The sequence below is a fragment of the Variovorax sp. J31P207 genome (assembly GCF_030316965.1).
In the GTDB taxonomy this organism is placed as follows: Bacteria; Pseudomonadota; Gammaproteobacteria; order Burkholderiales; family Burkholderiaceae_C; genus Variovorax; species Variovorax ginsengisoli_B.
In genome coordinates, this window is sequence record NZ_JASZYN010000010.1 from 1 (window position 1) to 55,629 (window position 55,629).

At 68.3% G+C, this 55,629-nt stretch carries 56 protein-coding genes (1 of these 56 only partly in view); 28 read left to right on the forward strand and 28 right to left on the reverse strand.

All coding sequences use genetic code 11. The features are described 5' to 3' along the window. Positions 1–175 precede the first annotated feature (175 nt). The gene (locus QTI68_RS28285) at positions 176–976 is read right to left on the reverse strand and encodes an alpha/beta fold hydrolase (RefSeq protein WP_286526461.1); all 801 of its coding nucleotides are present in this window, start codon (positions 974–976) and stop codon (positions 176–178) included. A 3-nt stretch (positions 977–979) separates the two neighbouring features. Further along, positions 980–1,846 carry a fumarylacetoacetate hydrolase family protein gene (locus QTI68_RS28290; protein ID WP_286526462.1) on the reverse strand — a complete coding sequence of 289 codons (867 nt, stop codon included), beginning with the start codon at positions 1,844–1,846 and terminating at the stop codon, positions 980–982. Positions 1,847–2,014: 168 nt separating this feature from the next. On the opposite strand from QTI68_RS28290, the gene QTI68_RS28295 reads away from it, so the two are divergent. From QTI68_RS28295 to QTI68_RS28310, 4 genes are all read left to right on the forward strand, one after another. Next, positions 2,015–2,722, forward strand: a complete 708-nt coding sequence (locus QTI68_RS28295; protein ID WP_286526463.1) for a TetR/AcrR family transcriptional regulator — start codon at positions 2,015–2,017, stop codon at positions 2,720–2,722. Positions 2,723–2,727: 5 nt separating this feature from the next. After that, a complete protein-coding gene (locus tag QTI68_RS28300; RefSeq protein WP_286526465.1) occupies positions 2,728–3,582 on the forward strand; it encodes an alpha/beta hydrolase in 855 nt (284 codons plus the stop codon). A 73-nt stretch (positions 3,583–3,655) separates the two neighbouring features. After that, positions 3,656–5,287 (forward strand): long-chain fatty acid--CoA ligase, encoded by a 1,632-nt coding sequence (locus QTI68_RS28305; protein ID WP_286526467.1) that lies wholly within the window; start codon positions 3,656–3,658, stop codon positions 5,285–5,287. 81 nt (positions 5,288–5,368) lie between these two features. Continuing rightward, entirely contained in the window at positions 5,369–7,021 is a 1,653-nt protein-coding gene (locus QTI68_RS28310) for a sigma-54-dependent Fis family transcriptional regulator (protein WP_286526468.1), read from the forward strand. A 46-nt stretch (positions 7,022–7,067) separates the two neighbouring features. Here QTI68_RS28310 and QTI68_RS28315 read toward each other — a convergent pair whose 3' ends face one another. Together QTI68_RS28315 and QTI68_RS28320 are read right to left on the reverse strand one after the other, a co-directional pair. Then, on the reverse strand, positions 7,068–7,466 hold the full coding sequence (locus QTI68_RS28315) for a cupin domain-containing protein (RefSeq protein ID WP_286526469.1): 399 nt from the start codon (positions 7,464–7,466) through the stop codon (positions 7,068–7,070). Then, a complete protein-coding gene (locus QTI68_RS28320) occupies positions 7,463–8,233 on the reverse strand; it encodes an SDR family oxidoreductase (protein ID WP_286526470.1) in 771 nt (256 codons plus the stop codon). Before QTI68_RS28320 ends, QTI68_RS28315 begins: the two co-directional genes overlap by 4 nt. A 216-nt stretch (positions 8,234–8,449) precedes the next feature. On the opposite strand from QTI68_RS28320, the gene QTI68_RS28325 reads away from it, so the two are divergent. The 17 genes from QTI68_RS28325 to QTI68_RS28405 all read left to right on the forward strand — a co-directional run bounded on the left by QTI68_RS28325 (position 8,450) and on the right by QTI68_RS28405 (position 24,104). Then, entirely contained in the window at positions 8,450–10,045 is a 1,596-nt protein-coding gene (locus QTI68_RS28325; protein ID WP_353506449.1) for a winged helix-turn-helix domain-containing tetratricopeptide repeat protein, read from the forward strand. 218 nt (positions 10,046–10,263) lie between these two features. Then, a complete protein-coding gene (locus QTI68_RS28330) occupies positions 10,264–10,545 on the forward strand; it encodes a phenol hydroxylase subunit (RefSeq protein WP_286526472.1) in 282 nt (93 codons plus the stop codon). A gap of 28 nt (positions 10,546–10,573) precedes the next feature. Then, positions 10,574–11,569, forward strand: a complete 996-nt coding sequence (locus tag QTI68_RS28335; protein WP_286526473.1) for an aromatic/alkene monooxygenase hydroxylase subunit beta — start codon at positions 10,574–10,576, stop codon at positions 11,567–11,569. A 23-nt stretch (positions 11,570–11,592) separates the two neighbouring features. Next, the gene (locus QTI68_RS28340; protein WP_286373638.1) at positions 11,593–11,889 is read left to right on the forward strand and encodes an MmoB/DmpM family protein; all 297 of its coding nucleotides are present in this window, start codon (positions 11,593–11,595) and stop codon (positions 11,887–11,889) included. A 35-nt stretch (positions 11,890–11,924) separates the two neighbouring features. After that, on the forward strand, positions 11,925–13,520 hold the full coding sequence (locus tag QTI68_RS28345) for an aromatic/alkene/methane monooxygenase hydroxylase/oxygenase subunit alpha (RefSeq protein WP_286526474.1): 1,596 nt from the start codon (positions 11,925–11,927) through the stop codon (positions 13,518–13,520). Positions 13,521–13,550: 30 nt separating this feature from the next. Continuing rightward, positions 13,551–13,913 carry a phenol hydroxylase subunit P4 gene (locus QTI68_RS28350; RefSeq protein WP_286373636.1) on the forward strand — a complete coding sequence of 121 codons (363 nt, stop codon included), beginning with the start codon at positions 13,551–13,553 and terminating at the stop codon, positions 13,911–13,913. Positions 13,914–13,932: 19 nt separating this feature from the next. Further along, positions 13,933–14,991: an NADH:ubiquinone reductase (Na(+)-transporting) subunit F gene (locus QTI68_RS28355; protein WP_286526475.1), complete on the forward strand. Its 1,059-nt coding sequence runs from the start codon at positions 13,933–13,935 to the stop codon at positions 14,989–14,991. A gap of 1 nt (position 14,992) precedes the next feature. Further along, positions 14,993–15,337 (forward strand): 2Fe-2S iron-sulfur cluster binding domain-containing protein, encoded by a 345-nt coding sequence (locus QTI68_RS28360; RefSeq protein WP_286373634.1) that lies wholly within the window; start codon positions 14,993–14,995, stop codon positions 15,335–15,337. A 26-nt stretch (positions 15,338–15,363) separates the two neighbouring features. After that, positions 15,364–16,296: a catechol 2,3-dioxygenase gene (locus QTI68_RS28365; protein WP_286526476.1), complete on the forward strand. Its 933-nt coding sequence runs from the start codon at positions 15,364–15,366 to the stop codon at positions 16,294–16,296. Positions 16,297–16,306: 10 nt separating this feature from the next. Next, the gene (locus tag QTI68_RS28370; protein WP_286526478.1) at positions 16,307–17,761 is read left to right on the forward strand and encodes a 2-hydroxymuconic semialdehyde dehydrogenase; all 1,455 of its coding nucleotides are present in this window, start codon (positions 16,307–16,309) and stop codon (positions 17,759–17,761) included. A gap of 13 nt (positions 17,762–17,774) precedes the next feature. Next, a complete protein-coding gene (locus QTI68_RS28375) occupies positions 17,775–18,599 on the forward strand; it encodes an alpha/beta fold hydrolase (RefSeq protein WP_286526479.1) in 825 nt (274 codons plus the stop codon). A 28-nt stretch (positions 18,600–18,627) separates the two neighbouring features. Next, complete coding sequence (dmpE, locus tag QTI68_RS28380) at positions 18,628–19,410, forward strand: 2-oxopent-4-enoate hydratase (protein ID WP_286526482.1); 783 nt, start codon at positions 18,628–18,630, stop codon at positions 19,408–19,410. A 13-nt stretch (positions 19,411–19,423) separates the two neighbouring features. Continuing rightward, positions 19,424–20,335, forward strand: a complete 912-nt coding sequence (locus tag QTI68_RS28385; RefSeq protein WP_286526483.1) for an acetaldehyde dehydrogenase (acetylating) — start codon at positions 19,424–19,426, stop codon at positions 20,333–20,335. Positions 20,336–20,343: 8 nt separating this feature from the next. Continuing rightward, positions 20,344–21,387, forward strand: a complete 1,044-nt coding sequence (gene dmpG, locus QTI68_RS28390) for a 4-hydroxy-2-oxovalerate aldolase (protein WP_286526484.1) — start codon at positions 20,344–20,346, stop codon at positions 21,385–21,387. Next, positions 21,384–22,172: a 2-oxo-3-hexenedioate decarboxylase gene (gene dmpH, locus QTI68_RS28395; RefSeq protein ID WP_286526485.1), complete on the forward strand. Its 789-nt coding sequence runs from the start codon at positions 21,384–21,386 to the stop codon at positions 22,170–22,172. The genes dmpG and dmpH overlap by 4 nt, the downstream gene beginning before the upstream one ends. 12 nt (positions 22,173–22,184) lie before the next feature. Continuing rightward, complete coding sequence (thmT, locus tag QTI68_RS28400) at positions 22,185–22,376, forward strand: 2-hydroxymuconate tautomerase (RefSeq protein WP_286526486.1); 192 nt, start codon at positions 22,185–22,187, stop codon at positions 22,374–22,376. 168 nt (positions 22,377–22,544) lie between these two features. Then, on the forward strand, positions 22,545–24,104 hold the full coding sequence (locus tag QTI68_RS28405) for an extracellular solute-binding protein (RefSeq protein ID WP_286526487.1): 1,560 nt from the start codon (positions 22,545–22,547) through the stop codon (positions 24,102–24,104). A 63-nt stretch (positions 24,105–24,167) separates the two neighbouring features. On the opposite strand, the gene QTI68_RS28410 is transcribed toward QTI68_RS28405, so the two are convergent. Next, positions 24,168–24,428 carry a BrnA antitoxin family protein gene (locus QTI68_RS28410; RefSeq protein ID WP_286526488.1) on the reverse strand — a complete coding sequence of 87 codons (261 nt, stop codon included), beginning with the start codon at positions 24,426–24,428 and terminating at the stop codon, positions 24,168–24,170. Between the two features lie 183 nt (positions 24,429–24,611). Further along, complete coding sequence (locus QTI68_RS28415; RefSeq protein ID WP_286526489.1) at positions 24,612–25,577, reverse strand: LysR family transcriptional regulator; 966 nt, start codon at positions 25,575–25,577, stop codon at positions 24,612–24,614. A 123-nt stretch (positions 25,578–25,700) separates the two neighbouring features. Here QTI68_RS28415 and QTI68_RS28420 point away from each other — a divergent pair, with 123 nt between their 5' ends. Then, entirely contained in the window at positions 25,701–27,053 is a 1,353-nt protein-coding gene (locus QTI68_RS28420) for an MFS transporter (protein WP_286526490.1), read from the forward strand. 33 nt (positions 27,054–27,086) lie between these two features. Then, positions 27,087–27,470: a DUF2784 domain-containing protein gene (locus tag QTI68_RS28425; protein ID WP_286526702.1), complete on the forward strand. Its 384-nt coding sequence runs from the start codon at positions 27,087–27,089 to the stop codon at positions 27,468–27,470. A 16-nt stretch (positions 27,471–27,486) separates the two neighbouring features. Here the strand turns inward: QTI68_RS28425 and QTI68_RS28430 are convergent, their stop codons facing one another. Next, positions 27,487–28,692, reverse strand: a complete 1,206-nt coding sequence (locus QTI68_RS28430; RefSeq protein ID WP_286526492.1) for an MFS transporter — start codon at positions 28,690–28,692, stop codon at positions 27,487–27,489. A gap of 87 nt (positions 28,693–28,779) precedes the next feature. Between QTI68_RS28430 and QTI68_RS28435 the strand changes: the two genes are divergently transcribed. Beyond that, on the forward strand, positions 28,780–29,373 hold the full coding sequence (locus QTI68_RS28435; RefSeq protein ID WP_286526494.1) for a TetR/AcrR family transcriptional regulator: 594 nt from the start codon (positions 28,780–28,782) through the stop codon (positions 29,371–29,373). 13 nt (positions 29,374–29,386) lie between these two features. Here QTI68_RS28435 and QTI68_RS28440 read toward each other — a convergent pair whose 3' ends face one another. The 11 genes from QTI68_RS28440 to QTI68_RS28490 form a co-directional block, all read right to left on the reverse strand. Further along, a complete protein-coding gene (locus QTI68_RS28440; RefSeq protein WP_286526495.1) occupies positions 29,387–29,989 on the reverse strand; it encodes a retropepsin-like aspartic protease family protein in 603 nt (200 codons plus the stop codon). A gap of 117 nt (positions 29,990–30,106) precedes the next feature. After that, positions 30,107–30,835 carry a fumarylacetoacetate hydrolase family protein gene (locus QTI68_RS28445; RefSeq protein WP_503011754.1) on the reverse strand — a complete coding sequence of 243 codons (729 nt, stop codon included), beginning with the start codon at positions 30,833–30,835 and terminating at the stop codon, positions 30,107–30,109. Between the two features lie 136 nt (positions 30,836–30,971). Then, complete coding sequence (gene hpxZ, locus QTI68_RS28450) at positions 30,972–31,352, reverse strand: oxalurate catabolism protein HpxZ (protein WP_286526498.1); 381 nt, start codon at positions 31,350–31,352, stop codon at positions 30,972–30,974. 86 nt (positions 31,353–31,438) lie between these two features. Then, positions 31,439–32,203, reverse strand: a complete 765-nt coding sequence (locus QTI68_RS28455; RefSeq protein WP_286526499.1) for an SDR family NAD(P)-dependent oxidoreductase — start codon at positions 32,201–32,203, stop codon at positions 31,439–31,441. Positions 32,204–32,303: 100 nt separating this feature from the next. Further along, entirely contained in the window at positions 32,304–32,792 is a 489-nt protein-coding gene (locus QTI68_RS28460; protein ID WP_286526500.1) for a hypothetical protein, read from the reverse strand. 17 nt (positions 32,793–32,809) lie between these two features. Beyond that, on the reverse strand, positions 32,810–35,275 hold the full coding sequence (locus QTI68_RS28465) for a CHAT domain-containing tetratricopeptide repeat protein (RefSeq protein ID WP_286526502.1): 2,466 nt from the start codon (positions 35,273–35,275) through the stop codon (positions 32,810–32,812). Between the two features lie 43 nt (positions 35,276–35,318). Then, positions 35,319–35,816, reverse strand: a complete 498-nt coding sequence (locus QTI68_RS28470; RefSeq protein WP_286526503.1) for a hypothetical protein — start codon at positions 35,814–35,816, stop codon at positions 35,319–35,321. A gap of 168 nt (positions 35,817–35,984) precedes the next feature. Beyond that, the gene (locus tag QTI68_RS28475) at positions 35,985–36,161 is read right to left on the reverse strand and encodes a DUF3606 domain-containing protein (RefSeq protein WP_286526504.1); all 177 of its coding nucleotides are present in this window, start codon (positions 36,159–36,161) and stop codon (positions 35,985–35,987) included. A gap of 100 nt (positions 36,162–36,261) precedes the next feature. Continuing rightward, complete coding sequence (locus QTI68_RS28480; RefSeq protein WP_286526505.1) at positions 36,262–38,184, reverse strand: GspE/PulE family protein; 1,923 nt, start codon at positions 38,182–38,184, stop codon at positions 36,262–36,264. A 132-nt stretch (positions 38,185–38,316) separates the two neighbouring features. Continuing rightward, a complete protein-coding gene (locus tag QTI68_RS28485; protein WP_286526506.1) occupies positions 38,317–39,885 on the reverse strand; it encodes a phospholipase D family protein in 1,569 nt (522 codons plus the stop codon). Then, the gene (locus tag QTI68_RS28490; RefSeq protein WP_286526507.1) at positions 39,882–40,445 is read right to left on the reverse strand and encodes a BPSL1445 family SYLF domain-containing lipoprotein; all 564 of its coding nucleotides are present in this window, start codon (positions 40,443–40,445) and stop codon (positions 39,882–39,884) included. The genes QTI68_RS28485 and QTI68_RS28490 overlap by 4 nt, the downstream gene beginning before the upstream one ends. 128 nt (positions 40,446–40,573) lie before the next feature. Here QTI68_RS28490 and QTI68_RS28495 point away from each other — a divergent pair, with 128 nt between their 5' ends. After that, positions 40,574–41,974, forward strand: a complete 1,401-nt coding sequence (locus QTI68_RS28495) for an amidase (protein ID WP_286526508.1) — start codon at positions 40,574–40,576, stop codon at positions 41,972–41,974. On the opposite strand, the gene QTI68_RS28500 is transcribed toward QTI68_RS28495, so the two are convergent. The 6 genes from QTI68_RS28500 to QTI68_RS28525 all read right to left on the reverse strand — a co-directional run bounded on the left by QTI68_RS28500 (position 41,971) and on the right by QTI68_RS28525 (position 49,213). Then, positions 41,971–43,497 (reverse strand): TolC family protein, encoded by a 1,527-nt coding sequence (locus QTI68_RS28500; RefSeq protein ID WP_286526510.1) that lies wholly within the window; start codon positions 43,495–43,497, stop codon positions 41,971–41,973. The genes QTI68_RS28495 and QTI68_RS28500 overlap by 4 nt on opposite strands. Then, positions 43,484–45,433: an FUSC family protein gene (locus QTI68_RS28505; RefSeq protein ID WP_286526512.1), complete on the reverse strand. Its 1,950-nt coding sequence runs from the start codon at positions 45,431–45,433 to the stop codon at positions 43,484–43,486. The genes QTI68_RS28500 and QTI68_RS28505 overlap by 14 nt, the downstream gene beginning before the upstream one ends. Beyond that, a complete protein-coding gene (gene mdtN / locus QTI68_RS28510; RefSeq protein WP_286526514.1) occupies positions 45,414–46,463 on the reverse strand; it encodes a multidrug transporter subunit MdtN in 1,050 nt (349 codons plus the stop codon). Before mdtN ends, QTI68_RS28505 begins: the two co-directional genes overlap by 20 nt. A gap of 3 nt (positions 46,464–46,466) precedes the next feature. Then, on the reverse strand, positions 46,467–46,766 hold the full coding sequence (locus QTI68_RS28515) for a YtcA family lipoprotein (protein WP_286526515.1): 300 nt from the start codon (positions 46,764–46,766) through the stop codon (positions 46,467–46,469). A gap of 108 nt (positions 46,767–46,874) precedes the next feature. After that, on the reverse strand, positions 46,875–48,326 hold the full coding sequence (locus QTI68_RS28520; RefSeq protein WP_286526516.1) for a DUF5666 domain-containing protein: 1,452 nt from the start codon (positions 48,324–48,326) through the stop codon (positions 46,875–46,877). Continuing rightward, positions 48,323–49,213: a DUF6502 family protein gene (locus QTI68_RS28525; protein WP_286526517.1), complete on the reverse strand. Its 891-nt coding sequence runs from the start codon at positions 49,211–49,213 to the stop codon at positions 48,323–48,325. Before QTI68_RS28525 ends, QTI68_RS28520 begins: the two co-directional genes overlap by 4 nt. A 455-nt stretch (positions 49,214–49,668) precedes the next feature. Between QTI68_RS28525 and QTI68_RS28530 the strand changes: the two genes are divergently transcribed. After that, positions 49,669–49,881: a hypothetical protein gene (locus QTI68_RS28530; RefSeq protein ID WP_286526518.1), complete on the forward strand. Its 213-nt coding sequence runs from the start codon at positions 49,669–49,671 to the stop codon at positions 49,879–49,881. A gap of 351 nt (positions 49,882–50,232) precedes the next feature. Here the strand turns inward: QTI68_RS28530 and QTI68_RS28535 are convergent, their stop codons facing one another. From QTI68_RS28535 to QTI68_RS28550, 4 genes are all read right to left on the reverse strand, one after another. Further along, complete coding sequence (locus QTI68_RS28535; RefSeq protein ID WP_286526519.1) at positions 50,233–51,174, reverse strand: 3-hydroxyacyl-CoA dehydrogenase NAD-binding domain-containing protein; 942 nt, start codon at positions 51,172–51,174, stop codon at positions 50,233–50,235. A gap of 12 nt (positions 51,175–51,186) precedes the next feature. After that, positions 51,187–52,077, reverse strand: coding sequence for a beta-keto acid cleavage family enzyme (locus tag QTI68_RS28540; protein ID WP_286526520.1), 891 nt, complete (start codon positions 52,075–52,077; stop codon positions 51,187–51,189). A 44-nt stretch (positions 52,078–52,121) separates the two neighbouring features. Next, positions 52,122–53,474 (reverse strand): MFS transporter, encoded by a 1,353-nt coding sequence (locus QTI68_RS28545; protein ID WP_286526521.1) that lies wholly within the window; start codon positions 53,472–53,474, stop codon positions 52,122–52,124. Between the two features lie 130 nt (positions 53,475–53,604). Continuing rightward, on the reverse strand, positions 53,605–54,309 hold the full coding sequence (locus tag QTI68_RS28550) for a Crp/Fnr family transcriptional regulator (RefSeq protein ID WP_286526522.1): 705 nt from the start codon (positions 54,307–54,309) through the stop codon (positions 53,605–53,607). 126 nt (positions 54,310–54,435) lie between these two features. On the opposite strand from QTI68_RS28550, the gene QTI68_RS28555 reads away from it, so the two are divergent. Both QTI68_RS28555 and QTI68_RS28560 read left to right on the forward strand, forming a co-directional pair. After that, a complete protein-coding gene (locus QTI68_RS28555; protein ID WP_286526523.1) occupies positions 54,436–54,849 on the forward strand; it encodes an acyl-CoA thioesterase in 414 nt (137 codons plus the stop codon). Positions 54,850–54,892: 43 nt separating this feature from the next. Then, positions 54,893–55,629: the beginning of an FAD-binding monooxygenase gene (locus tag QTI68_RS28560; protein WP_286526524.1), read on the forward strand. Its footprint extends 1,189 nt past the window's final position; the window shows 737 of its 1,926 coding nt (coding positions 1–737); its start codon is at positions 54,893–54,895; the stop codon falls past the right edge of the window.

Below are 55,629 nucleotides of genomic sequence, written 5' to 3' on the forward strand. Positions count from 1 at the left end.
CGGCACGGGTAACAGGAGGTCGTTCAAGCTGATGAACGACGGCCGTGACGGCTCACGCCGATGGTGTGCTCTGCGCAGCGAAGTCAAGGAGGAGGCCGAAGGCCGGGGGACATGAGCGGAGCAGAGCACACCGTCGGCGTGAGCCCGCCCCGACCCGCAAAAGCTCGGTGTCATCCTAGATGCTCCTCCCCTGCGCCGCGAGGAAGTCGCGCAGCTCGCGCTGGCATTCCTCGGGCCGTTCGATCGGGGTCCAGTGGCCGCAGCGCGGCAGCACCACGACCCGCTTGCTGGCGGCACGGTGCAGCCGTTCGGCCATTGCGCGCACGGCTTGCGGCGGCGCCACGCCGTCTTCGTCGCCGGTCACCAGCAGCACCGGCGCCTCAATCTGCTCGACCGCGGCGGCCTGGGCGCCGGCCAGCGCCTCGCAGCTGCGCGCATAGGCCTCGCCTTCCTGGCGCATCAGGCTCTCGCGCACGTAGGCGACCGCCACCGGAAGCCGCTGGCGGGTGTCGGCGGAGATGGCGCCCTGCAGCAGCGCCTGCGTGATCTCTTGCATGCCCGCCGCGCCCTCGCGCGCCTTGGCGGCCCGTGCGGTCATCGCGTTGCGCGCAGCGTCCGGCGGCGCGATCAGCGGTCCGAACAGCGCCACGCTCGCGACCCGCTTCGGATGCAGGGCAGCGATGTGCTGGCAGACGATGGTGCCCATCGAATGGCCGACCCAGTGGGCTCGCGCCACCTTGAGGCGATCGCAGACGTCGAGCAGGGACGCGACAAAGCGCTCGATCGACAGCGCGCCCTCGGCGCGTTGCGAGCGGCCGCTGCCCGGCAGGTCGACCCGGATCACCCGGTGCCGCGCCATCGCCGGCATCAGGGGCGTGTAGGTGTTGGAGCTGCCCCCGAGCCCATGCACGCAGACCACGGCCGGGCCCTCGCCTTCTTCTTCCACCGCGATGCGGTCGATCAGCTGGAAGCCCATGGCCTACTCGAACCGGTTCTCGATGACGCCGACGCCATCGATCTCGATGCGCACCACGTCGCCCGGGCGCAGCCATTGCGGCGGCTTCAGGCCCATGCCCACGCCCGAGGGCGTGCCGGTGGCGATGACGTCGCCCGGGTACAGCGTGATGCCGCGCGAGCAGGTCTCGATCAGGGTCGGGATGTCGAAGATCATGTCGCGCGTCTGGCCGTCCTGCCGCAGCGCGCCGTTGACCCAGCCGCGCACGCGGGTGGCGCGGCCGTCGAGTTCGTCGGCGGTCACGATCCAGGGGCCCATCGGGCAGAAGGTGTCGAAGCTCTTGCCGAGGTCCCACTGCTGGTGGCGCATCTGGACGTCGCGCGCCGTGACGTCGTTGACGACCGTGTAGCCGAACACGTGGTCCATCGCATGGGCTGCCAGGATGTCGCGCCCGCCACGGCCGATGACCACCGCGAGTTCGGATTCGTAGTCGATCTGGATCGAGGCGGCCGGGGAGGGCAGGCGGACCGCGTCGTGCGGCCCGACCACGCATTCGCCGAGCTTGCCGAAGACGATCGGCCAGGGGTCGGTCTCGGGCATCGCGGCGCGGAACACGGAGCCGGCCAGCTCGGCCGCATGGGCGCGGTAGTTGCGGCCGACGCAGAACAGGCTGCGCAAGGGGCGCGGCAGCGGAGCGCGAAGCGTGATGACCTCGACCGGCAGCCGCGTGCCCGACGGCTGCGGCAGCGGCTCGCCGGCTGCCAGCGCCTGGATCAGCGGCAAGACCCCGAGCGAAGGGTCGCGCACGCCCAGGGGCGTGGCCTCCCGCCCGTCGGGCGAGATCGTTCCCACGTGGTCGCGTCCACCCCAATTCCAGCTTGCCAGGCGCATCGACTTTGTCTCCATATCGCCCCGGGGTCCAACGGCGTGCGCCGCGGCCTCGAAGTCTCGGAAGTCATGTTTGAGACTTGCGTCTCAAATCGGGATCGCTGCATCATACGATCCGGCATCCGCTGTTCACAATAGATTCCAGGCCCTCCAAAGCCCCGTACAAACCCGATGGCGAGACTGAAACACAAGCTGAGCGAACCCCCGCTCCCCCCCGAGCGCGGGGTCAAGGCGGCCACTTTCCGGCTGCTGCTCGACACCGCCATGACGATCATCCAGGAGAGCGGCCACATCCCCTCGGTGGCCGAGGCCGCGGCCCGCTCGAAGGTGTCGCGGGCCACGGCCTACCGCTATTTCCCCAGCCGCAGCGCACTGGTCACCGCGGTGATCGACAGCTCGCTCGGGCCGGTGCGCAAGCTGGCATCGGCCAACCCGAACGGCCGCGACCGCGTGCACGAGCTGTTCCTGCAAACCTTCCCGCGCTTCAAGGAGTTCGAGGCCCAATTGCGCGCCGCCGCCCAGCTTTCGCTGGAACAGTGGGGGCTGGAGCGGGCCGGCCTGCTGGAGGAGGAGCCCTACCGCCGCGGCCATCGCGTGCGCATCCTCGAGCATGCGATCGAGCCGCTGGCGCCGTTGATGAGCCCGGCCGTGCGCAACCGGCTGCACCATGCGCTGTCGGTGGTCTACGGCATCGAGCCCTACGTGATCCTGAAGGACATCTGGGGCCTCGGCGACCGCGAGGTGGAGCGCACCGCCCTGTGGATGGCCGACGCGCTGATCGACGCCGCGCTGCGCGATGCCGAGCAGAAGCCGGCCCGCCGCCGTCCGGCCAAGGCCAATGGCGTCCGCGCGACGGTGCTGGCCGCCAAGGGAGGTTGACGAGCATGCCGCGCCCGTCGCCTGCGTGGTTCGACGCCCAATACAACGCCCGGGCCGGCATCCCGGAGCATCCCGCGATCCTCCGGCATTGGGCCGATGCCTCTGCCTGTGCGCTGGCCCGACCGGGCTGGGTGCTCGACATGGCCTACGGCGACGACGACAGCGAACGGCTCGACATCCTCCCGGCCGCCGGCGCCGCGGGAGCGCCGGTGCTGGTCTACATCCACGGTGGCTACTGGCGCGCCCTCGACAAGCGCGACCAGGCTTTCGTGGCGCCGCCTTTCGTCGACGCAGGCGCGATGGTCGCGCAGCTCAACTACGCGCTGTGTCCGGCCGTCGGCATCGAGCACATCGCGCTGCAGCTGACCCAGGCGCTGGCCTGGGTCTGGCGGCACGCGGCCGACTACGGCGGCGACCGCGAGCGCATCGTGGTGGCCGGCCATTCGGCGGGCGGGCACCTGGCGGCGATGCTGCTGGCCTGCGACTGGCAGGCGGTGGCGGCGGACCTTCCCGCGGATCTGGTCAAGTCGGCGCTGGCCATCTCGGGTCTCTATGAACTGGAGCCGCTGCGGCATGCGCCCTTCCTGGCCGCCGACATCGGACTCAGCGCGGCGTCGACACGGCGCCTCAGCCCGGCACTGTGGCCCGCGCCCGCCCGCGGCAGGCTGGCGACCGTGGTCGGCGGCGACGAGAGCGAGGAGTTCCGGCGCCAGTCCGCGCTGATCGCAAGCGCCTGGGGGCCGGTGGTCGTCGCCGCCGAAACGGTGGCGGGGCGCAACCACATGGACGTGCTGCACGAAATCGCCGACCCGCATTCGCGCACCCACGCGCTTGCGCTGGAACTGCTCGGAATCCCTTGAACGCGCCGGGCCTGCCCAGCCCTATCATCCGGCCCGGCCCAGGTTCGTTCGCGCCCCTCGACGGAGACAGACGATGAAGTCCACCATGATGCCGGTGCAGCTCAGCACCAACCAGATCCTCGACCGCGCCGGCACCTATTTCGGCGACCAGAACGTGCTGGGCCGGCTGCCCGACAAGTCGACCTACAGCCGCAGCTACCGCGAGATCCGGCGCCGCGCCCGGCAGCTGGCCCAGGCCCTGCGCGACAAGGCCGGCATCGCCCGCGGCGACCCGGTCGCCACCATGAGCTGGAACCACGCCTGGCACCTCGAGAGCTACTTCGGCATCCCGGCCGCGGGCGCGGTGCTGCACACCCTGAACCTGCGGCTGTCGCCCGAGGACATCGCCTACATCATGGACGATGCCGGCGACCGCGTGCTGATCGTCGACGACGTGCTGCTGCCGGTCTGGGAGCGCGTGTCGCCGCTGCTCAGGCAGCAGCCGCGCGTGATCGTCGTGCCGTTCAGCGGTGCCGCCTTGCCGGCGGGCCTGCAGAGCTACGAAGACTTCATCGACGGCGACGCCACCGACTACCGCTACCCCGAGCAGGACGAGAACGAGGCGGTCGGCATGTGCTACACCTCGGGCACCACGGGCCGGCCGAAGGGCGTCGTGTACTCGCACCGCTCGATGGTGCTGCACGCTATCACCGGCTGCATCCCCGACCTGTTCGCGCTGTCGGCGCGCGACCAGGTGATGATGGTCACGCCCATGTTCCACGCCAATGCCTGGGCCGTGCCGTTCTCGGCCATGATGGTCGGCGCCGGCCAGGTCCTGCCCGGCCCTCATCTCGGCGGCGAAGACCTGCTCGACCTGATGGAAGAAGGCCAGGTCACGATGGCGCTCGGCGTGCCGACCATCTGGATGATGATCTGGCAGGCCATGCAGAATCCGACCCGCGAGCGCCGGCTCGTGAAGGGCATGCGGATGCTGGTCGGCGGCGCCGCGGTGCCGCAGTCGATGATCGCCAACTTCGCTTCGCACGACATGCACATCGTCCAGGGCTGGGGCATGACCGAGACCTCGCCGCTCGGCAGCGTGCCGGTCATCAAGCCCAAGCATCTCGCGCTGCCCGACGAAGCGCGGCATGCACTGCGCGCCATGCAGGGCATCGCCACGCCGCTGGTCGAGATGCGCATCGTCGACGAGGCCGCGGGCCTGCAGCCCTGGGACGGCAAGGCGTCGGGCGAAGTGCAGGTTCGCGGGCCGTGGGTCACGGGCGGCTACCACGCGACGCCGAACGACCCGGGCAAGTTCACCGCCGACGGCTGGCTGCGCACCGGCGACATCGGCACCATCGACCCCGAGGGCTACATGCACCTGGTCGACCGCAGCAAGGACATGATCAAGTCGGGCGGCGAATGGATCAGCTCGGTCGAGCTCGAGAACCTGGTCATGGGCCATCCCGCGGTGGCCGAGGCCTCGGTGGTCGCGATCGCGCATCCCAAGTGGGGCGAGCGGCCGCTGGTGGTGGCGGTGCGGCGCCCGGGCGCCGAGGTCGATGCACCGGCGCTGCGCGAATTCCTGCGCCCGAAGCTGGCGCGTTTCCAGCTGCCTGACGACTTCGAATGGGTCGACGCGATCCCCAAGACCGGGACCGGCAAGTTCCTCAAGACGCGGCTGCGCGAGATGTACCGCGACCGGGTCTCGCAGTCGCCCGACTGAGTCTCCCGAGGCCGCCTGCCGGCCGATGCTGCTGATAGCATCGCGTCGCATCGGCAACCGGTTTTCATACAAGGAGACAACGTGGGAGAACTTCTTTCTCTCCTGCGCTTCAACGCGGGCTCCGGCCACATCTGGCTGGACGAGCAGCGCATGCTGCTGCTGCATGCGCGTGCCTTTGCCGAGCTTCGCAAGGAGTTGCTGGATTCGCTGGGCGTCGAGCGCGCGCGCGGCCTGCTGGTGCGCATGGGCTTCGCGTCCGGCCAGCGCGACGGCGAGCTGGCGGTCAAGGAGCGGCGCGCTGGCCTGCGCACCGAAGACGCCTTCATGCTCGGCCCGCGCCTGCACTCGATCGAGGGCATCGTCAGCGTCGAGATGATCAAGCTCGAGATGGACCTCGAGAACAAGCAGTTCTTCGGCGAGTTCATCTGGGAGAACTCCTGGGAGTGCGAGGCCCACGTGGCCGACTTCGGCTACGGCGACGATCCGCAATGCTGGTCGCAGATCGGCTATGCGTCGGGCTACACCAGCGCCTTCATGGGCCGGCTGGTGGTCTTCAAGGAGGTCGAGTGCACCAGCATGGGCGACAGCCGCTGCCGCATCGTCGGCCATGTCGCCGAGGAGTGGCAGGACGAGCGCTACCTGGACTACTTCCGGCAGCACCACGTCGCCGAGCGGCTGATCGAATTCAACCTCGGGCTCGAACACCTGCGCGCCCTGCAGCCGCGCCGCGAGTACGACCAGAAGCTGGTCGGCGTCTCGCCGGGCTTTCGCGCGGCCTTCGACCTGCTGCGGACCGCCGCCCGGAGCGCCATCACCGTGCTTTTGCTCGGCGAGACCGGGGTCGGCAAGGAGCTGTTCGCGCGCTGGCTGCATGACAACGGACCGCGCGCCAAGCAGCCCTTCATCGCGGTCAACTGCGCCGCGATCCCGGCGGAGCTGATCGAGGCCGAGCTGTTCGGGGTCGAGAAGGGCGCCTACACCGGCGCTCACCATGCGCGCGCGGGCCGCTTCGAGCGCGCCCACGGCGGCACCCTGTTCCTCGACGAGGCGGGCGACCTGCCGCTGGCGACCCAGGTGAAGCTGCTGCGCGTGCTGCAGACCGGCGAGATCGAGCGCCTCGGCGCCGACCAGGCGACGCGGGTCGATGTCCGCATCGTCGCGGCGACCAACGTCGACCTGCCGCGGGCGATGCAGGCCGGCAAGTTCCGAAGCGATCTGTTCTACCGCCTCAACACCTTCCCGATCACCATCCCGCCGCTGCGCGAGCGCACGGCCGACATCCCGGCGCTGGTCGGGCGCTTCGTCGAGAAGTACAGCACGCTGTACGGCAAGAAGCTGCGTGGCCTGACCGACAAGGCGATGCGCGAGGTCATGAAGCACGCGTGGCCGGGCAACATCCGCGAACTCGAGAACGTGATCGAGCGCGCGGTGCTGCTGGCGCCCGACCATGGCGACATCGAGGCCGCCTGCCTGTGGAGCTCGCCCTCGGGGGCGCCGGTCGAGGGCCAACTCGGTGCCGGCGGCCAGATCACGCAATCCGAAGCCGGCTCGCTGGACGCGCTGTGCGAACGGGTCCTCGAGGAAAGCATCGACATCGCATCGTTCGAGCAGCGGCTGATGCAGATGGCCATGCAGCGGGCCAAGGGAAACCTGTCGCAGGCCGCGCGGCTGCTGGGCATCACGCGGCCGCAGCTGGCCTACCGGTTGAAGAAGGAAGGACTGCCGGCGTCCTGAGCTGGCGAAAGCCGGATGCCAACGGCAACCAAGCGGCTGACCGGGTTCAATGCACGGGCGTCAAGATGGGAGCGCCCTTGTTCTTCACGAGGAACACCACAAACTTCGCCGGCTTGGTCGTGCTGGCATTGCGGCCGACGATGTGCACGTCGTTGGGCCCCTCGTAGAAGCTTTGCCCCGCATGCAGCGTCACGGGCTGGCTTCCCCTGAGCTGCATGACGATCGAGCCCTCCAGCACGTAGACGAATGCATGCGCGTCGTGGCGATGGACCTCGTCCGTGCTGCCAGGCGGATAGAGCACTTCCAGGACCAGGCCTTCCTTGCCGGGGAAGTCGGGCAGGTCCTTGAGCATCACTTCTTTGACCTCCGCATGAGGTGCCGCGTGCGAGCATGGGGTGCACAGCACGCCCAGCATCAGCGCGCAGGCGATGGCAAGAGACTTCATGCCGCCCCCGCTGAGGTCGCTGCAGCGTTGGCAGCCAGCCAGTCCTCGAACCGGATCGCGCCGATGCGCGGATTGTCCCCCGGCGTGAGCGACCGATCGGAGAGCAGGCCGCCGTAGTAGCGCGCGTGGACGTCCGGCACGACCTTGCGCGTATCCTGCGTCAGCCGCAGGAAGCGCCTGACCAGTTCGTCCAGCGGCATCGCCTCCGGACCGGCGACTTCGACCGTGCCGTTGACCGGCGCAGCGACTGCGACCTCGGCCAGCGCCGCTGCCACGTCTGTCGACGCGATCGGCTGGATCAGCGCCGGGGACAGGCGGATCTCCTCGCCGACCATGCCCGCTTGGGCAATGCCGCCGACGAACTCGAAGAACTGCGTCGCACGCAGGATGGTGTAGGGGATGGCGGACGCCTTGATGAGGCTTTCCTGCGCGACCTTCGCCCGGAAATAGCCGCAGTCGGGAAGCCGTTCGCTACCGACGATCGACAGGGCCACATGGTGGCGCACGCCGGCGGCGGTTTCGGCGGCCAGCAGGTTGCGGCCCGACGTCTCGAAGAATTCGAGGACGGCCTGGTCTTCCCATACCGGCGCATTCGCCACATCGACGACGACATCGGCGCCGTCGAGCGCTTTGGCCAGACCCTCGCGGGTGATGGTGTTCACGCCTGTTTTGGGGGAGGCTGCAAGCACGTCGTGGCCGCGTCCGCCAAGGTTCTTCACCACTTTTGCTCCGATGAGGCCGGTGCCTCCGATGACGACAATCTTCATGGCTTCTCTCCGCTTGTTTCGACCGCAACCTTTGCCGTCGATGTGTGGAGATTGCCTGTGCGCTGCGCGGAAGTCCTTGCCGTCACCTTGAATTTCCCTTCAGGAAATCCTGCTTGCTCGATGCTTTCCCCACGCGCTGCCGTACCATCCACGGACGGATGAATTCTCCAGTTGACTCGCCAGGGGGCCGAGGCCGTTCTGCCAGGGGATGCCACTGTGCGGTACATGTTTGGAGACTACTTGCTCGACCCGGAACGCCGGGAGCTTTCGCATCGCGCGAAAGTCGTGCCTGTCCGGCCGCAGGTCTTCGATCTCTTGCTGCATCTCGTCAGGAACCACGACCACGTCGTCAGCAGGGACGACCTGCTCACGGCGGTATGGAGCGGCCGAATCGTCTCGGAGTCGACGATCACCAGTCACATCAATGCGGTTCGCAAGGCCATTGGCGACACCGGCGAGGAGCAGCGCCTGGTCCGGACGGTCGCCCGCAAGGGGTTCCGCTTCGTCAGCGAGGTCAAGGTCGGCGAGATCGGGGGCGCAGGACTGCCCGGCGCTTCAGGGGGCGGCGAAAACACCTCCAGCGAATCAAGGGAACGGCCGTCCGCGCTCGTCCTTCCGGACAAACCCTCCGTGACCGTGTTGCCCTTCCACAACCTGAGCGGCGATCCCGAGCAGGAGTATTTCGCCGACGGCGTGGTGGAGGACATCATCGCCGCCCTGTCGCGCATGCGCTGGCTGTTCGTCATCGCGCGCAATTCGAGCTTCACCTACAAGGGCCGGGCGGTGGACGTCAGGGAGGTCGGCCGCGAGCTTGGCGTGCGCTACGTGCTGGAAGGCAGCGTGCGCAAGACCGGCATCAAGGTGCGCATCACCGGGCAGCTCATTGATGCCACGACCGGGACGCATCTCTGGGCGGAGCACTTCGAAGGCGTGCTGGACGACATCTTCGAACTGCATGACCAGATGGCGGAAGCCGTTGTGGGCGCGATCGCGCCGCAACTCGAGCGGGCGGAGATCGAGCGCGCCAAGCGCAAGCCGACGGCAAGCCTGGACGCCTACGACTATTACCTGCGTGGCACCGCGAAGCTGCACAGCGGAACGCGCGAATCCATCGAGGCGGCGCTTCCCTTGTTCTACAAGGCCACCGAGCTTGATCCGGATTTCGCATCGGCCTACGGCATGGCGGCATGGTGTCATTTCTGGCGCAAGGTCAATGGCTGGATGACCGATCGGCCCCGGGAGATCGCCGAGGGCATCCGCTTGGCGCGGCGGGCGGTGGAACTAGGCCGGGACGATGCCGTGGCGCTGACGAGAGGAGGCCATGCACTCGGGCATCTCGCCGGCGACCTCGATGGCGGTATCGCGCTGCTCGACAGGGCCGTGCTGCTCAACCCGAACCTCGCCCCCGCATGGTTCCTGGGCGGGTTCCTGCGCGCTCTCCGCGGTGAAACAGACGCAGCGATTGAACATCTGGCGCGTGCCGTTCGCTTGAGCCCACTGGATCCGGAGATGTTCCGGATGCAGGCAGGAATGGCGTTGGCACATTTCTTCGCAGGGCGCATCGATGCCGCTTCGGCCTGGGCCGAAAAGGCCGTCGGGAATCTGCCCAGCTTCCTGGCCGCGGTCAGCTTGATGGCGGCGAGTCATGCGCTGGCCGGACGAATGGACAAGGCACAGCAGGCGATGCGGCACCTCCGCACGCTCGATCCGTCACTGCGCGTCTCCAATCTCAAGGACTGGCTTCCGATCCATCGCCCGGAAGACCTGGCGCAGTTCGCGGATGGGCTGCGTCTGGCCGGATTGCCCGAGTGACTACGGCCAAAGCGCGCGGGGTCGCAACTTCAATTTTCACCATTTGATCACGCTGCACCGCAGCAAATGATCACCCCATCATCCGGGACAACCCGGACCACCCGGCCCGGTCATCGTCCGGGTCCATACAAATCAATCACTTAGCCGCGCTGGCACGCGCGTTGCCCTTATTGGCCGGGGCGGCGCTGTTGCCGACCCGGATTTGATGGATTGAACAAGTGACCCTTTCGATCCCGCCGGACCGGCACAGCGGCAGTGCCAGCGCGATGACCGGACAGCCGTGCTTCGTGCGCGTCACGGGCACCCGGGAGGCGCGCTTCGTCGAGTTCGAGTTCGCCATCGGCGACCCCGAACTGGCGGTCGAGCTGGTCATGCAGTTCGATCAGTTCCGCGAATTCTGCGAGCGCCACCAGGTGCGCCACCTGACGACCGAGGAGGGCGCCCGGCTCGACTTCGAGCGCATGAAGTGGCGCTACGGCGCGCCCGGCATCGATCACTAGACCCTGAACCCACCCGAGGAGACACCCCGTGCAAGTCGACATCAAGACCACCGACATCCGGCCGATCCGCCAGACCTTCTCGCACGTCGCCCGGCGGCTCGGCGACAAGCCGGCCTCGCGCTACCAGGAAGCCACGCTGGACATGCAGCCGACCGCCAACTTCCACTACCGGCCGCTGTGGCAGCCCGAGTACGAGCTCTACGACAAGCGCCGCACCGCGATCGCGATGGCCGACTGGTACAGCTTCAAGGACCCACGCCACTACTACTACGGCGTCTACACGATGACCCGCGCCCGGCAGCAGGAAGGCGCCGACCGGCAGTTCGAATTCGCGGACAAGCGCCGGCTGCTGGCCCAGGCCGACGCCGGCACCCGCGAGTCGCTGCAGCAGGTGCTGGTGCCGCTGCGGCACTACGAATGGGGTGCCAACATGAACCACAGCTACTGCTGTGGCTACGGCTACGGCACTGCGGTGACGCAGCCCTTCATCTTCGCCGCCATGGACCGGCTGGGCATCGCGCAGTACCTGTCGCGCGTCGGCCTGCAGCTGGACGGCAATTCGGGCGCCGCGCTGGACGCCGGCAAGGAAGCCTGGCTCGCGCACCCGGCCTGGCAGGGCGTCCGGCGCCTGATGGAAAACCTGTTCGTCACGCGCGACTGGTTCGAGGTCTTCGTGGCGCAGAACCTGGTGTTCGACGGCCTGCTGTATCCGCTGGTCTACAGGCGCTACGTGAACGAGCGCAGTGCCGCCACCGGCAATGCGCTGGCGATGCTGACCGAGTTCCAGAACGACTGGTTCGACGAGAACCTGCGCTGGGTCGACGCCACGGTCAAGACCGCGGCCGACGAATCGCCGGCCAACAAGGCGCGGCTCGCAGCCTGGTATCGGACCTGGCGCGAGCAGGTCGTCGATGCGCTCGGACCGCTGTCGGCCTTGGCGCTGGGCGCCGGCGGCGCCGAAGCGCTGCAGGCCGTCGCCGCCGAACTCGACGCCCGCGCCGCGCGCCTCGGCATCGCCGCTTGATGACAACAACCCAGGAGACCCGAATGACCACCGCCACCGCAGACATCGCCCGCCCGCCGGTCTTCATCGCGCTGCAGACCAGCGAGACCGCACGCGCCATCGTCGAAGCCATCCTCGCCGACAACCCCGGCGCCACCGCCATCGACTACCCGGCGATGGTGAAGGTCGATGCACCGGGCCGGCTGGTGATCCGCCAAGCCTCAGTCGAGGAGCGCGTCGGCCGCCGCTGGGACCTGCAGGAGATCCACCTGAGCCTGATCTCGCTGTCCGGAAGCATCGAAGAGACCGACGACGAATTCATCCTCCATTGGGGCGCCTGAGCGCACCGCATCACCGCATTCAAGGACAAGACGCCATGACCCACGCAGACAACACCAAGCGCCCCGCCGCCCGGCTCGGCCTGAAGGAACGCTACGCGATGATGACCCGCGGCCTCGGCTGGGACACCACCTACCAGTCGATGGACGATGTCTTTCCCTTCGACAAGTTCGAGGGCATCAAGATCCACGACTGGGACCAGTGGGAAGACCCGTTCCGCCTCACGATGGACGCCTACTGGAAGTTCCAGGGCGAGAAGGAAAAGAAGCTCTACGCGATCATCGACGCCTTCCAGCAGAACAACGGCCAGTTCAACATCAGCGACCCGCGCTACCTGAACACGCTGAAGCTGTTCCTGACCGGCGTCTCGCCGCTCGAATACGCGGCCCACCGCGGCTATGCGATGGCCGGGCGATCCATGCGCGGCGTCGGCGCCCGCGTGGCTTGCCAGATGCAGTCGATCGACGAGCTGCGCCATGCGCAGACGCAGTTCCACACCATCAGCCACTTCAACAAGTACTTCAACGGGCTGCACGATCCGCAGCACATGCACGACCGGGTCTGGTACCTCTCGGTGCCCAAGAGCTACTTCGAGGACGCGATGAGCGCCGGGCCCTTCGAGTTCGTCACCGCGATCTCGTTCTCGTTCGAATACGTGCTGACCAACCTGCTGTTCATGCCCTTCATGAGCGGCGCCGCCTACAACGGCGACATGGCGACCGTGACCTTCGGCTTCTCGGCCCAGAGCGACGAGTCGCGCCACATGACGCTGGGCCTCGAGGTGGTGAAGTTCATCCTGGAGCAGGACCCGGACAACGTGCCCATCGTTCAGAAGTGGGTCGACAAGTGGTTCTGGCGCGGCTACCGCCTGCTGACCCTGGTCGCGATGATGATGGACTACATGCTGCCCAAGCGCGTGATGAGCTGGTCCGAAGCCTGGGAGATGTACTTCGAGAAGAACGGCGGTGCGCTGTTCCAGGATCTGGCGCGCTACGGCATCCGCATGCCCAAGTACCACGAGGTGGCGTCGAAGGAGAAGAGCCGGATCTCGCACGAGGCCTGGGCCATCTTCAACAACTACGGCCACGCGGCCAACTTCAATGTCTGGGTGCCCCGTCCCGACGAGATGGACTGGCTGTCGGAGAAGTACCCCGAGACCTTCGACCGGATGTACCGCCCGCGCTTCGAATGGCTCGCCGAGCAGGAGCAGCAGGGCAAGCGCTGGTTCAACAACACGCTGCCGATGCTGTGCCAGACCTGCCAGATCCCGATGGCCTTCACCGAGCCTGACGATCCGACAAAGATCTGCTACCGCGAGAGCAGCTACCACGGCATGAAGCATCACTTCTGCTCCGACGGCTGCAAGGACATCTTCGACGACGAGCCCGAGAAGTACGTGCAGGCCTGGCTGCCGGTGCACCAGATCTACCAGGGCAACTGCTTCCCCGAGGGCACCGACCCGACGGTGCCGGGCTTCAACCCGCTGGCCGCGGTGCTGGACTACTACCACATCGCCGCAGGCGCGGACAACGGCGAGTTCAACAGCTCGCCGGACAAGGCGAACTGGGAGCGCTGGACCGGCCAGGACCTGTCGGCACCACCGGCCCAGCCTGCGCAGCCGAAGGTCGCCTGAAGCTCACCGAACCCGACACAGGAGAAACCCATGTCTGTTGTTGCACTCGCCCCCGGCTACACCGGCACCGTCGCGGACAGCGAAGACCGCTTCCACGGCAACCGCCTTCTCTACATCGGTTGGGACGACCACCTGCTGTTCTGCTCGCCCGTGTGCCTGCCGCTGCCCGCGGCCATGCCCTTCGGCGCGCTCCTGAGCGAGGTGCTGCCCGGCGTCTACGGCAGCCATCCCGACTTCGAGAAGATCGACTGGGGGCAAGCCCAGTGGCTCGACTCGGGCAAGCCCTTCGTGCCCGACCCGGCGAAATCGCTGGCCGACAACGGGCTGGTCCACAAGTCCGTGATCCGCTTCCGGGTGCCCGGTCTCAAGGGCATCAAGGGATCGCACAGCTGAAGCCGCGAGGACAAACGCCATGAGCTTCCAGATCATGATCGAGCCGCTGGGACAAGGCGTCGCCGCCCGCGACGGCCAGACGGTGTTGGACGCCTGCCTGCGCGCCGGCGTCTGGCTGCCGCACGCCTGCGGCCACGGCGTCTGCGGCACCTGCAAGGTGCAGGTGCTCGAAGGCGAATGCGAGCACGGCGAGGCCTCCAACTTCGCGCTGATGGATTTCGAGCGCGACGAGGGAAAGATCCTCGCCTGCTGCGCCACGGCGCAGGCCGACCTCGTGATCGAGGCCGAGATCGACGAAGACCCCGACGCGCAGTTCCTGCCGCTCGAGGACTTCGACGCCGAGCTGGTCGAGGCCCGCATGCTGACGCCGACCATCCGCGGGCTCTGGCTGCGGACGGCCAGGCCCGCCGCGTTCCAGGCCGGCCAGTACCTGATGCTGCACGTGCCCGGCGTCGAGGGCGAGCGGGCCTTCTCGATCGCCAATGCACCGCATGAGGACCTGATCGAGCTGCACATCCGCCGCGTGCCCCAGGGCCGCGCCACGGGCTGGCTGCACGACGCGCTGCAGGTCGGGCAGACGCTGCGGTTCACGGCGCCGAACGGCCGCTTCTTCGTGCGCAAGTCGGCGCGGCTGCCGATGATCTTCGTGGCCGGCGGGTCGGGCCTGTCGAGCCCGAAAGCCATGGTGCTCGACCTCCTGAACGAAGGCTGCGAGCTCCCGATCACCCTGATCCAGGGCGCGCGCAACCACGAAGAGCTGTACTTCAGCGAAGTCTTCGAGGCGCTCGCGGAACGCCATCCGAACTTCAGCTACGTGCCGGTGCTGTCCGACCTGGCACCGGAAGCCGATTGGAGCGGCGCACGCGGCTACGCCCACGAGGCGCTGAAGGCGCACTTCGCGAACGATTTCCGCGGCCACAAGGCTTATCTGTGCGGACCGCCGCCGATGACCGAGGCCTGCATCGCGACCTTGATGCAGGGCCGGCTGTTCGAGCGCGACATCTACACCGAGAAGTTCTTCACCGCCGCCGATGCCGCCACCGCCGCGCCGCGTAGCCCGCTCTTCAAGGCGCTTTGAGATGACCGCGACACCGTGCTTCTCGATCGCCATCGGCAACACCAGCGAACGCTATGCCTGCCGCGGCGACCAGACCCTGCTCGGCGGCATGGAGCAGCTCGGCCGCAAGGGCATACCGGTCGGCTGCCGCGGCGGCGGCTGCGGCATCTGCAAGGTGCGCATCGAAGCCGGCCGAACCCGCTGCGAGCGCATGAGCCGCAGCCACATCAGCGCCGACGAGGAGGCCGAAGGCTACGTGCTGGCCTGCCGCGCCTATCCGCAGAGCGACCTGCAGCTGCTGGCGGTCGCCCGGATGGCGCGCTGCATCGAGCGGCATCTCGCCGACGCTACCCGTTCCCCCACCTGAACTTCAACCACCGAAGGAGACTCACCATGGCACTCACTGGCGTACTGCGACCGGGCCACGTTCAATTGCGCGTGCTCGACCTGGAAGCGGCCATCAAGCACTACCGCGACGTTCTCGGCCTGATCGAGACCGCGCGCGATGCGCAAGGCCGCATCTACTTCAAGGCCTGGGACGAGCACGACCACCACAGCGTGGTGCTGCGCGAGGCCGACACGGCCGGCATGGACTTCATGGGCTTCCGGGTCGACTCGCCCGCCACGCTCGAGAAGCTGGCGGCCGACCTCGAGGCCAGCGGCCTGGCGACCGACATGCAATGGATCGCCGCCGGCGAGCACCTGCGGACCGGCAGGCGCTTCCGCTTCACGGTGCCCACCGGCCATGCGATCGAGCTCTTCGCCGAGAAGGAGAAGGTCGGCAACGGCATGCCCTACGAGAACCCCGAGATCTCCCCCGACGATCTCAAGGGCATGGCGCCCTCGCGCTTCGATCACTGCCTGCTGTACGGCGACGACCTCGACGGCACGATGAAGCTCTTCACCGAGGTGCTGGGCTTCAACCTGGCCGAGAGCGTGGTGGCCGGGCCGGAGCGGATGGCGATCGCCGCCTTCCTGACCTGCTCGACCAAGCCGCACGACATCGCCTTCATCCGCCACCCGGAGAAGAACAAGTTCCACCACGCGTCCTTCCTGCTGGACAACTGGGGCGAGGTGCTGAAGGCGGCCGACATCATCACCAAGAAGCGCGTCTCGCTGGACATCGGGCCGACGCGGCACGGCATCACGCGCGGCGAGACGATCTATTTCTTCGACCCGAGCGGCAACCGCAACGAGGTCTTCTCGGGCGGCTACGTGTTCTATCCGGACAAGCCGCCGCTGACCTGGACCGACGACGAACTCGGGCGCGCGATCTTCTATCACGACCGCAAGCTCAACGAGAACTTCCTGTCGGTGGTGACCTGAGGGGCCGGACGTGAAGCATTTCCTCAACTTCATCGGCGGCGAATTCGTCGCCACCTCGAAGACCTTCGACAACCGCGCGCCGGCGGACAACCGGCTGCTCGGCCGAATCCACGAGGCCGGTGCGGCCGAGGTCGATGCGGCGGTGCGTGCGGCCCGGGCGGCGCTCCAGGGCGAGTGGGGCCGCATGAGCGTGGGCCGCAGGGTCGAGTTGCTGCATGCGGTGGCCGACGAGATCAACCGCCGCTTCGACGACTTCCTGCAGGCCGAGATGGCCGACACCGGCAAGCCGCATTCGCTGGCCTCGCACATCGACATCCCGCGCGGCGCCGCCAACTTCAAGGTGTTCGCGGACATCGTGAAGAACGTGCCGACCGAGACCTTCGAGACCGCCACGCCCGACGGCGGCCAGGCGCTCAACTACGCGATCCGCTCGCCGCTGGGCGTGATCGGCGTGGTCTGCCCGTGGAACCTGCCGCTGCTGCTCATGACCTGGAAGGTCGGGCCGGCGCTGGCCTGCGGCAACACGGTGGTCGTCAAGCCCTCGGAAGAGACGCCGGCCACCGCCACCTTGCTCGGCGAGGTGATGAACGCGGTCGGCATCCCGCCCGGCGTCTACAACGTGGTGCACGGCTTCGGGCCGCAGTCGGCCGGCGAGTTCCTGACCACGCATCCGGGTGTCGATGGCATCACCTTCACCGGCGAGACCCGCACCGGCGAGGCGATCATGGCCGCGGCGGCGAAGGGCGTGCGGCCGGTGTCCTTCGAACTCGGCGGCAAGAACGCGGGGCTGGTGTTCGCCGACGCCGACTTCGACAAGGCGGTGGCCGGCATCGCGCGGTCGGCCTTCGAGAACTGCGGCCAGGTCTGCCTGGGCACCGAGCGCGTCTATGTGCAGCGGCCGATCTTCGAGCGCTTCGTCGCCGCCTTGAAGGCCAGGGCCGAGGCGCTGAAGCCCGGGCCCTCCGAAGAAGCCGGCGTGAACCTCGGCCCGCTGATCTCGCGCGAGCACCAGCAGAAGGTGCTCTCGTACTACCAGAAGGCCCGGGACGAGGGCGCTACCGTGGTCACCGGCGGCGGCGTCCCGCAGATGACGGGCGCATTGGCCGAAGGCCACTGGGTGCAGCCGACCATCTGGACCGGCCTGCCCGAGAGCGCCGCGGTCATCCGCGAGGAGATCTTCGGCCCGTGCTGCCACATCGCGCCCTTCGACACCGAGGAAGAAGCCATCGCGCTGGCCAACGCCACCGACTACGGCCTCGCCACCACGGTGTGGACCGAAAGCCTCGGCCGTGCGCATCGCGTGGCGAAGCAGGTCGAGGTCGGCATCTGCTGGATCAACAGCTGGTTCCTGCGCGACCTGCGGACCGCCTTCGGCGGCGCCAAGGCCTCGGGGATCGGCCGTGAAGGCGGCGTCCATTCGCTCGAGTTCTACACCGAGTTGCGCAATGTCTGCATCAAGCTGTGAGGAGCGAACGGCCATGAGCCATCCGGAGATCGGCCTGCGGGTGCGCACCGGTGCCTTCGACACCAACCTGCACGACCTGGGGCAGGGCGCGCCGGCGCTCTTCATCCACGGCTCGGGCCCAGGGGTCAGCGCCTGGGCCAACTGGCGCCTGGCGATGCCGGTGCTGGCGCAGACGCGGCGGATCATCGCGCCCGACATGGCGGGCTTCGGCTACACCGATCGCCCGCCGGGCATCGCCTACACGATGGACACCTGGGTGCAGCAGGCGATCGACCTGCTCGATGCGCTGGACGTGGAGCGTGCCGACGTGGTGGGCAACTCGTTCGGCGGTGCGCTGTCGCTGGCGCTCGCGATCCGTGCGCCGCACCGGGTTCGCCGGCTGGTGCTGATGGGCAGCGTCGGCGTGCCCTTCGCGATCACGCCGGGGCTCGATGCCGTGTGGGGCTACACGCCCTCGCTCGAGAACATGCGCCGCATCCTGGACGTGTTCGCGCACGACCGCTCGCTGGTCAGCGACGAGCTGGCGCAGCTGCGCTACGAGGCCAGCATCCGGCCCGGCTTCCAGGAATCCTTCGGCGCGATGTTCCCGGCGCCGCGCCAGCGCTGGGTCGACGCCATGGCGAGCCCGGAGGCAGCCATCCGCGCCTTGCCGCACGAGACGCTGGTGATCCACGGCCGCGAGGACCAGGTGATTCCGCTCGCCACCTCGCTGACCCTGGCCGACTGGATTCCGAACAGCCAGCTGCACGTGTTCGGCCGCTGCGGCCACTGGACGCAGATCGAGCACGGCGCCCGCTTTGCGCGGCTGGTCGGCGATTTCCTCGCCGAGGCCGATTGATTCACCCCAACGACACGAGATGCCCACCATGGACACCCCGCTCATCCACCAGCTCGGCGACGAGCTCTACACCGCGCTGCGCGACCGCCAGGTCGTGGAGTCGCTCACCAGCCGACACGACGGCATCACGATCGAGGACGCCTACCACGTGCAGCAGCGCATGATCGCGCGCCGGCTCGATGCCGGCGAGCGCATCGTCGGCAAGAAGATCGGCGTCACCTCGCGCGCCGTGATGAACATGCTCGGCGTCTTCCAGCCCGACTTCGGCTACCTGCTCGACGGCATGATCGTCGGCGAAGGCGAGTCCATCGACACGCGGACCCTGATCCAGCCCAAGGCCGAGGGCGAGATCGCCTTCATCCTGAAGCGCGACCTGATGGGGCCGGGCATCGGCAACGCCGACGTGCTGGCCGCCACCGAATGCGTCATGCCCTGCTTCGAGATCGTCGATTCGCGCATCCGCGACTGGAAGATCAAGATTGCCGACACCGTGGCCGACAACGCCTCCTGCGGCGTCTTCGTGCTCGGCGACAGCGCGGTCGATCCGCGCCGGATCGACCTCGGCATCTGCGGCATGGTGCTCGAGAAGAACGGCGAGATCATCGCCACCGGCGCCGGCGCCGCCGCCCTCGGCTCGCCGGTCAATGCCGTCGCCTGGCTCGCCAACACGCTGGGCCAGCTCGGCATCGGACTGAAGGCCGGCGAGGTCGTCCTGTCCGGTGCACTGGCCGCGATGTTCCCGGCCGCGGCCGGCGATAACTTCCGCGTTTCGATCGGCGGCCTGGGCGGCTGCTCGGTCCGCTTTCATTGAAGGACACCCACCCATGAAGAAGATCAAGTGCGCCCTGATCGGGCCCGGCAACATCGGGACCGACCTGCTGGCCAAGCTGCAGCGCAGCCCGCTGCTCGAACCCGTCTGGATGGTCGGCATCGACCCCGCGTCCGACGGGCTGCAGCGGGCCCGCGCGATGGGGCTCAAGACCACCGCCGAAGGCGTCGACGGCCTGCTGCCGCACGTGGAGGCCGACGAGATCCGGATCGCCTTCGACGCCACCAGCGCCTACGTGCATGCCGAGAACTCGCGCAAGCTCAACGCGCTCGGCGTGCGGATGATCGACCTCACGCCGGCGGCGATCGGGCCGTTCTGCGTGCCTTCGGTCAACCTGAAGGACCAGCTGCGCGACGCGCCGATGAACGTCAACATGGTCACTTGCGGCGGCCAGGCCACGATCCCGATGGTGGCGGCCGTGTCGCAGGTGCAGGCCGTGGCCTACGGCGAGATCGTCGCCACCGTGGCCAGCCGCTCGGTCGGCCCCGGCACGCGCAGGAACATCGACGAATTCACGCGCACCACGGCCGGCGCGGTGGAGCAGGTCGGCGGCGCCGCCAGGGGCAAGGCGATCATCATCGTCAACCCCGCCGAGCCGCCGCTGATCATGCGCGACACCGTGCACTGCCTGACCGAGGACGCGCCGGACCAGGCCGCCATCACGGCTTCGGTGCACCGGATGATCGCCGAGGTTCAGAAGTACGTGCCGGGCTACAAGCTGGTGAACGGCCCGGTGTTCGACGGCAGGCGCGTGTCGATCTACCTCGAAGTCGAAGGGCTGGGCGACTATCTGCCGAAGTACGCGGGCAACCTCGACATCATGACCGCCGCCGCGGCACGCACGGCGGAACTGTTCGCCGAGGCGATGCTGGCCGGCCAACTTCAACACGAAGCCGTTGCGGCATAGGAGGCACCATGACTCTCAAGGGCAGAACGATCACCGTCCACGACATGACGCTGCGCGACGGCATGCACCCCAAGCGCCACCTGATGACGCTCGACCAGATGCGTCACATCGCCACCGGCCTCGACGAAGCGGGCGTGCCGCTGATCGAGGTGACGCACGGCGACGGGCTGGGTGGCAGCTCGGTCAACTACGGCTTTCCGGCGCACAGCGACGAGGACTACCTCGGCGCGGTGATCCCGCTGATGAAGAACGCGAAGGTCTCGGCCCTGCTGATTCCGGGCATCGGCACCGTCGACCACCTGCGCATGGCGCACGGGATCGGCGTGCACACGGTGCGTGTCGCCACCCATTGCACCGAGGCCGACGTCTCCGAGCAGCACATCGCGATGGCACGCAAGCTCGAGCTGGACACCGTGGGCTTCCTCATGATGGCCCACATGGCCAGCCCCGCGACGCTGGCGAGCCAGGCACAGCTGATGGAAAGCTATGGCGCCAACTGCATCTACGTGACCGACTCCGCCGGCCACATGCTTCCCGAGGACGTGAAGGCGCGCATCGCCGCGGTGCGCGCGGCCTTGAAGCCTTCGACCGAACTCGGCTTCCACGGCCACCACAACCTGGCGATGGGCGTGGCCAATTCCATTGCCGCGGTCGAGGCCGGCGCCAACCGCATCGACGCCGCGGCCGCGGGGCTCGGCGCCGGCGCGGGCAACACGCCGATGGAGATCTTCGTCGCCGTCTGCGACCGCATGGGCATCGAGACCGGCGTCGACGTGTTCCGCATCCAGGACGTCGCGGAAGACCGCGTGGTTCCGATCATGGACCACGTCATCCGGGTCGACCGCGACTCGCTGACCCTGGGCTACGCGGGCGTGTACTCGTCCTTCCTGCTGTTCGCCAAGCGCGCCGAGGCCAAGTACGGCGTGCCGGCGCGCGAGATCCTGGTCGAGCTCGGGCGCCGCGGCATGGTCGGCGGCCAGGAAGACATGATCGAGGACACGGCGATGACGCTCGCGCGGGCGCGCAGCGCCACGCAGGAGGTGGCCGCATGAAACTCGACCTCGACACCATCGCCGCGCTGGCCGAGCATCTGGAAGGCTGCGAACTCGGCGCCAAAGACACGCCGAAGATCACCGACGAGTATCCCGAGATGGACTGGGACGACGCCTATGCGATCCAGAACGAGATCCGGCGGCGCAAGATCGCCCGCGGCCATCGCATCATCGGGCTCAAGGCCGGTCTGACCTCGCACGCGAAGATGAAACAGATGGGCGTGACCACGCCGGTGTTCGGCTTCATGGCCGACAGCTACGCGGTGCCCGAAGGCGGCGAATGCCGCATGTCCGAGCTGATCCACCCAAAGGTCGAGCCCGAGATCGCCTTCGTCACCCGCGCGCCGCTCAGGGGGCCGGGCTGCCACATCGGAGCGGTGCTCGCGGCGACCGACTTCGTGCTGCCCGGCATCGAGGTCATCGACAGCCGCTACCGCGACTTCAAGTTCGACCTGAAGAGCGTGGTCGCCGACAACACCTCCGCCGCGCGTTTCGCGGTCGGCGGGCGGCCCCTGCCGGTGGCCGAGGTCGACATGCGCACGGTCGGCATCGTGCTGGAGAAGAACGGCGAACCGGTGGCCTTCGGCGCCGGCGCCGCGGTGCTGGGACACCCGGCGGCGGCGATCGCGATGCTGGCGAATCACCTCGGCGCACGCGGCGAAGAGATCCCGGCCGGCACCTTGATCCTGTCGGGCGGCATCACCGAGGCGGTGGCAGTGAAGGCCGGCGACTCGATCACGCTCAGGGTGCAGGGCATGGGCAGCGTCGGCCTGCGCTTCGCCTGAAAGGACACAGCCATGCCATTTGCACAGATCTATCTCATCGAAGGCCGGAGCGAGGAGCAGAAGCGGGCGCTGATCGAAAAGGTCACGCACGCGATCGTCGAGGCGGTCGGCGCGCCGAAAGAGAACGTGCGGGTCTGGCTGCACGACGTGCCGAAGGAGAACTGGGGCATCGCGGGGGTCAGCGCGAAGGATCTCGGGCGCTAGAAATAGGCCGTTGCCCTCCCTGCGCCAGAAATTTCTCTTTTCCCGGATGAGGCGGGTCTCGCGCTGCGGCTGGGTGTCGATCTCGGCCAGAATTCCGAGATGCGAATTTGGCTTGTCGGATTGTGGTTTGCCCTGACGATGCCGGCGTGGGCAGCGCACGGGCTGGGCATGGGATACGAGCCAAAGTACCCGGACTCCTTCAAGCATTTCGACTATGTCAATCCCGACGCGCCCAAGGGCGGGCACCTGACGCTTTCGGCGAGCGGGAGCTTCGACAAGCTCAATCCGTTCACGCTCAAGGGCACGCCCCCGGCCGGCATGGGCTACAGCAGCAACGGCTTCGTGTTCGCGGAGTACGGCCTGGTCTTCGATTCATTGATGACGCCCAGCGAAGACGAGCCCTTTTCGAACTACGGGCTGCTGGCGGAAGACGTGCTCGTCGCCCCTGACCAGATGAGCGTGACTTTCCGCCTCAACCCCAAGGCCCGCTTCTCGGACAACACGCCCGTGCTGGCGCAGGACGTGAAGCACTCCTTCGACACCTTGATGAGCCAGCAGGCCGGCCCGGGCAAGTCCATCTCCTTCCGGCGGCGACCGGACTACTGGGCTGCCGATCTTCCGGTTCGCAAGGGGATGTTCAACTTCGACAAGGTCAGCTACCAATACTTCAGGGATCGACTCGGGGAGGAAGAGTCGATCAAGGTAGGTGCGCTCGACGCCCTCGAAGAGACGTCGATCACCGCCTGGATTCGTCGCTACAAGGGCCGCCGTTTCGACTCCGGCGAAATCGTCAAGACCGAGATTTCGCACCGCCGATTCACGGGCATGCGGGGCTTGGCCGTGAACCTGCGCCAGCCCCGCTTCGCCGATATCCGGGTGCGTCAGGCGCTGGCGCTGGCCTTCGACTTCGACTGGATGAACCAGCGTCTTTTCTATGGGCGCAGAGCTCGGACCGTCAGCTACTTCCAGAACAGCGACGATCTGATGGCGAAGCCGGAGCTCGGCCCGGACGAGCAGGCGCTGATCGCGCGGCTCGTGCACAGGCAGGACTATCTCAAGATCGTACAGGGGGCATTGCCGCGGCCCGCTGCGACCGGTGACACGCCCGAGGGGCTGCGACGCAACCTGGTCGAAGCGCAGGCGCTGCTGAAGGCGGCGGGTTGGTCCTACCGGGATGGCGCGCTGCGCGACGGCGACGGCAAGCCATTCGTGATCGAGATCGACATTGCGGACCGCAGTTCGGAACCCGTGCTGGCGCCCTACACGAGAAACCTGGGCAAGCTCGGGATCTCGCTGCAGTACCGGCTTCGCGATGCGGCCCTGATCAAGAAGAGGCTCGACGACTTCGAGTTCGACATGGCCATCCAGATGCTGGGCGGCTCGTCGAGTCCCGGCAACGAACTCTACGACGACCTGGGCTCGAAGTCCGCGGCCGAGAGGGGAAGCCAGAACCTCAGCGGGATCAGCGATCCGGTGATCGACGAACTCATCGACATCATCGTCAAGAGCCCTGACCGCGCATCCCTTGCAACGGCCGTCCGGCTGCTCGACAGGTTTCTGCTGCATCAGCACTACGTGGTCCCCCTGTACTACGGCAAGCAGTACTACATGGTTCACAAGCGCAACCTGCGGCGCCCCGATGCCGAGTTGCCGCAGCGTCTGCTGGCGGGCTCTGCGTTGCTCACGACCTGGTGGATGGACCCGCCGAAGACGGGTGAGCGGGATTGACCTTCTCTGCGGTGGGCGATGCCTTGCGCGATAAGTTCGATCCGCGGAAGTCTGGCCAATGAACTATTTGCGCGAGTGCTGCGCTACATACTCCTTCAGCGCTCCATCCACGCGCGACTGCCAGCCGTCGCCTGCCGCGCGAAAGAATGCCAGCACTTCGGGCGACAGCCGGATGGTGGTCGACACCTTTGCATTCGGCTTCACGCTGCCGGCAGGGCGACCCCGCTTGCGCGCCGCGATTTGCGCGGGCGTATGGATCGCGGCCGACTCTCCGCGCTTCATTTCTTCGATGGAATGGAGCAGATCGCGTTCGAACTGCGCCACTTCCGGATCTTTGGCCTTAGGCATTGATGGCCTCCTTGAGCTTCCTCAGAGTTTCGGTGGGGATGTTGTCGAACTTTCGTCCGCGAGGCGTCGGAACGTGGGGGTCTCAATGACGGTGAACACCAATTTATTGTAGTAACAAACAAATATCTACGCAAGAGCTCCGCTGCACGACATGGCTCCTCAGACGATGCCTTTGCGCGCTCCCGTCGCGAGCGACGCGACGGACGGAATGATCCAGCGCGGCTCGTCGAGCACCCGCTGCATGCGCTCGCGCAGCCATCGATGCGCCGGGTCCGCGCTCTGCCGTGGGTGCCAGGCCATGCGCATGGCTTCGAGGGGCACGGTGACCGGCAGCTCGAAGACCTGCAGGCCGAGCGAGGACGCCATGCCCCTCGCGGTGCGTTCCGGCACGCTGGCGACCAGGTCGGTGCGCGAGGCGGCGATCAACGCCGAAAAGGAACTGGGGACCAGCAACGCCACCTGCCGCGCCAGCCCCAGTGCGTCGAGCGCCACGTCGACCGGCGACAGTTCCCCCGAACGTGGCGTCACCCCGACATGACGGGCGTCGGCGAAGCGCTGCGCGGTCATAGGCCGCTTCCTCGGCATCCTGAGCAGCGGGTGGCCCGTGCGCACCGCGCCCACCAGCGTCTGCTGCGACAGGACCTGGCTTTCGGTTTCGGGGTCGGTGTTGCGGAAGCTGCCGACGTCGAGGTCCAGCCGCCCTTCACGCAAGGCACCAGGATCGACCAGCGTTTCGGGCAGGAACTGCAGGGTGGCCAGCGGCATGTCGATCTCCAGCGCGCGTGACAGGCTGGCGCCGAAGACCACGGCGATTCCCTCGGGCGCCCGGACGACGAAACGGCGCCGGACCGACGCCAGGCCCTGCGCGTCGACCGGTGCCCGCAGCGCCTGCGCCTGCGCCAACAGCGCCCGCACCGGCTCCACCAGGGCCAGGGCGCGTGGCGTCGGCACGAGCTTGCGGCCGGCGCGCACCAGGATCGGATCGCCGAAGGCCTCGCGGATGCGCGCCAGCGTGTGGCTCATCGCGGGCGTGCTCAGGTGCATGCGGGCCGCAGCCTGCGTCACGCTGCCGGTGGCGAGCAGGGCGTCGAGCGCGGTCAGCAGGTTGAGGTCATATGTGTTCACTCGGTGAAATCATATGTTCAATTCATTGCACTGTACAAAATCGATGTCGCTACAGACACTGGCGTCCCCTGCTCGAAAGCGATTCCCGTGAAGCACAAGACTTCCCCTCTGTGGCCATTCGCCATGCTCGTTCTGACGCTGGTCCTGGCCGCGCTGGACCAGACCATCCTGTCGACGGCACTGCCGGTGATGGCGCGCGAACTCCCCGGCGGATGGCCACTGGCATGGGTGTTCTCCGCCTACCTGCTCGCGGCCACCGTGGTGATCGCGTTGTACGGCCGGCTGGCCGACCTGCTGGGCAAGAAGCCGATGCTGTTGCTGGCGATCGGACTGTTCCTGCTCGGTTCGCTGGCCTGTGGCGCGAGCCACGACCTGCGCCAGTTGGTGCTCGCGAGAGCGCTCCAGGGTGCAGGCGGCGGCGGCCTGATGACCCTGGCCATGCTGACCGTGCCCGACCTGTTCGCACCCGATCAGCGCGGGCGCTACCAGGCACTGCTGGGCGCGACCTATGGCGTGGCGACGATGCTCGGGCCGTTGCTCGGCGGCGCACTGGTGCAATACCTGTCGTGGCACTGGGCGTTCTGGCTCAACGTGCCGCTGGCGGCGCTGGCCTGGGGCGTGCTGGCGCTGACCCTGCCGCCAAAGCAGGCGACGTCGCAGCAGGGCCCCCGGCCTGGCATCGACGGACTCGGTGCCGCGCTGCTCGCGGCCGCGCTCGTGAGCCTGCTGCTCGCCACGCAGCATGACCGGCTGAACCTTCCCGAACGCGTCTCGCTGTGGTTGCTGCTGGCGCTGGGCGCCAAGTTCACGCTGGCTTTCGTGTGGCGGCAGCGCCGCGCGGCACACCCGTTGCTGCCGTTGTCGCTGTTCGCCCGTCCGGCCTACGCGGCGGCCTGCTTCATCGGGCTGACCAGCGGGGTCGCCCTGTATGCCGCGGTGGTGTTCCTGCCGCAGTACCTGCAGAACGGCCTCCACCTGTCGCCCACGGCCTCGGCCTGGCATCTGCTGCCGCTGATGGCCGGCATCACGGTCGCCGCCGTGGCCTGCGGCAAGCTGCTGCGGGCGCAAACGCCTGCCGCCGCGCTGGCGCGGCTGGCTTGCGCGCTGATGCTGCTGTCCTGCGGCTTGCTGATCGCCGCGCTGCAGTGGCTTCCCCAGCAGCCGATGGCGATCTCGGCCGGCTTGCTGCCGCTGGGCCTCGGCCTGGGCCTGCTGTTCCCGATCGTCACCGTGGTGGCGCAGCGCGTCTCGCCGGTCCAGCACATGGGCATCGCCACGGCGGCGCCGATCATGCTGCGAAGCCTCGGCGGGGCGGCCGGGGTGGCGCTGCTGGCTTCGCTGGGCCATGGCTTGCAGCCGGTGTTCGCTTGCGTCGCCGGGGTGGTGCTGCCGGCGTTCGTGGCTTGCAGGTGGTTGCCGCACGGCAGCGAACGTCAGGCCGCGCAACGCGCTGCCTACCCGCAGGCTGCATCCTGAGTCAATGCGGGGCTAGCATTCCCTCCCATGGGAATGATCGACCGCCTGCTGGCCGACGCCGTGCTGCTGTTGCACGGGCTGTTCATCCTGTTCGCCGTCCTCGGTGGCCTGGGCGTGTGGCGCTGGCCGCGGCTCGCATGGCTTCACCTGCCGGCTGCGGCCTGGGCCGGCTGGGTGGTGTCGGCCGGCTGGATCTGTCCGCTGACGCCGCTCGAGAACAGCTTGCGCCGCAGTGCCGGCCAAGCGGGCTATGGCGGCGGCTTCATCGAGCACTACCTGCTCGGCCTGATCTATCCCGAAGGCCTGACGCGGCCGGTGCAGGTCGGGCTGGGGGCGGGCGTGCTGCTGTTCAATGCGGTGCTCTACGGCTGGCTCCTTGCTCGCCGGATCCGGGCGGCCCGGGCGCCAGTCCCATGAGCCAGCCCGCCCAGGTTCAGCGCCGAGCCGTCCCCAGCAGCGCAAGCAGCGCCAGCAGGACCACGCCGCTGCCGAACTCGTACGCCGTCATGACGATGTTGCCCTGGTGCGCCACGTCGTACCCCGCCACCATTGCGGGCAGCCCCATCGCCAGGTAGGCGATCACGAACAGCACCGAGAGCACGCCGGCGCGCTCCTGCGGCGCGATCAGCAGCACCACGCTGTGCAGCGCGCCCTGGAAGCCGGTTCCGAAGCCCAGCCCCGCGACCGCGCTGCCGAGCAGGAACAGCAGCACCGAATGCTGCGCGATCGCGGTCATCACCAGGGCCATGCCGGCGATCAGGGCGACGGCGCCGAGCCGCATCAGCGCCCTGGGCGAGGCTTCGCGGATCAGGTACACCGCCAGTGCGCCGCTGCCGGCCAGCACGAAGAGCGCGAATCCGCCGAGCAGGATCGAGGTCGTGCCCGCGAAACTGCGGATCAGCGTCGGCCCGAGCGAGGCGTAGAAGCCGGCCATCGCCCAGACCGCGACCAGGGCAGGGGCCGCCAGCAGCAGCGGCCCGCGCACCGCGAGCGGCACCGCCAGCCGCGGCCGGAGCGAGGCCCATGCGCCGGGCCGCACCGGGGCCGTCTCTTCCATGAAGAACACCGCGACGCCCTGCAGCACGAAGATGCTGCCGAGCAGCGCGTAGACCAGGTGCATCGGCGCCGGCAGGTACTGGATCATGAGTCCGGCGACGAGGCCGCCGGCCGCCGTGCCCATCATCGGCGCGACCGAGTTCGCGATCGCACCCCGGCCCTTGTCGATGTCGAGCAGGCCGGCGCCGGCCGCCGCGATCGCGGCGCCGGCCGAGAGACCCTGGACCACGCGCGCCAGCAGCAGGTCGGGCAGGCCGTCGGCGGTGGCGAAGACCAGCATGCTCACGGCCTGCGCCGCGGCGGCGGCGATCAGGATCGGTCGGCGCCCGACGTGGTCCGACAGCCGGCCGCCGACCAGCAGCGCCGACAGCACCGCCAGCGCATAGATCCCGAAGGCCAAGGTCAGCATCGTGGCCGAGAAGCCCCATTGATTCTGGTAGATCGCATAGAAGGGCGTCGGCGCGCTCGATCCCGCGAGAAAACCCAGCGTCATCGACGCCTGCAGCAGGAAGGCCGCATTCGGCGAGAGGCGGCGGCGTGCGGGCGCAGGCGCTGCGAGGGCGGTCGGACAGAGGGAGGTCATGGACGTGCTCCGGGAGTTCAAAGAAACCATACAGACCGATCTGTCTGGTGCTTGCAGTGTACAGACCGGTCTGGTAATGTCAAGCCCATGGAAACGAAACAAGCGGTGGCGCCGGAACGCCGCTCGGCGCGCGACCGCCTGCTGGCGGCGGCGGACGAGCTTTTCTACGAAGGCAGCATCCACACGGTCGGCATCGAGCGCGTGATCGAGCGCGCGGGCGTGGCCAAGGCCTCGCTCTACGACACCTTCGGCAGCAAGGAGGCGCTGATCCGGGCCTACCTCGAGGCGCGGCAGGCGGCCCGCAAGGCACGCATCACCGCCAGGCTGGCGACCTGCGCGACCCCGCGCGACCGGCTGCTGGGCGTTTTCGATGCGATGGAAGATCTGATGTCCACGCCCGGCTATCGCGGCTGCGCCTTCAACCGGGCGGCGGCGGAGTCGAAGCCGGGCACCCTGGTCAAGAGCGCCTGCGAGGACGCTCGCAACTGGATGAGGGAACTGTTCACCGATCTGGCGCGAGACGCCGGCGCGGCCGATCCCGACCACCTGGCGAGCCAGCTGGTGCTGCTCTACGACGGCGCCTCGGTGTCCGGTCAGATGGGGGCGGGCGGCAGCGCGGCGGTTGCGGCGCGCGAGATGGCGGCGCTGCTGCTGGATGCGGCGACGGCCAAGGCCGCCTAGACGCCGTCCGGGCCTACTTGCTCACGATCGTCATCTCGCGCTCGTTGGCCGTGACCTCGAACATCGACAGCAGTTCCCGACCCAGAAGGGCGTCCGGCGACTTGCCGCCCAGCGACCCCACGACCACCGTCGCCTGCCGCACCCTGAACGGACCGAAGGTCATCGGAACGCCCTCGATCCGCCTTCCTTCCATGATGCCGCCGCTGGTCTGGACATGGGCCGGCGCGCCGCCGATCAGGTTGGCGCGGGCGGCGAAGGCCTCGGTGACGGCGACGCCGGCCTGCACGGTCGATCCCTTGTCGATCACGAACTGCACCGGGAAGCCGTTGACCGAGCCACGGATCCAGAAGCGGCCGTCCTGGCCGATCGGCACCGTGATCTGGCGGGAACCGTCGATCGCGATGTCTGCCGTCTTGTCTGCATGCGGCCGGTCCGGGTCGACCAGCACGCAGCCGCGCGATTTCAGCTGCGCCGGCCCCTCGCCGGAGGGCACGTTGGTGTAGGTCTTGCCGCATTTGAAGATCGGCTCGGCGGCGGCCGGCTGCAGGACCAGGCCAGCGGCCAAGGCGGCCGGCGCGCCCAGGAGGCGCAGCGTGGATCGGGCGTGCTGGAACATGGGGTACCTCGCGCGACAAACGACAAGCCGGACGATGCCTCAATCGATCGCGATGCGGCGTCGGCCGGGTGCGGCGGCAGCCGAGCGGTGCGCTGGAAGCGCCGGACGGCGCCCGGTTCAGAACTGCAGGGTGAGCGCGCCGAGGTCGGCGAAATGTACTTCCACGCGATCCCCCGAAACGGCGTCGCCGAGGCCGCTCCAGCTGCCGGTGGTGACCACGGTGCCGGCGGGCACCGTGCGGCCGCCGCGCGTCGCATGGGCCAGCCACGGCGGCAGCAGCCAGGTCGGGTCGCCGAGCGGATGGGTGCCCTCGAACGACTGGGACTGCACGCCTCCGATCCTGAGTTCGCAGCGCTGGCGCGACCAGTCGCGTTCGTCGAAGGCGCGCCATTCGCCGAGCACCAGCGCGCCGTGCGACTGCTGGTCGGCCAGCTTCAGCCATGCGACGTCCTGCGCATCCGGCGCCGGCGGAGCCCAGCGGGTGTCCACCACCTCGACCGAAACGGTCATCGCATCGACGAGTTCGCGCGCCGGCGGGGTCGTGCCGGCAGACCATGCGGCGACTTCCTCGGCCGTCACATCGCGCCGCGTGCGCAGCGCGACCTCGGCCTCGATGCCGCGACGGTGAAAGTGCTGCCCCTGCAGCGAGGCCGTCTGCCCCGGCGCCACGGCCTGCACGCCCGCCGGCGGCAGGCCGGCATGCGTGAGCACCGCCTGGCGCGAGGGCCCGCCCGACTTCCAGCAGCGCGGCAGCGTGCCGCCGAACCAGCCGAGCGCGGCGGCCACGCGGTCCTGCACCGCATAGGCCTCGTCGGCATCGCGCAGGCAGCCGAGCCAGGGCACCATCGGCAGGGCCTGGCCGCTGCGCCGGGCGCCGGCGAGGGCATCGGCCAGGCGCTGGAGGCGGTCGTCGCCGCTCACTGGGCAACCTCCGTGCTTCGCACTGCGGTGCGAGCCCCCTTCGGAACGGGCGGGCGGGGGCTCATGGCATCAGGCTCACGTGCGCCGACACCACGCGCCAGCCGTCCGGCATCCGCACCCAGGTCTGGCTCTGGCGGCCGATGCGCTCGCTGCCTTCGCGGCGGAACTCGATGTTGGCGACCGCGAAGTCCTGCCCGAAGGTGGTGATCGCGCGGGCCGTGATGGTGCGCTCGAGGTTGTTCGCAGGCCGGCCCCGGCGAAACGCCTGGATCGCCTCGAACCCATAGAGGTTCTCGCCGGCGCCGTAGCGCAGGGTGTGGGGCGAAACCCAGAACAGGCGGTCGAGCGCGGGCACGTCGTTGCTCGTGAGCGCGCGCTCGTACTCGTCGAACACGGCCTCGACTTCGGCGAGGACTTGCGGCAGGTTGATGGCGGGATCCATGGTGTTCCGGTGAAGGGGGTAGGTTCAGTGGCGCGGCACTTCGCGCTGGCAAGAAGCGTACCTTGCCGACGGCGATGGCTTGGACATCAGCAGGTCACGCCGCCGTCGATGACCAGGCTTTGCCCGGTCATGAAGGCGCCGGCCTGCGAGGCCAGGAAGACCGCCGCGCCGGCGATCTCGTCGGGCTCGCCGATGCGCCGCAGCGGCGTGCTGTCGGTGCGGCGCCGCAGGGTCTCGGGGTCTTCCCAGAGCGCGCGCGCGAAGTCGGTCTTGATCAGGCCGGGCGCGATGCAGTTGACGCGCACGTTGTGCGGCCCGTATTCGACGGCCAGGTTGCGTGCCAGCTGGAAGTCGGCTGCCTTCGAGACGTTGTAGGCGCCGATCACCGGCGAGCCGCGCAGCCCGCCGATCGACGAGACGATGATGATCGAACCGTCCCTGCGCTCGATCATCTGCGGCACGGCGAAATTGATCAGCCAGTGGTTGGCGATGACGTTGTTCTCGAGAATCTTGCGGAACTGGTCGTCCTCGATGCCGCCGAGCGGGCCATAGTAGGGATTCGATGCCGCGTTGCACACCACGATGTCGATCCGGCCCAGCTGTCGCGTGGTCTCGTCGACCAGGTGCTTCAGCTCGTCCTTGGACGAGATGTTGGCGGGGATGGACAGGGCCGCGCCCGGGCCCTGGGCGCGGTTGATTTCGTCGCGCACCTCGGCGCAGGCGTCGGCCTTGCGCGACGAGATCACGACCTTGGCGCCGTGCTCGGCCAGGCGCAGGGCGATGGCGCGGCCGATGCCGCGCGACGAGCCGGTGACGATGGCCACCTTGCCGGCCAGCGAGAACAGGGACATGGGACTCTCCGTTGGAAGTGATGGGAGCGATGCGACGACCCGCATCCAGGGCCGAAGCATGCCAGCGTTTGGCCCGCCCCCTGCACGCCGATCGGCCCCTTCACTGGCGCCCCCCCGTGACGCGGAAGCTGGCCTCGATCTGTTCCAGGTCGCCCTTGTAGGTCGCGAAATCGCTGCGCGGCGCCGAAATCATCAGGACATAGCCGGTCTCGCCGTCCACGGTGGCGACGATCTTGAGCACGGCCTCGGTCCCGCGCGGATTGACGCCGGTGAACCAGGCGTAGGCGCCCGGCTTGCCGCCGAACAGGGCATCGCCCGAACTGGTGCCGGCGAAGCGCGGCCACTGCGACGGGAACTTCTGCCCGATCGCCTCGACCAGCCCCTTGGGCGCACCGCGGCCGCTGACCTTCATCACGCTCGCATAGGCGGGACCCTTGAGGAACGACACGCCCCCGGACTGCGCCTCGACCCGCCAGCCGGGTGGCACCTGCAAGGCGTAGCGGCCGCCGTCGGGGTCGGTGTAGGTGGTTTGGGCGTGCACCAGCGGCACGGCGGCCAGCATGAGCGCGGCCAGGAACGGATGTCTCATCGTCTTGCCTCCTCGCGTCAGGGTCCCACGAGAACGAAAGCGCCCCATGCCTGGGGGCGGTCCCGGCCCCGATCCCTGATGACCATCTGCCGGAGTTCCAACTGAGCATCCCGCAACGCGAGGTGCTTGTCCATGCCTGACAGCCACTTGCGATAGAAGAGCGTCATCAGCACGCGGGTCTCTTCGTCGGGCACCCTCCACAGGCTCATCATCACGCTCTGCGCACCGGCCAGTTCGAACGCCCGCCGCAGCCCGAACACGCCCTCGCTCTGCAGCACCCGCCCGAGGCCGGTCTCGCAGGCGCTCAGCACCACCAGCTCGGTGCCGCGCAGGTCGAGCATCGACGCCTCCAGCGCGGTCAGCACGCCGTCGTCGTTCGCGCCCGACACGCCTTCGTTGGCGCCGGCCAGCACCAGGCCGGAGCGCAGCATCGGATCGTCGGGCGTCCCGGGCCGCGCGCCCTGGCGCTCGAAGAAGCCGTGGCTGGCCACATGGAGCACGCGTGGATGCCGAACGCCCTTGAGGTAGGACTCGGTCGCCGCCTTGCCCTCGACGCTTTTCACCTGCCAGCCGGCGTCGGCCAACAGGCGCGACAGCGCCGCGATCTCCTCGCGCGTGCCCGGCAGCGGCGCAAAGGCTGCCCTGCCCGACGCGCTGCCGAAGTCCACGTCGCCGACCAGCACGGCGCCGTTCGCCGACACGGGCGCAGGGGCCGCGAGCAGGTCGCGCGTGCTCGACAGCAGGCGCAGGTCCAGCCTTTCGGCGAGCAGGCCGCCGCCGTCCCCGACGGTGGCCCAGGCGACCTGGTTCAGGATGTCGTCCGGGGCCAGGTGGATGCGCTTCGCATCCGCCAGCGCGGGCTCGAGCGGTGTCCAGAACGCTTCGCGGAAGCTGCGTTCGCCGGCCGGCGACGGATCGCGCGCCAGCCCGGCGCGCCGCCGGTAGTCCCGCATGGGTGCGGCCAGGCTGTCGGCATCGCCGAGCGCGACCAGCCGGGGAGGGCGGTCGCCGGGCGTCAGCACCAGCGCGGCGAAGCGGCGGTGCGCACTGCGGTCGTTGCCGCGGGGCGGCTCGAAGGCGATGTACTCGACCGCCGCCTCCTGCGCCTTCAGGGCCGCGCGAACGTCCTGCCATCGGGCGGGCCTGGCGCCTCGCTCCTCCTGCGCGGCGAACGCGGCCGAGCGTCTCGCCAGCTGCCGCTCGAGGTCGGCGCCTTCGCGCGCCAGCCGGTCGACCGCGTCGCCCGTCGCGCCGCGGCGCCGCAGGTTCGCCAGCAGGGTGCGCCGTTCGCGCAACCGCACCGTCAGCGCGATCGCCTGGGGGTCGCCCTCGCGTTCGATGCGCGCCAGCAGGGCGCGCACGCTGACCGCCACCATCCCCTTGCGCGCCAGCACCGCGTCGTACATGCCGCCGGCAAGCTCCGGCTGCCGTCCCGCGTAGGCCAGCACGAATTCGAAATAGGCCGAGAAGAACCGGTTCGTGTCTTCGAGCAGGCCCAGGCGCTCGTCCTCGCTCATGAAGCCGAAGTACTGCGCGAGCCGCGCCCGCAGGTTGGCAAAGGCCCGGTCGAAGAAGGCCTGGGCGCAGGCCGGCTTGCCTGCCGCGTGGCAGAGGGCGCCCAGGTCGATCAGGCTGCGTCCGAGGTCGGGATGGTCGGCGGGCAACCGCTCTCGGATCGCCAGTGCGCGCAGCATCAGGTCTTCGGCCTTCCGGTGCTCGCCGCGCTCCTCCAGGACCACGCCAAGGCCGTGCAGCGAGATCGCCGTGACCGGATGGCCGTCGCCGAAGGCGCGCAGCCGGATCTCCAGCGCCCATTCGAGCAGCCGCTGGGCGTCCCCGTACGCCCCTTCGCGCGCCTTCAGCGATGCCATCAGGCTGAAGGTCTCGGCGATCGCGGGGTCGCGGCTCGACCGGTCCGGCAGCAGCACCATGCTCTTTTCGGCCAGCGACCAGGCGTCCTGGAAGCGGCCTTCGCGGATGTACAGGTTGGCCAGGTTGTTGAGCCAGGTGGCGACGAACAGCTGCGGTGTTCCGATGCCGCCGCCGAGGCCCAGGGCCTGCTTGTAGAGCCGCTCGGCGTCATCGAGCCGGTTCACCCTGGCGTAGAACAAGCCCAGGTTGTTGAGCAAGGCCCCCATGTCCGCCGGCCCGACGCCCCAGCCATTGCGGCCGATGTCGACGGCGCGGCGCAAGGGCGCCTCCGCCTGGTCGTACTGGCCACCGTCGAGATAGGCCAGCCCGAGATTCGACAGCGCGGCCGCCAACCCCGGGTGGTCCTTGCCGAGCCGGGTTTCGGCTTGCGCGACCGCACTTTTCGCGGCCGCGACCGCTTCGTCGTAGCGGCCCTGGTCGAGCAGGACCACCGCCTGCCGGTTGATTGCATAGATCGCCTGGACCTCCTGCGGACCCTGGGCGCCGGCGCTCGCCGCAGCAGCCGCGACGATCGCCGCCAAGGCGAACTGCGTCACGAGCGGGTGCTTCATGGTTGCGGTCCTCGCCGGCGCGCGGCCGGCCTGGATCAGGCGCTCATGGTTCCGCTCGCCAGCCGGCGATCAGGCGCCTGATCACGCCGGCACCGCCCTTGGGGTCGGAGCCGATCGGGCGATCCCGGTACAGCGCGCGCAGTTCGCCGAGCACCTCGTTCAGCGCCGCGAGGTTGCGTTCGGTGTAGAGCCAGACGCCGGTGACGACGAAGTGCCCGGGCACGGTGGACGGCTTGGGCGCGACCTGGACGTTCTCGATCCCGATGCGATGCATGATTTCGGCCCGATCTGCCGAGTGCTGGGTGGCGCCGGCCATCATCGTCACGGGGCGCGTGAAGGCAAAACTCACCGCCTGCACCTGCTCGAAGTGCTCGACGACGAAGGCGCAGATCTCCAGGAAGACGAGCCGGCCCAGATGCCGAGCCTCCTCGAGACCGCTCAGCGGCGGCGTGAAGTGCTCCACCCGGATCTCGGACCCCGTCGGGCTGACCGGCACCGGGTCGAGGGTGCAGACCAGCAGCTCTCCGTCGTGTACCAGCATGGGTTCGCCCAGCCTGTACGTGGCCCCTCCGGGGCCGGTGATCCGAAGTTTCTTTGTCTTCATCGTCACATGCACGGGCCCGCGCCCGTTTCCTCCAAACCATGACCACCGACTGTAGTGGATCGCGCCGACCCCGGGCGGCGCGGAGGCGACAGCCCCGCTTCGTTTCTAGTTCTTCTTGAGGAACAGCCGCACGGCTTCCGCGCTGTGGCCGACCGCCTTCACGGCTTCCTTGAGCTGTTCGGCCGTGCAGCCGAGGGTTTCGGACCAGCTGCGCACCTCGTGGGGTTCGTCGATGGCGATCAGCTTCCGGTCGAGACCGGTTTTCTTCGGGTTGTCTGCCATGGCGGGTCTCCAAGGTCGCGAGGCCGCCAGTCTTGCGTGGCCCGGCGGCGTTGCTGTCCGCCATGTCCGACAATCCCTGTCGGCCAAGGCCGCGAGCGCCTCACGCGTTGCTCGTCGCCCGCACCTCGCCGAGGGTCGTGAGTCCCTGCAGCACCTTCTCGATGCCGTCCTGGCGCAGCGTGTGCATTCCGCCGGCCTGCGCCGCCGCGAGGATCGTCTCCAGCGGCGAACGGGCCTGCACCAGGCGGCGCACGTCCTTCGACACCGCCATCAGTTCATGGATGCCGATCCGCCCACGGAAGCCGGTCTGGCCGCAGGCCTCGCAACCCGGACAGGTCGAGCTCACGAGCTGGCCTTCGCGGCCGTAGCGGCGCAGCCAATGCGCCAGCACGGCATCGCGCGACGGCGGCTCCAGACCGTCAGCGAAGGCGCGCAGGTAGTCCGAAAGCAGTTCGTCGACTTCGGCCGCCGTCGCCGGGCGGCTGGTCACGCACTTCGAACAGAGCTTGCGCACCAATCGCTGGGCCTGGATGGCCAGCAGGGAATCGGCGAAGTTGAAGGCGTCCAGGCCCATGTCGAGCAGCCGGGTCACGGTCTCGGCGGCGCTGTTGGTGTGCAGCGTGGACAGCACCAGATGGCCGGTGAGCGAGGCCTCGATCGCCATCTTCGCGGTTTCCTCGTCGCGGATCTCGCCCACCATCACCACGTCCGGATCGGCGCGCAGGAACGCGCGCAAGGCTTTCGCGAAAGTCCAGTCGATGCGCGGGTTCACCTGGACCTGCCGCAGCCCGGGCTGCGTGATCTCGACCGGGTCCTCGGCGGTCCAGATCTTGCGGTCGGGCGTGTTGATGTGCATCAGCGCCGAATGCAGGGTCGTCGTCTTGCCAGAGCCGGTGGGGCCGACGCACAGCACCAGTCCGTACGGCCGCTCGACGGCTTCGCGCAGCTTCTGGAGATTGCGCGGCGACAGGCCCAGGTTCTCCAGGGCGATCGCATTGGCCGATGCCAGCAGGCGCATCACCACGTCTTCCAGGCCGTTGTTGGTCGGAATGGTCGCCACCCGAAGCTCCAGCGGATGCTGGGCCGAGAACTTCGAGAAGATGATCTTGCCGTCCTGCGGCTTTCGCTTCTCGCTGATGTCCAGGTCGCACATGATCTTGATCCGCGCGATGATGGCATTGCGATAGTTCGGCGGCAGCTCGAGATAGGTGAACAGGCGGCCGTCGCGGCGAAAGCGGATGCGGATCTTTTCGCGCCCCGGATAGCTCTCGATGTGGATGTCCGAGACGCCTTCGGCGTGCGCCTCGATGATCATCCGGTTCACCATCCGCACCAGCGAATTGTCCGACTGCTCGATGGGCAGCTCTTCGCTGGTCTGCTCGCGCCCCTCCTTCTCGAGCGTCTCGAGCAGTTCGCTGGCGTCGATGTCGAACTCGATCGGCCTGGACGGATCGTCGGCGGCCGCCTTGGCGTCCATCGCGCCGATCGCCTCGTAGGCCTTCTTGAGCACCTGGTCGAGATTGCGGCAATGGGCGAGGACCGGAATCACCTTCGCCTGGGCGATGAATTCGAGCTCGTCGATGGCGGCACGGCGACCCGACGGATCGTCGAGCGCCGCGATCAATCGCCCGTTCGACACCATCAACGGCATGACCTGCAGCCGTTGGGCCGCGCTGTGGCCGACCTTTCTGAGCGCCTCCACCGCGGCCGGGAAGCGGTCGAGGTCGACCAGGGGGTAGCCCATCTTGTGGGCCAGGGCCGATTGCAGGTCGCTGCGCGACAGGGCGCCCATGCGAACCAGTGTCTCGCCGAGCGGCACGGCGCGATCGAGCTGCTGGGCGGCCAGGCCCGCGTTCAATTGCGCGTCCGTGATGATCCCGAGCGAGGTCAGCGCCTGCCCGATTCGCACCAGCGGCATCCGGCCCTGCGCCTCGATGCGGGTCAGCAGTTCCTCGGGCGTGCAGACTTCGGTCGTCGACGTCGCGCTGCGAGGCGGGGCTGCAGGCACAGTGGTTGCGGTCATCGGTCTTTCCGGTTGAGCTTGCGACGCGCCATCGAAGACGCTCTCGAGACCTGGGGTCGAGGCGGGCGCTGCCTCTGCTATCGGCAGCGGCAGCGATTCATGAAGGCCTTGCCGCCAAAAAAATGCGCGCCGTCAGAGCATCCAGTCGATCGGCAGCGGCTCCAGCAGGCGCACGGCGGCGCGCTGCCACCAGCTCGTCAGCGGCTCGACCGCCACGGATCGACCGGTGCCGTCCACCCAGCGCAGGCCCCCGCTCCCGGGGTCGAGCCTCAGCTCCCAGCTGCTGCGCGGGGCGCGCACCTCGAAGACATGCGCGATCGCGCCAGCAAGCTCAGGGCTGTCGATGAAGAGGCCCAGCTCGGTGTTCAGCCTGGCCGAGCGCGGATCGAAGTTGAATGAACCGACGAAGACGCGTTCCATGTCCACGCCGAAGGTTTTCGCATGCAGGCTGGAGCCGGAGCTGCCCGATCCGCCGGGCATGCGGGGGCCCTCGTCCCGGCGCGCCGCCTTGGCGGCCTGGTCCCGCGGATCGGGCCGGAGTTCGTACAGCGCCACGCCCGCCGCCAGCAGCGGCTGCCGATGGCGTGCATAGCCCGAATGCACCACCAGGACATCGGTGGCGGCCAGCGAATTGGTGAGGATGCGCACCCGCACGCCGGCCCGCGCCAGGCCGGCGAAGTAGTCGGTGCCGGCATCGGTGGGCACGAAGTACGGCGACACCAGGTCGAGGCTGCGCGCCGGCACGCCGACGGCCTCTGCCATGTGATGCAGCAGCAATTGCTCCGGCTGGGCCAGCGCCAGTCCCTTGGACGGGTCGTCGACCACCAGGTGCGCGGGGGCCCAGACCAGCGAATAGTCCTTGCGGACCAGGCTGCCGTAGAAAGGCAGCTCACGCACCGCCTGCTTGTAAGTTGCGGCCGACTCGGAGCGCTCCACCAGCGCCGTCCGCTGCCGGATGGCGGCCAGGACTTCGGCAGGGGGCAGCGTCACCAGCGAGGCGATGGGATAGGACGAGGCACTGGCCCAATAGGCGTCGAATGCGCTCGAGACCTGCGCCACCGCCGGCCCCATCGCCAACACGTCGAGATCGGCGAACAGCACGCCATCGGTGGCGCCGAAATACTCGTCGCCGACGTTGCGGCCGCCCAGGATCGTGATCGCGTTGTCGGCAGTGAAGCTCTTGTTGTGCATCCGCCGGTTGGCGCGCGAGAAGTCGGTGATGAAGCCCAGCGGCTTGAACGGACGGAACAGGAAGGGATTGAACAGCCGCACCTCCACGTTGGGATGCGCGTCGAGCGCCGCCAACTCTTCGTCGAGCCCCGCATGGCCATGGTCGTCCAGCAGCAGGCGCACGCGCACCCCGCGATCGGCCGCCGAGCGCAAGGCCTCGAGCAGCAGATGGCCGGTGGTGTCGTTGCGCCAGATGTAGTACTGCACATCCAGCGTGCGCTCGGCGAGCTGCGCCATCTGCACCCGCCCTGCGAACGCTTCGCGCGGGTCTTCCAGCGTATGGATGCCCGTCAGACCCGGGTGCTGCGCCCCAAGGACGCCGACCGCCCGGCCGAGCGGCGTTTCGCGGGCTTCCGCGGCCGACAGCGCCTGCGACTCGCTGCGCCCCTCGAGCGGCGGCAGCGAGCAGCCGGCCAGCAGGCCGGCCAGCGCCAGCGCCAGCAGCCATCGCCCCGCGGCGCAGGGGCTCACAGGTCGAGCTTGCTGATCTTGGTTCCGTCGAGACTCAGGTTGGCCATCAGGCCGGCGTTGCTCAAGGCGAAGCCCACGATGGGCTGTTGAGCGGTCTGGGTGTCGATGGCTGCCGAGGCGCCGACCTTGAGCATGGTGACCGAGGCATCGGCACCGGCGGTCCAGCCATTGCTCGCGCGGAATTTGTCGAGCGCGTCCTGGGTCATGAAGAGCAGGAAGACAGCCTTGGAGTCGGCCCCGGCCAGCAGGCCGACCGAGGCGGCGGTGGTGCTGTAGTAGCCGACCGACTTGCCGCCGACGCGCAGCGCACCCTGTCCGTAGGAGCCGCCGACGCCCAGCCCGGCCGAAACCACCGAGGGGAACACCAGCACGCCCCTGGCCTTGCCGACCAGTTCGCGGGAGCCCTGCACCTGGGTATAGAGCTTGGACATGGCGCTGTCGACCGAGGCGTCGATGCTGCTGCGCTTGGCCGCCGGATCGCCGCTGGAGGTGGAGGTGGTGGTGCACGCAGTCGCGAGAACTGCCAGAAGCCCGCACGCGAGGAAAGAACGCTTGTCCATGTCTCACTCTCCTGTCGTTGTTGGTGCGGTCATTGTGCGCGCCGTGCTGGCATCGCTCAAGATCGCGATGCGCCAGGGCGCTATCGTGGCGATCGGTCTTGATAATTCGCAAGAAAGGAGCCGCCCTCATGTCCTCGTCCCGCCTCTTCGAACTGTCCGCCATCGATCTGCTGGCCCGCTACCGCGACCGATCCCTGTCGCCGGTGGAGGTCGTGCAGTCCGTGCTCGACCGCATCGGGCAGTGGGAGCCGAGCATCCGCGCCTGCTACGCACTCGACGCCCAGGCCGCGCTGCAGGACGCACGGGCTTCCGAGCAGCGCTGGGCACGGGGCGCGCCGCAAGGCGATCTCGATGGCGTGCCGATCACGCTCAAGGAGAACATCGCCACCCGCGGTACGCCCATGCCGCTGGGAAGCGCCGCCACCGAGCTCAAGCCTTCCACCGCCGACGCGCCGGCGGCGGCCCGCGTCCGCGAGGCGGGCGCCGTGATCGTGACGAAGACCACGATGCCGGACTTCGGCTTCCTGGGCGCCGCGCCGTCGAGCTTCCACCCCCTGACGCGCAACCCCTGGAACACGGCGCACAGTCCCGGCGGCTCCAGCTCCGGCGCCGGCGCCGCGGCGGCGGCGGGCTACGGGCCGCTTCACCTGGGCACCGACATTGGCGGCTCGGTGCGCATTCCCTCCAGCTTCTGCGGCGTGTTCGGACTCAAGCCCAGCCATGGACGCGTGCCGGTCGATCCGCCCGCGCCCGCCCGGGTGATCGGGCCGATGACACGCACCGTGGCCGATGCCGCGCTGCTCATGCAGGTCGTGTCGCGTCCCGATTCGCGCGACTACCTCGGCCTGCCCCCGCAGGACATCGCGTGGCAGCGCCTGGCGCGCGGGCCCACCGGACTGCGCATCGGCCTGTGGGTCGAACCGTCGGCTTCCGGCTGGCAAGTGGACGCGGAGATCCTCGCCGCGGTGCAGGCGGCGGCGCGCTGCTTCGAGGCGGCCGGCGCCATCGTCGAGCCGCTGAAGGACTGGACCACGGACGAGATGCAGTTGGGGCTGGTGCATTTCTTCACCATGCGCTGCCGCGTCGACCTGGCCGCCCTGCAACCCGAGCGGGCGAAGAAGGCGGCGGACTACATCCACGGGGCGGCCGAGTTCGCGGCCTCGCTGACACCGGAAGACAGCTTTCGCGCCTTCACGCGGATGCAGGCGATGCAGGCGGCCACGGCGGCCGCCACGGGGCCCTATGACTTCGTGCTGGCGCCGGTCTCGCCGGTGCTGCCCTTCGCCGCGGAGTCGACCGGCAGCGATGCGGAGATGTCCACGCGCGATTCGCATTTCACGGTGCCGTTCAACCAGTCCGGCCAGCCGGCGGCGTCCATCCACTGCGGGCACTCGGCCTCGGGCCTGCCGATCGGCCTGCAGATCGCCGGACGCCGTTTCGACGACTTGGGCGTGCTGCAGATGGCCCGCTTCTACGAGTCGGTGCGCGGACCGCAGGCGCCCTGGCCCGAGCCCACGTCCGCAGGCTAGGGCGGCGCCGACCCGAGCGCACCGGCGGCCAGCGCGAGGGTGGCGGCCGCGGACAAGGCCGTGCTGTAGGCATCGGCGTGGGCGTTGCGCGCCAGCAGCAGCTGGGTCTCCGCCAGCGTGAGATCGGTGATCGACCCCACGCCGCTGCGATAGGCGGCCAAGGCGGCATCGAAGGTCGTCTGCGCGGCCGACACCAGCGCGTCCGAGGCGTCGTGGGCGGAAAGGCTGGTGCGAAGGGCGTTGTCGGCGAGCACGATCTGCCGCACCGCGTCCTGGCGAATGCGCGTGAGCCTGGCCTCGGCGCTGTCGGCGTCGGCGCGCGCCTGCGCCAGCATCGCGTCGCGCGTGCCGCCGTCGTAGAGCGGGACCGTGACGCCGGCGAAGACCGTGACGCCGGTGCGCCTGCCGTTGATGTTGACGGTCGGCGGCTGCTGTCCCACGGAAGGCAATGCCGTCACGTTCAGGCGCCCCGAGTTGTAGGCGCCGGTCGCCGCCACGAACAGCTTCGGCATGAACTCCGCCTCGGCCGCCTGCACTTTCGCGAGGCTCGCCTTCTGCGCCGCATAGGCGCTCAGCACGTCGGGCCGGCGCGCCAGCGATTCGGAGATGATGCCCTCGACGGACGCGGCCATCGCCGGCGACAGCTTTCGACCCGACACATCGGCGACTCTGATCTTCGCGAGCGGCGACACGCCCATGGCCGTGAGCAGCCGCAGGTAGGCGTCCTGGATGCCGCCGGTCGCCTGGACGAGCGCCAGGTTGGCCTGCGCCGTGGCCTGGCGCGCCTGCGCCACCTCGATGACGGTCCCGATCCCGTGCTTGTAGCGATCTTCCGCCGCCGCCTGCACCGCCTGGGCGTTCTTCAGCGACTGCGACGCGGTCGCCAGGCGGGTGCGCGCCGCGGCATGGGCGTAGAAGGCCAGGCTGACCTCGTAGATGACCTGCTGATGCGCCGCGGTGAATGCGATGTTGGAGATCAGGGACGCCTGCCTGGCGGCCTCGATGACGGCAGTTCTCTGGCCGAAGTCGAACAGCAGCCATTCGAGCGACAGCGCCGAGATCACGCCGCTGCCCGACTGGTTGCTGTCGCCCCCGATGCCGAGCACGCTGTCGTTGGCCCGGCTCGACTGGTAAGCGCCCACCGCGCTGGCGCTGAGCCTGGGCAGGTAGGTGCTTTCGGCAATGCCGGCGGCCAGTGCGACGCGGCGCGCATCGTTCCAGGCGATCCGCGTCGCCGGATTGCTCGACTCCGCAAGGTCGATGAGCTCGGGCAGGGAATAGATCCTGGCGTCGTCGATCGCCGGCGCCGGTGGAAAGCTCGCGGCCGCCGGATCGGCCGGCAGGACATAGCCACCGGTCGCTTCCGCCGGGCCTTTCTGGCCGGCAAGCCACTCGCCGCGGTCCGTGGTCGCGGGCGTCCAGGGCCGGTCGAACCGGGGCGGTGCCATGTCGAGCGCCGAGGTGGCGCAGCCGGCCAGGCAGGCCGCCAGCGCGCAGGCGAGCGCGACGTCAAGCCGGCGCATGCGGAGCCTCTCCCTGCTGCGTTGCGTCGGACGGATGGCCGAGGCTTCGCGCCAGGTTCTCGAACTGGGCTTCGAAGCTCTCGCGCTCGCCGGAAGCCTCCGTCGGGTTGCCGACGCCTTCGGCGAGACGGTCGAGCCGGGCGGCGATGGCGCCGCTGCCCGCTGGGTCGAAGCGGGCGCCCAGCAGCAGCGGCCCCTGCAGTGCCGCGATCTCCCGGGTCACGCGGCGTCGCGCATCCAGCCAAGCCTGGGCCGGGCGGACGCTGCGCGGCTCGTAGTGGGCGAGACCGACGTCCTGTTCGAGCGTCCCGAGGGCCGCGCGCGCTTCTCCCGCCAGCGCGTAGCGGCGCGGCCGGCTGGCCGCCGCCACCATCGCGCCCAGGCGCCGCAGCACGGAAGCGATGGCAGGATCGATGCGCCGTGTCACGCTGACCGGCCAGATCGTCGTGAACATCAGGTAGACCACGAGGTTGCCGAACAGGATGCCGATGACCCGGTCGCGGGCGATCGTCATGTCGAAGCCGGGTCCGGTGCCCTGGATCACGCACAGGAAGAACGCGAATGCGATCTGGAAACCGGCGTACGAGATGCGGGGCGACCCGGCTGCGACCCATGCCGACGCGAACGCCGCCAGGAAGACGATGGCCAGCAAGCCACCGATCGAGCTCAGGTAGGGCATGACGAAGACGATGGCCGCGAGTCCGGCGGCGGCGCCGACCAGGCAGCCCGCGATGCGCAGGGTCAGCTTCTCGACGGTCTCGGCCGCGGTTCCGAGCGACACGATGTAGCAGGTGATCAGGCTGGTGTGGATGCCGGGCCAGTCGAGCATCGAATAGACGAAATAGCAGAACATGGCCGCCGCGGTGGTCTTGAGCGCGTACTGGACATGCTCCGGATTGGTGAAGGCGTCTGGCAGGAAGAAGCCGCCCGCGCTTTTCTCCGGCTGCGATGTCGTTGCAGGAGCGGGCGGCTCGGCGAAATGCAGCAGCGCCTCCTGCATGTCCTCCAGGATCGCGGCACCATCGGGCGGCAGGCCAGCCTTGGATGCTCCAGCCTCCGGGTCGATGTCGACCGGGTAGCCGCCGGCGCGCAGGATCGATGCCATCTCGTCGAGCGTTCGCGCCACGCGATCGCGCAACGCGGGCGGCCACGGGGCCCCGTCGCCGGACACCAGCTCGGCCAGCAGCAGGATCTGGGTGACGGACGCGGTGGCCTGGCGAAGCGCGGCGAGGTCCTCCGCCTCGGATGTCTTCTCGACAGCGGCCATCTTCAGCCAGGTCAGGATCTCGCCGGTTCCTTCCGAGAGGAGTTCGGCGACGGCTCGCCGCGCGCCCACGTCGGGCGCCCGCAGGACGGAGGCCGCAGCGGCCAGCCGATGCGCCAGCGCGCGCTCCGCCAGGCGCCGCGGCGCCGGCCCGGCCAGCAGGTGAACGACCACCGACACGCCCACGGGAATGCCGACGAAGAGCCAGGCGTAGAGGAGGGCGCGGGTCGCCAGCTCGCCGATCTGGGCGTTGCTGAGGAGATCGAGCGCATAGGCGACGATCAGCGCGAGGATGCCGCCGACCGGCCGCAGCTTGCTGGAGGAAGCGACGAACAGCAGGCCGAACGAGAGCAGCGCCATGGTGGCCACGCGCAGCAGCGGGTGGTCGATGACCCCCATCGAGACCGCCATCACCGCGCCGATCACCAGCGTGATCAGGAACAGCATCGCGAGGCCAAGGACCACGCTCGTCGCGCGGTCGGGCTTGATGACGAAGAAGCACACGTAGACCGTGAGCGCGGCCTCGGGTGTCTGGAAGACCTCGACCACCAGCGTGGTGAAGGCGCAGAGCAGCGCCAGCCGCAGCGCGAACGCCCATCGGCCCGGCGCTGGCTTCAGCAGCGCGAGCCAGCCCGCGAGGCCTCCGGGGTGCTCACCGGCAGGCGTGGCCATGCTGCACCTCGACGACCGCCGTCGCACCCAGCCGCATCAGGGCCTGTGGCGGCTCCTCGAGGCGGACGCGGACCGGAAAGCGCTGCGCGACCCGCACCCAGTTGAGGGACCGCTCGACATAGGGGAGAGAGCGTGGAAGATTGACGCGGCCGGTATCGAGCACGCCCGACCCGATGCCCTGCACGACGCCCGCGATCGCCTGCCTGCGATCGATCATCGAGTAGACGGTGGCGCAGTCGCCTTCGGCGATGCCATGGAGATCGTTCTCGCGGAAGTTCGCGACCGCGAACCACTCGCCGGTATTGATCAGCGTGAAGAGCGTCTGCGACGGCACGATCATTTCCCCGCTGGAGACGGTCAGGCCGACAATGCGCCCGTCGTGCGGAGCGCGGACGGTGGTGTCCGCTAGCGCTCGCCGGGCGATGGCGAGCGCGGCCTCGCGCGCGCGCACCGTGGCTTCGGCGGCCGCCTCGGTGTCCACCGCCCGCGCGGCGGCGGCCTGCTGTTCCTGCGCCTGTCGCAGGCTGGTCGCCGCGTCGCGCTGTGCCGTCTGGGCCTGGTCCAGCTGCTGCGCCGGCACATAGCCCTTGGCGGCGAGCGGCCGCAGCCGCTCGACGGTGCGTTCGGCATGGGCGAGGTTGGTGGTCGCGCGCCGGGTCTGCTCGCTGGCGACGACCGCGGTCGAGCGCTGCGTCGACAGCACGCGACGCTGCGTCTCGAGCGTGGCGCGGGCAAGATCGAGGTCGGCCTGGGCCTGCGCCACGGCGAGCCGCAAGGGTTGCGGATCGATCTGGAACAGCAGGTCGCCCTTGGCGACCGAGACGTTCTCGGCGACCGGAATGTCGATGATCCGCCCGCCGACGGCCGCGGCGACGTGCACGATGTCGGCATCGATGGTGGCATCGTCCGTCGACGGCAGGCTGGCGTGCCGCCGCAGCACGTAGATCCCGAAGGCGATGGCGATGGCGATGATCGCCAGCGAGACCAGCTTGCCCCAAAGCGGCGGACGGCGGATGCCTGCGGCCTTCATGCGCTATGCGAACCAGGACAGCCAGGCGAGCAGCGCGAAGCACAGGCCGATCGACATGCACACGAAGAGCTGGAACGGAAGCGCGCCCGCCAATCCCGTGGCGACGAACAGCACGCGGGCGCCGATCGAGGCGGCGATGCCGAGCAGCACGCAGAGCATCCAGGCCGGGAAGTAGGCGCCGAACAGCGCGAACGATGGTGCACCGGGGTGTGCGCAACCGGTCAACCCGAGCAAGACCAGCGGCCGCGCCCAGCGCGCAGCGCCCGGTCGTGGAGCCTCGGTCTTGGGGCAGCCTCTTTGCATGGCGTCGGACGTCATCCTTCAGGGTGGCGGGGGGGCACCGGGGCGAATTCTAGGGCCTGTTCAAGGAGCTAGGCAGAACGCGCAGTAGCGGTTTGCGGCAACTCGGAGCTACTTGCCGCTCCCACCGCCGCCTCCGCCTCCACCTCCACCTCCGCCCCCGCCGCCGCCTGAACCTGAACCTGAACCGCTGCCACTTCCACCGCCGCCGCTCGACCCACTTGACCCACTCGAACCACCCGAACCACTCGAACCACTCGAACCACTCGAACCACTCGAACCACTCGATCCACTCGATCCGCTCGACCCGCTCGACCCGCTCGACCCGCTCGACCCGCTCGACCCGCTCGACCCGCTCGACCCGCTCGACCCACTCGACCCACTCGATCCACTCGACCCGTGTCCCGAAGACGAGCTGGAAGAGCTCGAGCTGCCGCCAGATCCACTGCCAGGGCCACCCGGCTCTATCAACACCTCGTTGACGACGATGCGCCGCTGCGCGTCCATACGGCCATTCACGCGCACGAACTGATTCGGCACGAGATCCGACGGGTTGCCACCCTTGACGAGCGACTGCGCATCGAGTTGGAGACTTGCGCCCTTGTCGAGGCTGAGCGATCTGGCATCAATGTCCTGCACATAGCCTTCGATGACCACGTCCCGGACCCGGCCCAGCTGATCGACCGTAGGGTCTGCCGTCACTCGTTGCGCCACCAGCGCCTCGCCGTTCCAGCGACCCGTGACAAACACTTCGGTGCCGCGTTCGGCATTGCTCGGCGCCACACCGGCATTCAGTTGAACGCGTGTCCCGCTGACCTGCATCGCATTCGGAGTTTTGGCCTCAACACGCCCTGTGAGTTGTGCCGTTCGCGATCCTGTGATCGTGGGAAGCACCTCGAGACGCGACACAACGAGCGTGCCATCGGATCGACGATGCCCGCTTAGCTGGACCCAGTCGCCGATGCGCTTGCCATTCAACACCGCGGCCGGCAGCACCCTCGCGGTTTGACCGAGGAGCCGCACGGTCCCTGCGGATGCGTCGATCGCTTCCATCGGCCCCACGAGCGAGTGCGTCACTGCGATGGCTTGCGCAAACATGTCGTTGCCTGTGCCGGTCGCGCGCACCGCGACCACCTGGCCGACGGCCAGTTCGCGGGCGGACACCGGTTGGCCGTTGTCCGTGACGGGCGTAAGGGCGTCGAAGTGCACTTCCAGGCCGTTGACACAGATGCTGGCAAAACCGGTCACCACACCGACGATGCCCGTGCCGCCGATTCCGCCCGTCGGGTCAGCCGCTCGTGCCGAAACGCCTGTGCCTCCGATCCCGCCCGTGGCGTCTTCGCCGCCTGATCGCGCCGTGATGCCAGTGCCGCCGATGCCACCCGTCCCACCGCTGCTTTGGTCTCCTCCCGACGCCATCGGAATGCGCCCGAAGGGGTTCATGAGTGCTGCGCCGGCCTCGCAGGCGTTCCGACCCTGCGCTGTTGCGGCGGAAAATGGCAGCAGCACTGCCGAGAACAGCATCACGCCGGTCGCAAGCCCGCGAAACATGCGGTCGGTCATTTCGATCCCTTTGCCTTCTTCTTCGCGAGCGAACCAGGTTCAGTGGCGGGAGGCACCATGTTCTCTGCGTAGAAGTAGATCCCGAAGGTCATGCGCTGCAGTTGCGACGTCTCCGCGCGCGCGCGCTTCGTAGATGCCAGCGCGTTCTTGTTGACCGCGACCAGCGCCTGCATGCCCAGGGTATTGGCCTGTTCTGCGAGCTTCGCAATCGTGTCCGCACCCAGTCCGTCGTAGTGCACGCTGCGCTCCATGAAAGGCGGTTGCCCGCCCAGGAGGTTGTGCGCCGCTGCCGCCGCATGGTCGTGGAGGTTGTGGCCCAGATAGAAGCTCATCTCATCGAAGCCCTTCGTCGGTACGAAGGCCCCGACGTTCAGGCGCACGCGTCCGTCTTCGTCGATATGCACCACACCCAGGCGCAACCATTCATCCAGGACGACCCGGGGACGAATGTCACGGTTCACCTGGGCAACCAAGGCCTCGAACGACAAGTCTCCGCCGTCGCTCGCAAAACGGGCCAACGGCAGAGGGGCACCGGTTCTGCTTATGTAGGGCGGGGCGCCCATCCACCGCGCGACCACCTGTGCGCCGAGCGACACCACCGCGGGGATGGTCTCTTCGCCAGACTCCATCGCCTGTCTCAGCCGGCTCACTTCCTTGCGATGAACACCGGACACAAGGCTTACACGACTGTCCGTGGGCGGCTTGTCGTCGATTCGGAAGTCGCGATCGGCGACTTCGACAAAGAGCGACTTCAACAACTCGCTGGCAAAGGTGAACGTCACGCCGCGGGACAGCATGAGCTTGACGAGGGGGCGCAGCGCATGGCTCAGCGCTCGGACGAACGCGCGCGGTGGGCGGGAGCTGGTGGATGCGACGGCGTCGGACATGGGCACAGGCTGAGATCGATCTTGTGGGAAATTGTCACACAAATATTGACGTGGGCATATTTCCCACATAGTCTTCGGATCACGTGGGTAACTTTCCCACGTTTTTCAACTTCTACTGGAGAGCGACATGGACAAGTTCAGAAGGACTGCCACGGCCAGCATCGTGGCGTTGGCGATGGGTGTGCTCTTGAATCCCGCGATGGCGCACGGAGGCGGAGGCGGAGGCGGTGGCGGTGGCGGAGGCAGTGGTAGTGGCGGCGGTGGCGGCGGCGGTGGAAGTTCCGGCGGCGGCTCGAGCGGGTCGGGGGGACCTGGCGGATCTGGGAGCTCCGGAGGTTCGGCCGGCTCGGGATCGTCTGGAGGGTCAAGCAGCTCGAGCGGTCCTGGCAGTTCTGGCGGATCCGCGACGGCAAGCAATGCAGGAAGCGGGCATGCAGCAGGGCAGGAAGCGGGCCATGGCCTCGGCCATGCTGCGGACGACGCGCCAGGCCACGACAACGTTGCAGGTCCGCATGGCGTGGGTCATGGCGCAGACGACGCACCCGGCCAGCGGTAACCCGCGGAGAGACGAATTTCTCATCAGTCGGATGCTCGTGGGCTTGGGCAGCGGCCGCTATTTTCGAGTTGCTTGCGACGTGCCCGCCTTCGTTTTCGCATTTCGGGAATGATGAGCTTGACCACTAGACTGCCTGTCGGCGTTCTGAACGTATCGTATCGCCCGGCACATTCCAGTGCGTCGCCGTTATCCAAGTAGAACTTGGGCTCACGCTGCTTCTCCTCAGCGCCGTACGCAGTATGAACATAGTACGCTTGCGTGCGTCGAAAGACGAGGTGCCTCTGCCCGTCTGTCCCAACTGCTCGAAATACATCGGTTCGCATTTGAGTCTGCCTTCAAACCGGGACACCAGCTTGGCGAACGCGAAATCCTTTTGGTGTAGGAGGTTTGGCCGGGTCATTGCTGTCAGAGTCTGACTCGCCGTTGCACCAAGACGCCTGCGAAGCTCCAGTCCATCCGCCAACTACGGAATCTGCGCCTTCGCCGCCTTCGTCGCAATCAGTTGGATCAGCAGCTCATCGCGCTGGCGCAGCATCCCGGGGAAGTCGCGCCCCGCCAGCTCGGCATCGACGCCTTGCGCAATCTGCTGGATGTAGTCGTCCGTTTCCGGATACTTGCCGAGGTCGCGTGCCCATTCCCGCTGGGAGGCACCCAGATGCTGCAGCAGGTGGGTGATGCCGCCGGGACCGCCGGAGGCGTGCAGGTTGATGAACGGGCCGAGCAGGGCCCATCGCAGCCCGGGACCGTGCGAGATCGCGGTGTCGATGTCTTCCACCGAGGCCACACCTCTTTGCACCAGCGAGATGGCTTCCTGCCAGAGCGCGACCTGCAGGCGGTTGGCGATGTGGCCCTTGACTTCCTTCTGGATGCAAATGGCCTTCTTGCCGGTCGACGCGTAGAAGGCCATCGCCTTGGCCACGTTCTCGGCGGACGTCAGCTTGCCGCCGCCGACCTCCACCAGGGGAATGAGGTGGGTGGGATTGAAGGGGTGGCCGAGCACGATGCGCTCCGGATGCCTGGCGCCCGCCTGGATCTCACTGGCGGACAGGCCGGACGAAGACGAAGCGATGAGGACATCGGCCTTCGCTGCCGACTCGATGGTCGCAATCAAGTCGTGCTTCACGTCCAGCCTTTCGGGGCCGCTCTCCTGGATGAAGCTGGCGTCCCGGACGGCTTGCGCCACATCGGACGTGAAAGACAGCCGGTCCCTCGACGCGCCGTCGGCCAGGCCGAGGGCCTCGACGGTCGGCCAGGCGGCGTCGACCAGGCCCCGCAGGCGCTGCTCGGCACCAGGGGCCGGATCGGTGGCCGTGACGTCGAAGCCCCGAGCGAGGAAGTGCGTGGCCCAGCCTGCACCGATGACCCCCGTGCCGACCACCGCCAGCTTGCTGTGCTCTGGTTTCATGATCCGGGTGCCTCAACGCAGCGGACGCAGGCCGATGATCTCGCGCGCCTCGGTCGGCGTGGCCGGCTCGTAGCCCATCTCGCGAATCAGGCGGACCAGCCGCTCGACGAGCTGCACGTTGGTGGCCAGCGCGCCGTGCTCGTAGTAGAGGTTGTCCTCGAGCCCGACACGCACATGGCCGCCCAGCAGCAGCGAGTTCATCGCCGCCGGCAGCTGCGCCGCGCCGATCGCGCTGACATTGAACACCGTCTTCGCCGGCAGGTGGTCCACCATCGTCTGCAGCAGCTTCGGGGTGTAGGGCAAGGCGCCCTGGAAGGCATTGGCGCCGATGACGATGTTGATGAAGTGAGGTGCGTCGTCGAGGCCCTCGTCGAGCGAGCGCTGGACGTCCTGGACGATGTCCGCCAGGCCGAACACTTCCCATTCGGGCTTGATGCCGCGTTCCTTCATCATGGTTGCGATCTGGCGGATCCACGTGGGTGGGGTCGCCACCAGGATCTCCTTGCCGCCGAAGCTGGCGACGACCGTCTGCGCGTCGAGCGTGCACATCTCGACGCCTTCGCCCTGCATGCCTTTCAGGCGTTCCTCCCACTGGATTTCCCACAGGCCGTTGGGCAGTTCGCGCACCATGTCCCCGTTGATGCCGCCGCCGGTGGAGTTGTTCAGGATGATGTCGCACTTGTCGCGGATCAGCCGGTTGATGCGGGTGTAGATCGACGGCTCGCAGGTCGCCTCGTCGTCGGGCCGGCGCGCATGCACCGCCACCAGGCTGGCGCCGGCGTTGTAGCAGCGGTAGGTGTCGTCGGCGATCTCCTGCGGCTGCGTCGGCAGGTTCGGGTTCATCTTCTTGGTTGCCATGCCGCCGGTCGGGGCGATGGTCACGATCACTTTGGGTTTGCTCATGTCTCGGGTCTCGGTAAAAGGACTTGTGGGGAGGGATGAAGTAGTCAGGCGTCGGTGCCGACGCGCACGGCGCTCTTCGGCAAGGCGATCAGGATCGTGAGTCCGCCGACGATGACCAGCGCGGTCAAGGCGCCCAGGCCCATCTGGATGCTGCCGGTGAGGCTCTTGATCCAGCCGATCACCGTGGGACTGACGAAGCCCCCCAGGACGCCGAGCGAGCTGATCACGGCAATGCCGGCGGCGGCCGCATCGCGGCTGAGGTAGGTCGGCGGAATCGACCAGAACAGCGAGCCGCCGCCGAAGATGAAGAAGGCCGCGAAGCACAGCAGCAACATCACCGGCGCGAAGGCCGTGCCGAGGAAGGAAGTGGCAAACAGCGCCGCGGCACCCACGACCAGGGTTCCGCCGACATGCCAGCGACGTTCCTTGAAACGGTCCGAACTGCGGCTGATCACCAGCACCCCGAGCGCGCCGAAGACGTAGGGAACGGCAGTGATCCAGCCGATCGCCCCGATCGAGGAAACGCCCAGGCCCTTGATCATCGTCGGCAGCCAGAAGGTGACGGTGTAGACCGCGCAGGCGCAGCAGAAATAGACGAAGGCCAGCACGTAGGTCTTCGGGTCCGACAGCGCGGCGGCCAGCTTGCCGTGGTGGCCTGACGTCGCGTCGGCCTGGTGGTCGGCGTCGAGCACCGATTGCACATGTGCCTTTTCAGCGGCGTTCAGCCAGGGCGCCTCCGCCGGCTTGTTCGGCAGCAGACGGTAGAGCAGGAAGCCGAGCGCGACGGTCGGCAGGCCCTGCACGATGAACAGCCACTGCCAGCCGTGCATCCCGGCCATGCCTTCCATGCCGCCCATGATCATTCCCGACAGCGGCCCGCCGAGCACGCCGGTGATCGGCATGCCGAAGAGAAACAGCCCGGTCACGCGGCCGCGGCGGTGGCTCGGATACCAGTAGGTGAGGTACAGGATGATGCCGGGGAAGAAACCGGCCTCGAACATGCCCAGCAGCAGGCGCACGCCGTAGAACTGCCAGGGCTCGGTGACGAAGGCCGTGGCCGAAGAGGCCAGGCCCCACAGCACCATGATGCGCAGGAAGGTCAGGCGGGCGCCGATCTTTTCGAGCAGCAGGTTGCTCGGCACCTCGAACAGCAGGTAGGTGACGAAGAAGAGGCCGGCGCCCAGCCCGTAGATCGCATCGGAGAACGCCAGGTCCTGCTTCATCTGGAGCTGGGCGTAGCCGACGTTGATGCGGTCGAGGAAGGCGAAGACGTAGGCGACCAGCACGATCGGCATCACCCGCCAGCTGATCCTGCGATAGATGCCGTCTTCCGCGGATCGAAGCGTTGACGGGTGGATGTCCGCGACCCCGTGGGCCACCGACGCTGCGTGGTTCATTGCGTGTCTCCTTGTGATGGCGCCATGCCATGGCACGCATCATTCCGGGCGACCCGTTTTGCCGCAGTCGATCGGCCGACAGTTCGAATCAGGGAAAACCCGAGGAGGCGACGCGCCCCCTCGAAAACGCCTACGGAACCAGCCGTTGCAGGCCGGGCAGGTCGAGCACGACGATGCCTGCGTATTCGCTGCGCACCAGGCCGGCGTTCTTGAATCGCATCAAGGCGCTGTTGCAGCTCTGGCGCGAGACGGCGGCGAGATTGGCGAGCTCTTCCTGCGACAGCTGCAGGTGGCGCTCGCCGCGCGGGTTCGCCAGCGGATGCACCATGCCCATGAGTGCGCGGGCCACCAGGCTGTCGGTGTCCAGCAGGCCCTGCGCCGCGTAGTTGCCCATGAACCAGTGCAGTCGCTCATTCACCTGCAGCAGGAGGAAGTCGTTGAACGACGGTCGGTTGCGGCGCAGCCAGTCGAAGGTGTCGAACGGGATCTGCGCGACCCTGCTGTGGCGCAGCGCCACGAGGTCCGACTGGCGCGGCGTGTTGCGGATCAGCGTGCCCTCTCCGAACCAGCTGCCGACCGACTGGCCACCCAGGGACACCGTCCGCCCATCGTGCGCGGTGATCGCCCACTTGACCAGCCCTTCGAGAACGCCGTACCAGGCGTGCTGCTGTTCGCCGTGGTGGCCAAGCGAATCGCCCATCGCCACCGCGCGCTCCGATGCATCGCGGCGAACCTGCGCTTGCGCGGGCTCGTCGAGCTGGACGAACCATGCGGACTGTTCGAGCAGTTCGTCGAGCGTGAGCGACGTGGCGGGTGCGCGTTGCTGGCGGGTCATCCGTTCCTCCTGGGGCGCAGCGCCCTCATGCAGGGAAAACCCTTATATCGAGTGTCGGCACATCGACTGTGCGCATGTGCACGGCGAAGAACAATCATCCCTATCGAAGCGAGCAGTTTGAAACCCATGACCAAGACCATCGCCTATGGCGTCGACGTGCAGTTCGGCGACTGCGATCCCGCGGGCATTGTCTTCTTTCCGAACTACTCGCGATGGATGGATGCCGCGTCGCATCACTACTTCACCGCCTGCGGGCTGCCGGCCTGGCGCGCGATGACGGAACTGCCGGGCTGCATCGGCGCGCCGCTGCTGGAAATCCACACCCGTTTCCACACCGCGGTCACCTATGGCGAGCGCATCGGGATTCACACCAGCGTCGAGGAATGGCGCGGCAAGGTCTTCATCCAGACCCATCGCGTGATGCGGGGCGACACCCTGATCTGCGAAGGACGCGAGACCCGGGCGCTGTGCGTGAAGGAAGACAGCGGGAAGCTCAAGGCGGTGGTCGTGCCCGAGTTCATCCGTTTCGCCTGCGCCTGAGACAGGCCGCGGGTCAACGTATTCTTGTCATCACGGAGGCAACATGCAGTTCTATCTCAATGGCTACGCGCCCGGCGATCCCGACATCATCAAGGAGGCGCTCCCCGACACCGTCGACGTCCTCATCGTCGGCAGCGGGCCCGCGGGGGCCTTGCTGGCTGCACAGCTGTCGAACTTCCCCAGCATCAGCACCCGGCTGGTCGAGCGCCGCGATGGCCCGCTCAAGGTCGGCCAGGCCGACGGCATCGCCTGCCGCACGGTGGAGATGTTCGAGGCCTTCGGCCTGGCGCAGAAACTCATCCGCGAAGCCTACTGGGTCAACGAGACCGTCTTCTGGCGGCCGTCGAAGAAAGACCGCACGCGCATCGAGCGCACCGGCCGCGTCCAGGACACCGCGGATGGCCTGTCCGAGTTTCCGCATCTCATCGTCAACCAGGCCCGGCTGCAGCAGTACCTGCTCGACTACATGCGCATGTCGCCGACCCGGCTCGAGGCCAACTACGGGCTGGAGTTCGTCACCCTGAAGGTCGAGCCCGAGGGCGAGCACCCGGTCGTGGTGACCTTGCGCGACGTGGCCAAGGGCTCGGAGAGCACGGTCCGCGCCAAGTACGTGGTGGGCTGCGACGGCGCGCGCAGCGGGGTGCGGCAATCGATCGGCGCCATGCCGCAGGGCGACTTCGCCAACCACGCCTGGGGCGTCGTGGACATGCTGGCCGTCACCGACTTCCCGGACATCCGGCTCAAGGCCGCCATCCAGTCCGCGGACGAGGGCAACATCCT

Bases quoted from the DNA above. Each gene is read 5' to 3' on its own strand.
- QTI68_RS28285 (WP_286526461.1), bottom strand. From the start codon at position 976: ATGGGCTTCCAGCTGATCGACCGCATCGCGGTGGAAGAAGAAGGCGAG.
- QTI68_RS28290 (WP_286526462.1), bottom strand. From the start codon at position 1,846: ATGCGCCTGGCAAGCTGGAATTGGGGTGGACGCGACCACGTGGGAACG.
- QTI68_RS28295 (WP_286526463.1), top strand. From the start codon at position 2,015: ATGGCGAGACTGAAACACAAGCTGAGCGAACCCCCGCTCCCCCCCGAG.
- QTI68_RS28300 (WP_286526465.1), top strand. From the start codon at position 2,728: ATGCCGCGCCCGTCGCCTGCGTGGTTCGACGCCCAATACAACGCCCGG.
- QTI68_RS28305 (WP_286526467.1), top strand. From the start codon at position 3,656: ATGAAGTCCACCATGATGCCGGTGCAGCTCAGCACCAACCAGATCCTC.
- QTI68_RS28315 (WP_286526469.1), bottom strand. From the start codon at position 7,466: ATGAAGTCTCTTGCCATCGCCTGCGCGCTGATGCTGGGCGTGCTGTGC.
- QTI68_RS28320 (WP_286526470.1), bottom strand. From the start codon at position 8,233: ATGAAGATTGTCGTCATCGGAGGCACCGGCCTCATCGGAGCAAAAGTG.
- QTI68_RS28340 (WP_286373638.1), top strand. From the start codon at position 11,593: ATGACCACCGCCACCGCAGACATCGCCCGCCCGCCGGTCTTCATCGCG.
- QTI68_RS28345 (WP_286526474.1), top strand. From the start codon at position 11,925: ATGACCCACGCAGACAACACCAAGCGCCCCGCCGCCCGGCTCGGCCTG.
- QTI68_RS28350 (WP_286373636.1), top strand. From the start codon at position 13,551: ATGTCTGTTGTTGCACTCGCCCCCGGCTACACCGGCACCGTCGCGGAC.
- QTI68_RS28355 (WP_286526475.1), top strand. From the start codon at position 13,933: ATGAGCTTCCAGATCATGATCGAGCCGCTGGGACAAGGCGTCGCCGCC.
- QTI68_RS28360 (WP_286373634.1), top strand. From the start codon at position 14,993: ATGACCGCGACACCGTGCTTCTCGATCGCCATCGGCAACACCAGCGAA.
- QTI68_RS28365 (WP_286526476.1), top strand. From the start codon at position 15,364: ATGGCACTCACTGGCGTACTGCGACCGGGCCACGTTCAATTGCGCGTG.
- QTI68_RS28375 (WP_286526479.1), top strand. From the start codon at position 17,775: ATGAGCCATCCGGAGATCGGCCTGCGGGTGCGCACCGGTGCCTTCGAC.
- dmpE (WP_286526482.1), top strand. From the start codon at position 18,628: ATGGACACCCCGCTCATCCACCAGCTCGGCGACGAGCTCTACACCGCG.
- QTI68_RS28385 (WP_286526483.1), top strand. From the start codon at position 19,424: ATGAAGAAGATCAAGTGCGCCCTGATCGGGCCCGGCAACATCGGGACC.
- dmpG (WP_286526484.1), top strand. From the start codon at position 20,344: ATGACTCTCAAGGGCAGAACGATCACCGTCCACGACATGACGCTGCGC.
- dmpH (WP_286526485.1), top strand. From the start codon at position 21,384: ATGAAACTCGACCTCGACACCATCGCCGCGCTGGCCGAGCATCTGGAA.
- thmT (WP_286526486.1), top strand. From the start codon at position 22,185: ATGCCATTTGCACAGATCTATCTCATCGAAGGCCGGAGCGAGGAGCAG.
- QTI68_RS28405 (WP_286526487.1), top strand. From the start codon at position 22,545: ATGGGATACGAGCCAAAGTACCCGGACTCCTTCAAGCATTTCGACTAT.
- QTI68_RS28420 (WP_286526490.1), top strand. From the start codon at position 25,701: ATGCTCGTTCTGACGCTGGTCCTGGCCGCGCTGGACCAGACCATCCTG.
- QTI68_RS28425 (WP_286526702.1), top strand. From the start codon at position 27,087: ATGATCGACCGCCTGCTGGCCGACGCCGTGCTGCTGTTGCACGGGCTG.
- QTI68_RS28430 (WP_286526492.1), bottom strand. From the start codon at position 28,692: ATGACCTCCCTCTGTCCGACCGCCCTCGCAGCGCCTGCGCCCGCACGC.
- QTI68_RS28435 (WP_286526494.1), top strand. From the start codon at position 28,780: ATGGAAACGAAACAAGCGGTGGCGCCGGAACGCCGCTCGGCGCGCGAC.
- QTI68_RS28440 (WP_286526495.1), bottom strand. From the start codon at position 29,989: ATGTTCCAGCACGCCCGATCCACGCTGCGCCTCCTGGGCGCGCCGGCC.
- QTI68_RS28445 (WP_503011754.1), bottom strand. From the start codon at position 30,835: ATGGTGCCCTGGCTCGGCTGCCTGCGCGATGCCGACGAGGCCTATGCG.
- hpxZ (WP_286526498.1), bottom strand. From the start codon at position 31,352: ATGGATCCCGCCATCAACCTGCCGCAAGTCCTCGCCGAAGTCGAGGCC.
- QTI68_RS28455 (WP_286526499.1), bottom strand. From the start codon at position 32,203: ATGTCCCTGTTCTCGCTGGCCGGCAAGGTGGCCATCGTCACCGGCTCG.
- QTI68_RS28460 (WP_286526500.1), bottom strand. From the start codon at position 32,792: ATGAGACATCCGTTCCTGGCCGCGCTCATGCTGGCCGCCGTGCCGCTG.
- QTI68_RS28465 (WP_286526502.1), bottom strand. From the start codon at position 35,275: ATGAAGCACCCGCTCGTGACGCAGTTCGCCTTGGCGGCGATCGTCGCG.
- QTI68_RS28470 (WP_286526503.1), bottom strand. From the start codon at position 35,816: ATGCTGGTACACGACGGAGAGCTGCTGGTCTGCACCCTCGACCCGGTG.
- QTI68_RS28475 (WP_286526504.1), bottom strand. From the start codon at position 36,161: ATGGCAGACAACCCGAAGAAAACCGGTCTCGACCGGAAGCTGATCGCC.
- QTI68_RS28480 (WP_286526505.1), bottom strand. From the start codon at position 38,184: ATGACCGCAACCACTGTGCCTGCAGCCCCGCCTCGCAGCGCGACGTCG.
- QTI68_RS28490 (WP_286526507.1), bottom strand. From the start codon at position 40,445: ATGGACAAGCGTTCTTTCCTCGCGTGCGGGCTTCTGGCAGTTCTCGCG.
- QTI68_RS28495 (WP_286526508.1), top strand. From the start codon at position 40,574: ATGTCCTCGTCCCGCCTCTTCGAACTGTCCGCCATCGATCTGCTGGCC.
- QTI68_RS28500 (WP_286526510.1), bottom strand. From the start codon at position 43,497: ATGCGCCGGCTTGACGTCGCGCTCGCCTGCGCGCTGGCGGCCTGCCTG.
- QTI68_RS28505 (WP_286526512.1), bottom strand. From the start codon at position 45,433: ATGGCCACGCCTGCCGGTGAGCACCCCGGAGGCCTCGCGGGCTGGCTC.
- mdtN (WP_286526514.1), bottom strand. From the start codon at position 46,463: ATGAAGGCCGCAGGCATCCGCCGTCCGCCGCTTTGGGGCAAGCTGGTC.
- QTI68_RS28515 (WP_286526515.1), bottom strand. From the start codon at position 46,766: ATGCAAAGAGGCTGCCCCAAGACCGAGGCTCCACGACCGGGCGCTGCG.
- QTI68_RS28520 (WP_286526516.1), bottom strand. From the start codon at position 48,326: ATGACCGACCGCATGTTTCGCGGGCTTGCGACCGGCGTGATGCTGTTC.
- QTI68_RS28525 (WP_286526517.1), bottom strand. From the start codon at position 49,213: ATGTCCGACGCCGTCGCATCCACCAGCTCCCGCCCACCGCGCGCGTTC.
- QTI68_RS28530 (WP_286526518.1), top strand. From the start codon at position 49,669: ATGGCCTCGGCCATGCTGCGGACGACGCGCCAGGCCACGACAACGTTG.
- QTI68_RS28535 (WP_286526519.1), bottom strand. From the start codon at position 51,174: ATGAAACCAGAGCACAGCAAGCTGGCGGTGGTCGGCACGGGGGTCATC.
- QTI68_RS28540 (WP_286526520.1), bottom strand. From the start codon at position 52,077: ATGAGCAAACCCAAAGTGATCGTGACCATCGCCCCGACCGGCGGCATG.
- QTI68_RS28545 (WP_286526521.1), bottom strand. From the start codon at position 53,474: ATGAACCACGCAGCGTCGGTGGCCCACGGGGTCGCGGACATCCACCCG.
- QTI68_RS28550 (WP_286526522.1), bottom strand. From the start codon at position 54,309: ATGACCCGCCAGCAACGCGCACCCGCCACGTCGCTCACGCTCGACGAA.
- QTI68_RS28555 (WP_286526523.1), top strand. From the start codon at position 54,436: ATGACCAAGACCATCGCCTATGGCGTCGACGTGCAGTTCGGCGACTGC.